Consider the following 57671-nt stretch of genomic DNA (forward strand, 5'->3'; position numbering starts at 1 on the left):
ACTCAAGTAGTTAAAAGGTGATGCGTCATTTTATTTTAAAATGATACTTTATACGTTAATATTGAGTTATCTATTGATTTTAAAACCATATACTTTATCGACAAAGCTTCACTTAAACATTCAAACTCACTCAGTTTTAGTGTGTTAGAATCAGCAACAAATAAATTTCAGCCATCAACATAAGGTCATCTAATGAATCCAATTATTGCCATCTTAAAAGAGCACAATGTAAGCGATGCTAAAATTAGCGAATTATTTCAAACGCTAACCCAAAATCCATTAATGGCAATGAGCGTTATTGGTCAATTAGGGATCCCAGCTGAAAAATTACAACAATTGATGGCTATGGTTATGCAAAACCCTGCATTAATTAAAGAAGCTGTATTAGAATTAGGTTTTGATTTTTCAAAAGTCGAAGCCGCAAAAGCACAATTACAGCACTAGAGCTGTAAACGATAAAAAGAGTAAAGTGGCACCCTACTTTACTCTTTTTTGATAACGGTCACATTTATCTCAATAATTAAGTTAAGTACTTAAACGATTAATTTGCTTTCGAATAAACGGCACTAAATCACTGGCCTGCAAACCTATAAAGCCTGATTGTTTCGCCGATTGATCCGCTGCCTGACTATGCAGTTGCACCCCGATTAACGCGGCATCTAAAAGTGAATAACCTTGAGCCAATAAACTCACAATAACTCCGGTTAACACATCGCCCATTCCACCCGAGGCCATCCCTGGGTTACCGGCTAAGCACACATAAACTTGGCGACCATCACACACTAATGTGCCAGCACCTTTTAAAATAGCCACACCACCAAAACGTTGTTGCAACTGTCGCACAGCTTGGTAACGGTCTCGTTCTATATCTATTACAGCGCAGTTTAATAATCTTGCAGCTTCACCTGGATGCGGAGTAATCACTCTATTAACATCGATATTAGGAACTAATGCCAACAAGTTTAAACCGTCTGCATCAATCACTTTGGGTTTATCAGATTGCCTAACCCGATCGGCAATTAATTTTGCATGCACACTCATACCAAGCCCAGGACCTAACGCAATGGCCGTAGCCCAATGAATACGAGCATCAACGTTATCAAGGCAATCCCAAGCGTGACACATTACCTCAGGACAATATGATAACAATGGCGAGTAATTTGCGCTGTGGGTTAATACTGCGGTTAATCCTGCGCCCGTTCTAGCACAAGCTGCAGCACTTAATATTATTGCTCCACCAAAACCAATATCCCCACTTAACAGCAAAGCCTTACCATGATGGCCTTTATTTGAAACAGGGTTTCGGCCGATCAAAGTATGCTTTAATCTCTGCTCGGTTATAGCATGCACTTCTGCCAAGTTATTTTGTTGAAAAAATAACTCAACTCCCAAACCTGCAAAATGTAACGTTCCACTATATTCCCGCGCCTGACCTGTTACTAAACCTTGTTTGATACCAATAAAGCTGACCGTATGATTTGCGCGTACCGCAATACCCAATACCGTACCGGTGTTTGCACATAACCCTGAGGGAATATCAACAGCGAACACTTTTGCCGAACTGGTATTGACCAACTGGATCAATGCAGAGGTTTGTTGTTTAACCTCACCACGCAGACCTGTACCCAATAGCGCATCGACAATCACATCAACATCATCAGCAATGTGAGTTGTTTGAGTATTAACCCTGCCACCTGCAGCCGTAAAGTCACAATAAGCTTGATAAGCATCACCTGTTAATTGGCTCGGTTGATGAGTTGACCACACAGTGAGCTTAATACCCGCTTTACGCACTAGGCGTGCCAGCACATAACCGTCACCGCCATTATTACCACCACCACAACAGACTAAAATATGTTGAGGCGTTGGATAATATTGTAAAACAAGCTTAAGAACGGCTTCTCCGGCACGCTTCATTAAGTCAAACATAGTCACACCAGCTAGCTGCGCTGCCTGGATCTCGCCTGCTTTAACTTGCTCAGCGGTATAAAATTGATTAGAAAATGTCACAAGCACCAACTTTGGTTTTTTGACGGTTTATTCAGCATATCGTAAAAACAGTAGAAAACCTCCCTTCAAGTAAATAAATGTCAAACCTTAATAAGATTAAGCAGCTCAGATATTATCGACTAAAGACTGATAACAATTTTATGTTGGCAATGTTAGCGTTAAACAACAAAATGACAGCGCTGCCATTTAATTTAAAGGACTAAGAGCACGATGAAAAATAATACCAATATTACCCTTGTAGCCCTCGCAATAGGGATCAGTTTTTCAAGTTATTCCTACGCTAATGATGCGCCCGTATTTTTTGATGATTTTGCATACGCAGAAGCAGAAGCGTTTAATACCAACGGTTGGAAAGCAAGAACAGAAACGGGTCACCCAGGGATCCACAAAGCAACATGGTCCGCTGAAGGAATAAGCTTTCACCCAAAACTAAAAGACGCCAATAACGGTGCAATAAGAATGAGTTCGGTCACGGCTGGCGAAGGTGACAATACGCGTCACACCCAGTTTTGCCATAAGCGCAAATACCTAGAAGGAACTTATGCTGCCCGGGTATTTTTCAGAGACAGGCCGACTTATGGCCCAGATGGCGATGAGGTTATTCAAACATTCTATACCATCAGCCCGTTGGCGTTTTCTTTAGACCCTAATTACAGCGAAGTGGATTTTGAATACTTACCTAATGGCGGTTGGGGAAGTGATAGTGCGCCAGCAATGTGGACTACCACCTGGGAAACGTTCCAACTAGAACCTTGGACCAAGGTGAACGAATATACCCGCAAAGAAGGCAGTTATGCTGGTTGGCGTATATTAGTGATGACGGTACAAAAAGAACAAGTTAACTACTATGTCGATGGTAAACTTATCTCTACTCATTCTGACAAAGTCGCCCCAGAAGAGCCTATGTCGATTAACTTTAACCTCTGGTTTATGCCTAAAGGGGCTGATGGCTCGATTGGTCCTGTTGAATCTGATGAACTGAGAGAATATCAACAAGATATCGACTGGGTTTATCATAATGCCAATGAAATAATTACGACTGAACAAGTGCTTAGCAATGTTGATAAACTACAGAAAAAAGGCGTAAGTCACTTTGATAATGTGCCCGAATGGCAGCCTGTGCTCGATTCACCTTGCGGTTTGTAATCAATACTTATCGATAGCGGCAAACATCTGTCGCCGAGATAGAAATCGCTTATTTCACTAATTTTTCTGGCTGACAGTATTCTCCTCGTAATACCAATACGCAAAGCGACCCATTAAGTCGCTTTGCTATTAATATTCACAGACTAAAAAAATGCCATACCGCACAGATTATCACTTACCGCCATTTAGGAAGTTTACCGCAAATACATCACGAACTTAAATAGGTAAGCAAGTGCGCAAAAATATAAAAAATTGATATTATTAATGAATAATATCAAAATAATTAAACACCATAGCGTTATCAACCCAATAATTTTAGGTCTTCTACCCTATACTGAGTGTCATTTGATAATACATTACTTCTTACCTTCAAAGGCCACCAGCCAAGTCTTGAGCAACTGATTAAGCTCGGGCATCTCAGTATCCGACAGATGATCCACTAAGGTGTGTTGAATACGCACATGTTCTTCAATTGCATCATCTATGGTGGCAAGGCCTTTTTCAGTCAAACCAACCGTCACGCTGCGTCTGTCTTCAGTACTGTGAACACGCTTGATTAACCCTTTAGATTCAAGTTTATCTAACCGATTGGTCATCGCACCAGAGGTCAGCATCATCGACGATAATAACCCTGAAGGCGTTAGTGTAAAGGGCGTACCTGCACGTCTTAATGTTGCCAGCACATCAAACTCTCCCATGGTTAACTCAAATTGCTTATGGCAAGCAGATATCTCAGTTTCAATGTGTTTTTGTAGACGCAGAAAACGTCCAAGTATCGCCATTGGCAGGGTATCTAAATGTGGTTTCTGCTCACCCCATTGGGCGACAAGTCGATCGATATCTTCCATTTTTCACCTGACTGTTAAGCCGTTAACTAATACCTAAATAAACTTAACGCAAAGATACTTGATAAAAAGATACTTTACAAAAATAAATTATCGGTTCAGAATTGCAACGTATCTTCATATAAAGATACTTAATTTAAAGGTAGTTTATGAATATCCTATTAGCCATGATCCCAGCTTTTTTTTGGGGTACCACTTATGCCATGACCCAGTTCACCTTACCTGACTGGCCACCATTACTATTAGGCGCGCTGCGCGCTTTACCTGCGGGTCTGATATTACTGGCCATAAAGCCTAGCCGACCTAAAAAAGCACAATGGCCGATTTTAATTAAACTGGGTGCAATTAATATCGCGGTGTTTTTCAGCCTTATTTTTGTGATGGCATTAACGCTACCTTCAGCCATATCAGGCATTGGAATGATTTCCGTACCCGTTTTTGCCATGCTATTCCACTGGGTTATCAGTAAAAAGCGCCCTAACCCAGTACAAGCATTTTTTGGCATGATATTAGTGCTATTAGCCTGGATGCTATTTGACCCAAGTTCGATCACGTTAAACCCAATAGGGTTGGTCGCTATGCTAGCGGCTATTAGCTGCATTATTGTCGGTAGCACGATAACCAAGGCACTGGGTACGCGGATTCATTGGTGGACCATACTCACCTGGCAGCTCATTATCGGGGGGGCATTATTACTAGTTAGTGCGGGCGTTCAGGCATTCTTTTTACCGCAGCAATATTTCGATGCTATCAGCCAATTCAGCCTGATAAATGCTGCTGGAATAGGCTGGATAGTGTTACTCAATACAGTGCTGGGTTACAGCATGTATGTCTGGTTATTGCAGCGGATGTCGGTGGTCGACTTTACCTTTGGCGGCATTGCCAACCCCATAGCAGGTATCGTTTGTGGTTTAGTGTTAATGAGTGAATCCTATACGCCTCACCAATATTTATTAATGGGCGGAATGATTTTAGCCTCTATTGCCCCGGCATTCATTCAGCTGCTGCGCCGAAGAATACCTAATAAAGCTGTGGTAGATTAAGCCTAGTTGTTAACAAAGCTTAGTCAGTTAACTAATAGTATCGTTGAATAATAGTATCGTTGAATAATAGTATCGTGAACAAATAGTATCGTGGACTAAGCTTCTGTTATTAAGCAATTATTTATTAGCTAACGGCTATTTTTTACTCCCACAGTGAGTAGCAGTAATCCCATAGAAATTGCGGCAACGGCATAGGGCATCCCCGCCTGCCAACTGGTTTGGCTATTCACCCCAAAAAAGTCGACATAAAGTGCTGTTTGAATCGGTCCAAAATACCAAATAGCGGGATAAAGCACTTCAAACAAGCGCTTTGTTCCGCCAAAAGCACCACAAAAATAAGCCAGCGATACCGTAAATGAAATAGCAATAATCAATTGCAGCAGTAACACCCATTCACCCAATGTTAAAAAGCGGATTGCACCGCCTAAACAGGCCATTGCCAGTACAAGCCATGCTGCGGAACAACTCGCCATGCTTTGTAACCTTGATGATTGCTTACTGTAGGTCATTAACTCTACTGTATTCGATTGTTTTTCTAATTGCCCTAAAGGTGATAGCACTAACACACACCACAACCATGCAAGAGGTAACACTATGCTAATGAGTAATTGTTGGCTAATAAATACTTGAACAATATTTAAAATAATTAAGCCGATAAACCAATAAGTAGATTGGCCAGTTAACATTAATTTGAGCTCTAAGCGCAGCAGTCGTGTGAAGGCAAAATACTGAGTAAAAAAACCCAAAAGACTATCCAGTGGCATCCCTACTGTGCGGCTAAAAGTGCGGTGTAGCCATGATGATTGTTGCTTAACGGCTAGCGTTTGCTGGCTAAATCGGTCGAAACATAGATAGGTAACACCCAAACAAATCAGGCTAAAAAATATTAACGGTAACGCGCCCCACAAATGCACTGCTGTCGGCTCAATACCTTGCCATATAAAGGTGTTAATTTCTGGGCTTAAGCTATCACCCACTTTGATGCCTATATTGGTTGCCCCTTGTGATAAAGGAAAACGTGCTACCACTTCAGCATCTAATTGTTCAAGCAGATTGCCAATACCAGAAACACTTTCAATCGTTTGTACAATCGAGCCTATCCAGATAAAAAAATACACCAGATTACCTAAGCCACCTCTAAGCCATTTTATTGATTCGAACATGATAGCAATAGAGGCGACTGCCAGTAATACTGGCAAAACGAACACCAACTGAGGCCAAATTAATACCCAAAAATCAATTTGATAACTTTCGCCATAATAAAGCTGGATCAGTACAGTACTGCACAACATGACCAGTACAATTGATACCAATATAAGTACATTCACACACCACTTTGATAATAAAAATGTGTGCTTGGCTACAGGCGTGGCGGCGATCAACTCACTTGTCATGGATTGCCGGTCTAATTCAAGTGCATTCTTAACTAAGTAAAAGCAAATAATCGGTAAAAAAAGTACATTCAACATCGCCAAACACACACCAAGCCAGGCACTGTTGTAAATTCCGCGATAGCCATTAATCACTAATGTTTGATATTGAGCATCTGGTGATGGAAAAAATAATAGCGTTAAAACCGACATAGCCAACAAGGCGACAATATAGCTTTGTTGCCGGGTACGCTGTTTAAAATCAGCGATGATACATTGCCACATGGTATTCATTAACTTGCCCTCGCTAAACCCGCTTGCGGTTGTTGCCTGCTAGTAAAGTAAAGATAAGCATCTTCTAATGATGGGGTTCTTGCAATTGCTCTGGCATCAGGGCAATGGTCGGCAACAATATTGAGCTCCACTTTGTCTTCTTTACGCACGCTGTGGCTAACAATAAACTCATGCTGAATATGTTTAAGCTCATTAAAGTCAGTGGTGAGTTGCCAGCATTTATTGGCCATTTTTTGTAGCAGTGAACTAGGAGTGTCCGATTGGATCAGCTGCCCGGTATTCATAATCGCGATACTGTTCGCAATAGACTCAATATCAGACACAATATGAGTCGAAAAGATGATGCATCGGTCACCCGCTAACTCAGTCAGTAGTTGCCTGAAGTTAGCCCGCTCATGCGGGTCTAAACCAACCGTAGGTTCATCAATAATCAGTAACTTGGGATCATTGAGCAAGGCTTGCGCAATACCAATTCGCTGCTTCATACCTCCCGAATAACCTTTTAATGGCATATGGGCTGCGTGGGTTAAGTTGAGTTTATCAATTAACTCGTCAATAACTTGATTAGCATTTGATTTGGATAAACCTTTTAAGCTGGCAATGTATTGTAAAAATTCGACAGCCGATAGTTGATCATACACACCAAAGTACTGCGGCAGATAACCTAACTCATGACGTAAAACTTGCGGTGACCTAACAATATCTTGTCCGTTCCACAAAATTTTTCCAGAAGTGGGTTTGGTGATGGTGGCCAGAATACGCATCAGGCTAGATTTACCCGCACCATTAGGGCCAAGTAGCCCTAAAATTCCCGGCTCAACTTTTAACGATAAGGCGTTAATCGCCAGTTTAACGTTTTTGCCACTTTGATATTGTTGGCCAAGTGATTGAATGTCCAATTGCATAATATTGCTCTTCCTGGTTGAGTTGGAAGATATTTAGCAAGGATTAGACCATACTTTTTTACATTTAAATTCAAAGCCTTATTAATCAACCAAGGTATTGAAGTTAACCATATTGATGATTTTCACCACTTATTAGTCTGTTACTTAGGGTAAAAGTTAACTGAGCCAGTAATTAACTAGCTTATAAGTAATCTCATACTCAGACTCGATCTTTTTATAGCCTGATATGACCGTTTTTAGAGTAAGGCTCTTAACTGATTAAGCGCATCTACCGAGAAACCTTGATCATAAAAGTAAATCACTTTTCCCTGTGCGTCTAATAGCACGACTCGGGTGTTGTTTGGGTTTTCATTGCCAGTAAAGGCTTGTACTTGGTCGCCATCCTGGTAAACCGTCACCACCCCTTTCCAAAGTGGCTTAGGAATACCCGCGCGCATGCCATTATCAATAAAAGTACTGAACATTCTAGGGAACAATCCTTGTATTGTCGGCACTTCATATACAGCAACTTGAGTCTGGGTCATGTCTAAGCCAATCAACCAGCGATCAATATCAAATTGTGAGTTTTGTTTATAGCCAATTAATAATAATGCCACCTTACCTTTTAAATCGTCAGGTAAGGCCATCGGCTGCTGTTCAAGAGTTTGCCCCGTTACTGACGGAAAAACCTGTCCTGTAATGGCTTGATTAGGGTAGCTGGTGCTGCAGGCAGTTAATAACGTCGCCATAGCAATAACCATAAATAAACGCATCTTTAATCCTTGTTATTAAGTTCTCTATACAGTTATACGCGTCCAAAATGTAAATGGTCTATACAAAATGATTAATAATTTACGCATAATTTGCTACAGTCACGCCAACTTTTGTATAAGGGGTATTGTTTTGTTTAAAGAACGCTTTAAGGATGTCAGTATCAAAGGCGATTTGTTTGGCGGTGTAACCACGGCAATCATTTCATTACCCTTGGCTCTTGCGTTTGGTGTCGCCTCTGGCGCTGGCGCCGAAGCAGGTTTATGGGGCGCTATTCTTGTTGGTTTTTTTGCCGCGTTATTTGGCGGTTCATCAACCTTAATCTCTGAACCTACCGGTCCTATGACTGTAATTATGACCGCTATTTTAACCACCATGGTGGCTAAGTATCCTGAATCTGGTATCGCTATTTCATTCACGATAGTCATGATGGCAGGTGGCTTTCAATTTTTAATCGGCAGCTTAAAACTAGGCAAATATGTCACCTTAATGCCGTATAGCGTTATTTCTGGCTTTATGTCGGGCATTGGCGTGATTTTGATTATATTACAACTCTCGCCTTTACTGGGTCATGCTGCGCCCACAGGTGGCGTTATAGGCACCTTATCTTCACTGCCAAATACCCTAGCAAACATCAAGTTTAGCGAGCTGTTTCTTGGTTTGTTAACCCTAATAACATTGTTCATGTTCCCTAAACGATATCGTAAATATGTGCCTGCGCAGCTTGTTGCTCTAGTGGGGGTCACCTTATTATCAATCATGTTCTTTGACACCGACAGTATTCGCCGCATTGGTGAAATTCCAGCAGGCTTACCTTCTCTGGTTATTCCTCACATTAACGCTGATATATTTGTCACCATGATCATCGACGCCTTAGTGCTAGGCACCCTTGGCTGTATTGACACCCTACTGACCGCAGTTATCGGCGACTCATTAACCCGTAAAGAGCACGATTCAGACAAAGAATTACGTGGCCAAGGTTTAGCCAATATGATTTCGGGCTTGTTTGGCGCGCTTCCTGGTGCGGGAGCCACTATGGGCACGGTAACCAATATTCAAGTAGGTGCCCAATCACCGCTATCAGGTATCACCCGAGCGGTAATACTGGCATTAGTGGTACTGGTGGCCGGTGGTTTGACCGAGCCTATCCCGATGGCAGTATTAGCCGGGATTGCGGTTTATGTTGGTTTTAATATTCTTGACTGGAGTTTCATTCAACGTGCCCACAAAGTCAGTATGCAAAGCATGGCTATTATGTATGGGGTGATGTTATTAACCGTATTTGTCGATTTAATTGTGGCAGTAGGACTTGGGGTCTTTATTTCTAACATCCTCATTATTGAACGCTTAAGCCGAGAGCAAGCACGCCAAGTTAAAGCCATCAGTGATGCAGATCAAAACGATGTTCCGCTGACACAAAGTGAGCGCGGCTTACTTGACCAGGCAAATGGTAAAGTGCTGTTTTTCTACTTATCAGGTCCAATGATTTTTAGCGTATCAAAAGCGATTTCACGTCAACATGCCAGTATTGCCGAATATGAAGCAATGATCCTCGACCTAACTGATGTGCCTATGATTGATGTTACCGTTGGCTTAGCGCTTGAAAATGCGATTAAAGATGCACTAGAGGCTAATTGTGAAGTGTTTTTACTGTGCCCCAATAAACAAACACGAGAGCAACTTGGCAAGTTTCAAGCTATCGACTCACTCCCGAAAGAAAATACCTTCTTATTTCGCTATGAAGCGCTTCAAACCGCGCTAAAACATGTTAAGAAACAGGATTAAACTATGGGCATCAAACTAGTGATCGTTAGCTTGATGCCTACGTTTAGCGTCTACCACAATGTTGTGTGAGGATACTTATTACGCCCTGCTATTATCAGATATCATTATAACTAAATTTAATTTAACTTAATGAAATAGCTAGCTTATTGCCTTTAAAACTCGCTACTATGGCGGCCTACTTAACCTATCAACATCAAACGATGCTTATAAAGGGAATATTGCCATGGAAAGAGGCACATTAGTTCGTTGGAATAACGACAAAGGCTTTGGGTTTATCAAACCAGAAACAAGCAGTGATGTAGATGTGTTTATTCATATTACAACGCTCAAGCACATGGCCAGAAAACCCCTTGTTGGCGATGAGATCCTATTTCATCGTGAGAACCAGCCCGACGGCAAAGTTAAAGCCATAAAAGCCAGTATAGAAGGTGTTGCAGTTATTGCAGGTTCATCACATGCAAAAGTCGCGGACACGCCATTAAGTGGTCCATTTAACCTGCCTTGCAATAATAAAACTCACCACTCGCCGCGCACTTCATCAAGCTCAGTCATTGGCAGAATTATTTTAATACTCGTAGTTCTCAACTTAGCCATATACGGTTTCAACAAATATCAAGACTTCAACGCCGCGCCCATTCCTACCAATGAGGATGCGAAGCAGGCACAGTTGACACCACTCGCCACAATACTGCAGCAAAGTTCGACAACTCGTTTAATACAGCCTAGCTCTATAACGCCTTTGACCACAGAGTCTCGTATAACACCCAATACTTTTCGTTGTGAAGCGGATAAAACCCATTGCAGCCAGATGCGCTCTTGTGCTGAAGCGACATTTTATATCAACAACTGTCCAGGAACGGAAATGGATGGTGATGATGACGGAGTTCCCTGTGAAAGGCAGTTCTGTAATTAAATTTGAGGAATCGGGTCATAGAAAGCAGATTCTGGCTAACAGCCGCTTGCTCCGAGTTATAGGTTATAGGTGTGACTATTTAAATTTGAGGTTTAAAGTCTAAGGTTTGAGATTCTAGCTAGCCTTTAGCTATCAGGAACAGGTAGCTATCGCTATTTTTTTGCCTGCTTGCGATACTGGCTTGGGGTAATGTTTTTGTAACGCTTAAAGCTGTGGCTAAAATTAGCCCCATCACTAAAACCAAGTCGCTCAGCAATTTCATCAAGTTGCATCGGCTTTAGTAACAATTCCTCTGCGATACCAAAACGCACATCATCACGCACTTGGCGCCAACTGGTTTGTTCTAGTTTTAGTTGACGATGTAAAGTGCGAGTCGTGCGGGCCAAATACTGAGCAATGTCTTCCATTGATGCTGTTAAGCCTAAGTGCACTAAGGTGTCTTTGACCAACTTGGCGACAGGTTTCCAGTTTTGTTTTTGTTGCAGTAGCTGGCTGCATTGCGCTTCACATAATCTGGCGGTGGCTTCATTGGCTTTTACCAAGGGTAAATCCAACAGGGGTGCTAGCCCAGAAAAGCCATTATAACTGGCATTAAATTGAATCTCAGCACCGAGTCTTTGCTTTATATCATCAAGGCACAAGCCTAAAGGCTGAGGCGAAATAAACTGCAATTTTATCGGTAAGCCGTTACGTTCAAATACTTCTCGTTGGATCATCGCCGCGCCCAACATATCTCTGACTAACAACAGCTCACCTAACTTACCAGCAATGTCGCACGAGAACCTTAAGGATAAATCGTCGCTAAGCTCAATTAATGTTATCTGAGAAAAAACATAGGTCAAATCTAGATACCGCAAGCCAAATTCAATCGCCTTTCTCGCAGTACTGCTCGCCAATAGGGCATACCCCATAATGCCATAACTGGTCAGGTGATAACGGCAGCCTAATTCCATTCCTACCTTAAATGGGCATTGAGTATTAAGCATTAGGTTATTTAACACCTGTAACTCTTGCTTATCTTCAATCAGCCGCTCATGGTCAGCTAATTGAGCACTGGTTAAACCCGACCCTTGCAGTAAAACATTCTCATCAATACCCAGCTCAATGCCATGGGCAACGATAATCTGCACACTGGTAATAATGCGAAATGTCATAATTGATGGCCGTAATGTCTTAAAATCACAAATATACGTCTATTTAGACGCTAGATCAATCAAGCACAATTTCCTATGCTGGACAGATAACATCATTGGTTAACAATCTTCGAATGATCGTGTAGCGAAATGGCCATTAAAAGTCATAATTAAAAATAACAATCATTGAGGTCCTCATGACCCAAGTTAAACGAAACCCTTCGGTGGTGATCATTGGTGCAGGTATGACGGGCATTTTAATGGCCATCAAACTGCGTCAAGCTGGTATTACTGACATTGTAGTGCTGGAGAAAAAAGGCTCTGTGGGCGGAACGTGGCGCGAGAATACCTATCCAGGTGCGGCCTGTGATGTACCCGCTCACATGTATACCTATTCATTTGAACCCAATCCAAACTGGAGCCGATTTTTTGCCCATGGACCAGAGATTAAACAATATTTTGAACACGTGGCAGATAAGTATGAGGTTAAACGAGACATACGCTTTAACGAAGCGGTTACCGATGCACACTATGCCAATGGCAAATGGACAGTAAAAACCAGCCAACAGCAAACCTATATCGCTGATTTTATTGTGTGTGCCACAGGCATTCTGCACCATCCGCAATTTCCAGACATTCCTGGATTAGCTGATTTTAAAGGCACCACATTTCATACCGCCCAATGGAACCACGACGTCGATATATCAGCCTCAACTCGGGTTGGGGTAATCGGTACTGGGTCAACGGCGGCACAAGCCATTCCTGAGTTGATTAACACTGGTGCTAAGGTCTCGGTTTATCAGCGCACACCACAATGGTTAATGCACTTGCCCGATTTTGCCTTTTCAAAGGCCATCCGAAAACTGATGACTCGCTTTCCCGTCATCACCAAAATCCACCGAAATACTGGTAAGTTTTTTCTAGAACATTTTTTTACCAAAGCGGTAACTGGACACTTTATCCAAAAACATGTGTTAAATTTTTTGTGTAAAGCCAACTTAAGATTAAGCATTAAAGACCAAACCTTACGCGAGAAATTACGCCCTCATTATCAAGTAGGCTGCAAACGGGTCATTATCAACACCACCTTTTATAAAGCCATTCAAAAACCCAATGCTGAGTTAATAACAGAGGCCATTGAGCGCATTACAGCAACGGGGATTATCACTAAAGACGGTAAACACCATGAACTCGATGTATTGGTATTGTCGACAGGTTTTAATGCATTTAATTTTATGCGCCCAATGAATCTAATTGGCCGCAACAATTTGCATATTGATAAAGCGTGGGCTCATAAAATCAAAGCATATCGGTCAATGTTACTCAGCGACTACCCTAACTTCTTTTTAATGCTCGGCCCCAACACCCCCATTGGTAACTTTTCGGTTATCGCCATGAGCGAGGTTCAAACTAACTACGTGATTAAATTGATCGATAAATGGCGTGAGTATCAATTTGATGAGTTTGAAGCTAAGCAACAAGCCATTGACGATTTTAATGCCTACGTAAAAGAAGGGTTAAAGGGCACTAGCTGGGTTGGAGGATGCCAAAGTTGGTATTTAGATGCCGATGGCGACCCCATTTTATGGCCCTACACTTGGCAGCGCTGGGTTGATGAAATGAAACAGCCGCAGATGGAACACCTTAATACCCGGTCATTCTAATTGGCTTATTCACCTTTTCACCAGTACTGATATTAACTAGGTTGGATCATGAATAACAACACGATATTTATTACCGGTGCGGCTTCTGGTATTGGTTTAGCCGCTGCTCGGCACTTTCATAAAAAGGGCTATTGGATCGGTATGGCCGACATCAATTTGGCACAATTAACACAAGCCACCGAAATATGGGATAGAACTCGAATACGCTTGTTTCAGCTGGATGTCAGTGATGTTTCACAAGTACAACACGCTATGGCTAAATTTTGTGCTGAACATAATAATTGCTTGGCTGTATTACTTAACAATGCCGGCATATTGGAAATTGGTCCGTTTGAAGACATCCCTATAGAACATCATCAGCGTACATTAAGTGTCAATGTCATCGGGGTCATGAATCTGTGTCATGCTGCATGGCCATATTTAAAAAATACTGGCACGAGTACTATTATCAATATGTCATCAGCCAGTAGCGATTATGGCGTACCAGAATTAGCCAGCTATTCGGCGAGTAAGTTTGCCGTAAAAGCGCTTACCGAGGCGCTGGAACTTGAGTGGCAAAAGTACGGCATAAGAGTATGTGATGTCATGCCGCCTTTTGTGGCAACCAATATGCTTAAGGCACAGAAACACACCGCCAAAGTCATGCAACGACTCGGTGTGAACATTACTGCTGAACACGTAGTCGCTGTGATTGATAAACAAGTGAAACACCCTAAAACCCATAGAACGGTCAGTGTTTTTTATGGCCTATTGCATAGATTAAGTAACGTATCACCTACGTTTATCAATCGCTTGGTGATGAAGTGGTTAAGTCGATAAACATGTGGTTCTAATCAGTTAACAATAATAAAAAAGGCCATAGAAATGGATAACCTTAATCAACCAACATCATCACTAAACAAACACTCACAAGACAAACAGCTCCAAGCTCCAAAGCTTGAAACCAAGCAATTAATGGCCGCTAAGTGGTTGTCATTATTACCGTTATACAAGTTACCCGTCAGATTATTTAGATATGTATTTTTAATGATGGACCGAATGCTTGGGCTGACTAAAATTAAAATGGATAAGGTTGTCGAGTTAATCATTCCGGTGAGCACCAATCATCGCGGCGATGCCAAAGACACTAGCGATAACCTTCAAATCAATAACACAATCAAGCTACGTATCTATCATCCCAGTGCCAACACACCACCAAAAACCTTAGTGTACTTTCATGGTGGCGGCTGCGCTATTGGCAGTATTAATACCCACGATCACTTTTGCCGTTACCTTGCTAAACACGGCAAGATGAACATCATCTCAGTTGGTTATCGACTGGCCCCAGAACATAAATTTCCAATCCCGATTTGTGATGCCATAGAGGCGTGGAACTATATCAATAACAATCATCAACAACTGAAGATCAATCCACAATATATCGGTGTGGGTGGTGATAGCGCAGGCGGATATCTGGCTTGTATTATCGGCTTAAATTCATTGCAAACCTCGCTACCAGTAAAGGCTAAAGTAACACCTGCATTTCAATTTTTGATCTACCCAATGGTCGACTTGCAAGGCTTAACCGAGTCTTATCGCCGTTTCAATAAGCAGTTAATACTCACCCGCGATCTGATGGATTATTTCAGGCAGCAATACCTAAATTCAATCGATGAAGTCACCCTGCCATTAGTGAGCCCACTGCAAGCAAAAGACATCAGCGAATCGCCAAAAAGTTACATATTAACCTTAGGTTACGATCCATTAAGAGACGATGGCATTGCATATGCCCAGCGCCTAAAAGCGGCAGGCATCAATACACAACACCAGCATTATGACGATTGCATGCATGGTTTTATTTCAATCACAAAGCTCAGTGCGCGCGCTAAACAAGCGACTCATGATATCGCGATAGCCTTAAACAGCTTTAATGATTGATCGTTACAGGTAACAGATGAAGCCACCAACAGATGATAAAGTTTACTCTGACGCCATGTATTGCAGGCTAACAAGCCAACTTATGCTAAAATGCGCCGATCAGCTTTATGAATGTGCATCTCATTTGTTTGACTGAGCGTAGTGAAGCCTACCGTGATTAACTAATGAGGATACAACAATGAGTAAGTTAAATGCCGAAGAGCGTAAAGCTCGAGATAACGATCGTTTTTCAAAACGAGTGGATGAGCGCAGAGTAAAAGGCGAAGATGTCGTTGCGTATGCACTTGCCAATGAAAAAGCGTTTAAGTTTCTAACCAAAGATGAGAAACACAGCCTTAAACAAAGACAAGCTGCACTAGTAGAAGAAGTCAGCATTAAAAAACAGCAACAAACCGAGCTTAAAAACCAGCAAGAATTAGACAAGGTTCAAGCAGAATTTACTGATACCGAACAGTAACCCCTCATCAACAGCCATTGTTACTGATGATGGCTGGCCACATTCAAATGCCAATTTTTATACACTAAAACCTATAAAAATCGGTATTTGAAGCTGGTGAAAATCCACTGGCATGCGGCAAAATTAAATGAGGTCACTCACATTTTAAAAGCCCATGTATAAAAGTTTTACTCTGAACCACTTATTTATTGTCTAAAGATCAACGTTGCATTCCGGTTCACAAGCAATACCGAATGACCGCTAAAAACCTTAACTAATCAATCTCTCGCTTAACACACACAAACAAGGCGTTGCCTGATTCCAAATCCCACGGGATGATTTTGTCGTAATCGTGTTCAAATATTTGCACATCGAAATACGGACTTAACAAGGCTTCGAGTTCAGTAAAACTGGTAGCAACCATCGCATGGGAGTCTTGCCATAACTGCGTTGCCTCACACTGGGTTTTAGCAATACTTAGATTGAGTGCTTGCATCTCACCTTCACCGCTATAATACCAACCCGATTCAAACACAAACTGGCTGCCGTCAAATTCCGCACTATGTTTCACTAACGCTTTGTTATTGATTTTATGCTTATCAACTGAGTTAAAACAAAACAGGCCACCAGTATTTAATGCCTTATGAACGCTTGCAATGCAGGCTTTAAGCGCCTCGGTTCCTGGAGAATAATGAATGGAGTACAAAAAACAGGTGATCAGATCGAGTTTTTGTTCAACATAAAACTCAGTCATATTTTGCAAACTAAACTGCGCTTCAGGACAACGACGCATAGCGATATCGAGCATAGGCTGATTAATATCCAGGCCACTACTTTGAAACCCTAAATCGATGAAATGCCTAACATGCGGACCTGTTCCACAGGCTAAATCTAAATGCTGTTTACCACTGTTACCCAAAAACTGATGCAAGCGTACTATGCTATTGCTTTGCTGCTGGTAGTTAATGTCACAGCACATTAAATCGTAATAACCGGACAAATCGGTGTAAAGGGCATTGGTAGACATAAAATAACATCGACGAGGTTGGTCAATTTAGGGTGGCGCATCATATATCAAATAGTGCAATTGAGAAATAACTAATCAATAAGCACTAACGACTCGCCACTGAATAAGTAAGGTTTAGCATGAAACAACCTCAGTGAATCAGTATCTATACCTTATTACCTTACTCAATCAGGTCAGCCGAGATATAAGGATTCTATCGCCTCTGGCAGCATGGGCTTATACAGATAAAAACCTTGGGCTAAATCGCATTTATAAGTCTTAACGTAATCAAGCATAAATTGGTCTTCCACCCCTTCAGCAATCACTTTTAAGCCTAGGTTATGCCCAATATCGATAATAGTTTTAGCTATCGCTGCCGATGAGCTGCTGCTCTCAACATCTTGTAAGAATGCTTTATCTATTTTGAGATAATGCAACGGCAAAAATTGTAAGTAACTAAATGATGAATAACCTTTGCCGAAATCATCAAGTGCAAAAGTAATCCCATATTGATTAAGCCGTAACATAATTTCTTTTACACTGAATTTATCTTCCATAAAAATCGATTCGGTTAATTCAATAATAAGATATTTACCCTCTAATTTATAATGGGTTAAGGTATCTATTAAATGTGTTATTAGCGCTTCATTTTGAAATTCTAAACAGCTTAAATTAATTGAAATAGCCAGCTCTGTAATGTTTGCATCTCGCCACTTAGCTAACTGTAAGCAGGCTTTAGAAATTACTAAGCAACCTATATCAATAATCAGCCCAGTTTGTTCTGCTATGGGAATAAAAACATCGGGTGGGATCACAACGCCATCTTGCTGCGTCCAACGGCATAACGCTTCAACACTAACCACTTTCATTGTATTTAAATCAACTTTGGGTTGATAGACTAAATGTAAGCTCTGATCTTCGATGGCCTGGCGCAGTGCTTGCTCAACGGCAAGTTGAGTTAATGCCTCTTTTTCAAGTGCCTGACTGTAAAAATGAAAGCTGTTTTTACCCAGTGATTTTGACTCATACATAGCTAAATCTGCTTTACGGATCAGCGAGTTGGCATTGTCATCATCATTAGGGAATAGTGAAATACCAATACTTGAGGTCACAATAAATTGACGAGAACCGATAGTAAAAGGCTGTTTAATCAATGCTAATAAATCTTGGCAAACCTGTTTTACCGTCATTTCTGACTCTATCTTTTCTAAAACAATAATAAACTCATCACCACCTTGGCGGGACAAAGTATCAAATTCTCGTAAGCGTGTCTGAAGTCGTCGAACCACTTCTTTTAGCAGCAAGTCACCTGCGTCATGGCCTTCTGTATCGTTGATTTTTTTAAAGTCATCTAAGTCTAAAAATAACACCGCTAACTTTTTATTTTCTCTTTTACTCGTCGCAATAGAATGGCTAATTCTATCCAATAATAATGCACGATTAGGTAAGCCTGTCAGTGCATCATGAAAAGCATGATATTCAATAGTAGCCTCGTACTGCTTTTGCACTGTCACATCGCGAAAGCACCACACTCGGCCATAAATTTGCTTCTCTTGTATCTGAGGTAAAGACCGGTAATCAAAGAAACGGTTATCGAGTAACTCTATAGTGCCAGTTAAATATTGAAATGGGTCATGTTGAAGACGATCAATAATAGATAACATATGTTGTTTATCTTTAATAATGCTAAGAAACTCTTCCCAATGCGATACAGGTTTAAAGCCTATATCGTCAAAAAAATCCTGCCCCATGGTATTAAATGACAATAGTTCACCATTTAATCCATAAACAAACAAAATCTCACCGGTCGAATTGACCGTCGCATTTAATAAACCAATGGAGTGCTCAAGCTTATCTTGAACCAGTTTCATCTTTGCTAACTGGTCATTTAGCGTTTGATTACGCTCGTTCAACTCATTGGAAATAAGGAATAAAGAACGCTCTAACATTTTTACACTTTGCTCATTTTGAGCATAAGCATCTGATATTGAATTTAAAAAAATGTCATTTTTTGAAATAAACAATTCATCTTTTTGGTTACGTTTGAGCTGACGCAATAGCAATTTATGCATTGTTAATATCACTATGTCTCAGAAAATAACGTGACAGCCATAGTCTGGTTGTGTAAACCACACCGACCAATAGACTTAATAGGCGATATTTCACCATACGAGTAAAAGCCAGAAATAGTACACTGGGTGGGTAAGCCTTGCTTAATGATTTCCAACTCCTCTTCAACCCTTTGCTGTAAAACGAGTCGACGGCCGACACAACTAATTAAAATAGCCAACTCAGGCTGTGCTCCCTCAAAGGAAGAGACAGCATCCTCTGCGGCAAGCTGTGCTCCATCAAGTAAATCTTCATAATTAGAATGCATTAACTGACATGTCGCGCCTGTGGGCATATTACCTGCAAACAACATACTTTTTTGCAATTCATCAATGGATAATATAGTGCGAACCACAGTTTCTTGCTCACCATCGAGTTGCAGTGCTAACGGATAGAGCAATGCAGAAGCAGGCAAGCCGGCAGAAAACTCACCCAAAAACTCTTTATATAAATCAAGAGCTGGCCTTCCATCGAGTTCAAAAAGCACATTGTCTGTCGACTGAGTAATCACCCGTTTAGGCCCAAATGGACGCCAGCCTCCTAGACTACCAAAACCAACAGATAACCTTTCACCATAAAGCCCTACCAGCACAATAAGTCCGCTTTCTATTTGCTGATTATGCCATACCGTGGTTTGACTAAAACGCTCACCATCACCGGCTAAGCCTCCCGTAGCCATAACACCTTTAGGCAGGTGCTGCTGTAAACCATCAACCAGTTCAGAGCCATTAACTAAATGACCATCAGAAATCACGAAAACATGTTTTAACCCATCAAAGCTTAATTGATCGATCAACTGCTTTGCTAATTCAGCACAATGTTCAAATTGATTTATCGAACTGCTGACAACTTGCACCTGAGTATGCTCAAAATCAATCGCTGTAACGCATACACTGTCGTCATATAGACAATCATCTTGAATTTCACCGCTAGTACTACAGCCTACGATTTGCGCGTTTGGAAAAGCACTTGATAACTCACCATTAAGCTTATTGTCTAACATAAGCTCAGGCGAACCAAATACCAACACCAAATTAATAGCTGCATTTTGTAGTAACGGTTTATCCCAATGGTTATTTTGATATATTGTCTGAAAAACGTACATTAGTAGCATCTCACTAAAGAGTTATTCATTAAGTTGTAGCTTAAAACGTTACTGCAAGCAACAGGCATAAAGAAATGGCGCCACACAGGTGAGTCAACTTGTTAATAGTCGTGCTAGCACCCATGCACTTACACCGCCAAAAGGCAAAAAAGCCTCGAAACTTTTAGTGTCGAGGCTTTTTAGTATTCAACATCTGGATGATAAATTCTGATCAACTTAGCTAAGTAAGGCTGCGATTGACCCTAATTAGAAAAATAAAACAAAAAGTTTATAAATCTTTAAACACTAAAATCTACACTCATAGACGCAAATTCAAACAGTCCTATAAATAACTAACGTACCCACAACATAAGCTCGTTAGCATCTACCACCGCAAGCTGCCTTTTAGTTAAGCTTCCTGCTGCGTCAAACAGTAATAACTCAGCCGGTCTAGCACCATGCTTAGCAATAAGTTGATCACCTTCAGGAGTACCCGCTCTGGCCAGAAGAAAGTAAACGTTATCGCCAAGATGTGCTCGGGCTTCATTCATCTGCTCAGTCTGGGTGGTACTCGCAACAAGGTTAGCATCATAGACAAATACTACCGAAGGCTTACCTGTACCGATTTGCTCGTGGGTGGTTTTAAACCCTTTGGGCATCACCATCAGTAATAGCCCAAGCAGCAGCACTACAGATGCAATGACACTTATCGCAACCCAAGGCATTTTACGTGGCATATTTGCAGTATGTGTATCCATGATAATAGATCTCGATTTTAAGAGGTTGAAATACATAATTAAGTCATTCAGTGTAGCGACTTAACCTGAGGCCTAGATTAAAAATCACTGCTAAATTTTGCTAACAAAAAGCATTACTCGTTAAAGATATAAGTGCTGAGGTTATTACACTTACCGTTGAACTTTTGCCCTTAGATGATTATCTAATAGAAATAGTTAAATTTGCGTATCAATACAGTGCTGAATAAATTGGACAATCTTGCATGAAAACTGGCTAACTGCATTTTAGGCTGAGCTAAACTTTGTTTGACTCAATCATGCCTTACTTAAGCTGACGCACGCTATGCAAATATCCACTATTTCCCTATCAGTTTTAAACAAAGGAACTCAACAGTGAACATGTCTCACCTCTATTTGAACATCATAATTTTAACATCATAGTAAACAAGGGCTCAATTGGGTGTTTCAAGTGTTAGACCATCATATTGAAAAGCTTATTATTGATTCACTATTACTCACAAAAGAGGATGTAGGAATTTTAATCCTAAGACAGGTTAGTGTTTTGTAATCTTGCCTTAGCAAGATTGTTATCCATATTGAGACTGACTGTTTTGATACTTGGACCACATGATGCAAGACCACATCATTCAAAGTAGATGAAAACTTAAATCAGGCTAAAAAAGTGGATGAAATGTCGTAAAAGAGGGTTAGTCGCATGAGCCTGTAAATAATTTTCTGTAAAATGCAAACTAACAGCGACTATACAGAAACCTATCTATTTTCGTTTTTTTGCATTTTAAACAGGGTCATCAGTTGTGTGTTGAGCATAGTGATTTGCTGATCTAAGTTTTTTCGCTGCAACTCGGCTTCTTCCGAATTATCACCCATCAACTCCCTACGTTGTGCTTGAAGCTCTTTTATGTCTTCTTTTAACTTATCAATCTTCTTTTCTATTTCAGTGCGCGTATCGACCTTATCACCGTCAGCGGACTTCGAACCACCAGAAATAATTACATTTTTGTCCATCGCCGAACCTAATTCAGCCGACAATTTTTTCTGCCCTTCATTTGAAATAAATACCTTATCTTCAGTATTCGCTGGCTGAGCAAGCGATATACCCAGCGGCGTAATAGTAGGCTTTACTCGTAATTGCCGCTTTTGCAGATTATCTATTATTGAACTAGGTGAATTTAAACCTGAAATATTCAATGGTTGCCCCTTCCAAAGCTGAATAATATTTATATCGACCTTGGCACTTAAACCTTGAAAAACTAGAGATTGATCATTCTCAAAATAACGATAAATTCATTGGAAAAAGTATCGCATCCACTTGAGTTTAATACTAAAAGCCTACCGGCTACATCAAGTGACTTATATTGTGAATATCAAAAATTGAAACAGATTACTACCGCAAAGCTTACTCACGAGACGTCATCAAGCTTGTTACTATATGCAAGCACAGTTAAGGTTCATTATGTTATTATTCAAAAATAGTTAGCTCGATTGATTTCTAGCGTATTTTATCTGAAGGGTTAAGTTTTTTATGGAAAAAGTGTTTGAAAAACTGATGTATGCATCGCGCTGGATAATGGCGCCGATTTATCTGGGATTAAGTCTGGTTTTATTTGCTTTAGGCATAAAGTTCTTCCAGGAGATCTTTCATATCATACCCAATATCTTCAAAATGGCTGAAGTCGATTTAATACTGGTAACCCTATCACTGATCGATATTACGTTGGTCGGTGGTCTGCTCATCATGGTGATGTTTTCAGGCTACGAGAACTTCGTTTCACAGCTGGATGTCGGTGAAGACAGTGAAAAACTGAACTGGCTTGGCAAGATGGATTCAGGTTCGCTTAAAAACAAAGTGGCCGCGTCTATTGTGGCAATCTCATCTATTCACCTACTTAAAGTCTTTATGAATGCCGAAAATATCGAAAACGACAAGATCATGTGGTATCTGCTGATCCACATCACTTTTGTGTTATCGGCTTTTGCTATGGGATATTTGGACAAAATTACGCGTACAAAATAGCAAAAGCAAAACGGGGTTAGAATGTTTGTTCTGACCCCACATAATTCGAGGCGACAAAAAACCATCTGCTTCATCATTTTGAACCATTCTTTGCGCCCCCGCCCAGGGAATAACATCAACCACAAAACCACAGAAACCGTCACTTTCGGATGGCGTTAAGCTTTTCCTATAACAACCATACGGCCAAAAATTATGAGTAATTTATGACCTTAACTATGGCCGCTCTTATTCGGTTATCGGTATAAAAATTGTTATGTTATGGTTTTTATCAACAAACGATCAAAGCTCAGTATTTTTATGCATTTATGAGGTAACAAGTAAGAGGCCTGTCGATAACGCTTGTTTCATATTTACTAACAGTCATACTTGATGAACGATAAATTTGTGCCATGATTTAGTATTAACATCATCCACTTTATGAAGATTATTTTTCATTTATAGTCAGTCTTAAGATTATGACTCAGTTTTTAACATCGTAAATTGCTATCAAGGTTCGCCGTACCGCGTGAGCTCATCAAACACGGAACGTCTTTATGATAAAATACTGGTACAAACAATTTCCTCAATATCCGCCTGATCATCTCGATTACTGGCGCATCCGTTTAATCGAACATTCATTACTCATTACCACCAGCTACTTTTTAATTCTAAGCCTCCTTAATCTGTTTTATTTTGAGAGCTATAAATATGCCTTACTCGATGGTTTCGGATTATTAGTGACATTAGGTATTTACTGTCATTTTCGCAAAACAGGACAGGTAAAAACAACGTCATGGGCTGTCACTATTATGGTTGCCAGCCTAATAATGCTGTTTTTGATCACAGCGAAAGGTTACGCACACTCATTATTTTGGGCAACATTGATCCCACCATTTTCATTTTTTCTTATTGGACGCACATGGGGGACAGTTGTTTCATCAATTACGTTTACCATGTGTGCATTATTAGTCTATCAGCAAATACAACATGCAGAGCCTGTCACGTTTACCATGGGATCATTATTTAACGTTATCGAGGTATGTATTGCGCAAGTATTAATATTTCGATTTTATGAAAAAACCCGCTTTTCGGCCTATCAAAAGCTTGCTCTACGCAACATAGAAATCCAGAAAATGGCCGAAACAGATAAACTCACAGGGTTATATAACCGTGATAAACTCGACGTTATTCTTGATAAATTACTCACCACTCCTGAGGTTAATTCGACTCAAATAACGCCATCGTTGAGTGGAGAAAATAAACAATCGTCATTGGTGGTGGCAAATCAATATTCCATTGATAGTACACCGCAAAACAACGATACATCTTCACATTTACCCAAGTCGACGCAACATATTCAATATCCTATTTCGGTTGCCATCATCGACATCGATCACTTTAAGCGAGTGAATGATAATCATGGTCATCTTGTGGGTGATAAAGTGTTGTGTGAGCTAGCACAATTACTGCAAAGCCAAATGCGCAGTAATGATTTATTAGCACGTTGGGGAGGCGAAGAATTTGTGGTGATATTGCCTAATACCACCTTAGACGATGCAATGGAGTTAAACGAAAGATTACGCCAGTTTATTGCCAGCAATAATATTCAAGGAATGGAGCTAACTATCAGCTTAGGTGTTGCACAATATGAGTTAAAAGACACTGTTCACAGCTTACTAGATCGAGCAGACAAAGCCTTGTACGAGGCAAAGTCAGCTGGTCGTAATCGTGTTGTAGTTGCGTAATATAACACTCTGCATTAAAGACAATTTTACAGTTGTATTTATCATTAGTACCAGCCATTAGAATCAACGTCACTATGTTGTGCCGCCAAAATGTTAATCCCCAGACCATTAAGAATTTTGAACACTGTCGAAATATAAACATCATTGCCTTTCTCAACACGGATCAAAGTCTTTTGGGTCACGCCACACAGCATCGCCGCCACATCTTGAGTCAGTGCCGCTTTGTTTCTGGTTTCTTTAATGAGTAAACCCAAGGATTGTTGATTGAGTGCAGACGTCATAACGTTAGTCCAAAGTGTACTTTGCTACACTTTATTGTGATTTACCCTATTACCACAACAAAAGGTGTAACATTGTACACTTTTACATTATCTAAGTAGCTAAACGAGTTAGAAGTGTTACTTGTTACACTATCGAATCGATTGCGCCCTGCTTTTAAAATTAACACTGGCTTTTTTACCTGCATCATAGATATTATGAGCTTGATTATTATCAAGTTATGAATGGATGCTGTTGGTAAATGATTCTTAAAACTAAAACACTACAAATGACCAAAACGCCGCAAACGATTGCCGGTCAAAAACAAGAACAAGATGTGGCCTTCTTCTTACGCCGCGCATTTAAAGACAACCCTGAAGTACTGGTTATCAACGACTTCAAATTCAGCTTTAATGATGAAACGGCTCAAATTGATCACTTGATCGTATACACCTATGGCTTCGTGCTCATTGAATCAAAAAGCATAAAAGGTCACGTTAAAGTGAACAACCAAGGCGAATGGACACGCAGCTATAACAGTCAATGGTCAGGTATGTCTTCGCCCATCAAGCAAGTTGAGCTGCAACAAGCCTTGTTAAAAGACATGTTGAAACACCATAAGAGTGACATATTAAGCAAGTTACTGGGTATAAAGCAGCAAGGCTTCAATGGACGCTGTTGGCTCCATTTATGTGCGGTATCCAGTAATGCGGTGATAGACCGGAAAACCATGCCCAAAGAGATTTCAGACAAGCTTTTCAAAACTGAATTTTTGGTCGATGAACTCAAAAATATCATGAATCTTAAACACAAATTGCTCCGCTTGGTCAGCGTCGCAGACACCCGACCAGACTTTAGCCAACAAGAACTCAATACAGTCAGCCAATTTCTTATTAACCAACACATCGACTCAAATATTCAGCAAGTTGACACTACTCAAGTTCAACTAAAGCAAATCCAAGCGATACCCAAAAGACCAGAACTAAAACCAGAGCTTGAGCAAGGGCCTAAACCAGCATCAGCGCCCACTCATCATCTAGCTCAATCTACTGCCGCAATACTTGCACCAGTAGCGGTTGTCGCATTAGCGCCAGACCAACACCCCATACTAAGCTGTAAATATTGCGGTGAATCAACACAATACACCCCAATGTATGGCAAGTTCGGTTACTACATCAACTGCAACCAATGCAGTAAAAATACATCGATGAAATTACCATGCCCACAATGCATGAGTAAAAATACTAAAGTCACAAAGCGCAAAGAAACATACACATTGAATTGCGTGGATTGTGGGTTTGAAAAGCAGATTATTTAATCATTAACTGCAAGTAAAGCATAACCTGTAATATTTAGACTAGGACGTCAAAAACATGAAAGATAAAGATAGAATTGCAGTATTTATTGATGCTGATAATGCACCAGCAAAGAAAATTGATAAGGTTCTATCCGAGCTTGCTCGCTATGGTGTGGTAAATATACGTAAAGCTTATGGTAATTGGAAAAATACTAACCTCAAAGCCTGGGAAGATGTATTACATGAGTATGCAATTCAACCCATCCAGCAATTCGATTTAACTAAAGGTAAAAACGCCACAGACATGGCACTGGTTATTGATGTTATGGATGTTTTATATACAAAAGATGTAGATGTTATTTGTTTAGTTTCATCAGATTGCGATTTTACCCCCTTAGTCACTAGAGCGCTTGCCGATGGTAAAACCATCATAGGATTTGGAGAACGCAAAGCTCCTATGCCATTTGTGAATAGTTGTTCTCGATTTTTATTTCTCGATGACGACCAAAATGAAGAGATTCCATTACCTTCAGCCACTAAAAGCTTAAACAAAAATACAAAACTCATCAGTTTATTGAGGCAAGCTATTGAAGCTGTAGAGGAAGATGACGGATGGGCAATGTTAGGGCCGATAGGTACTCATATTTCTAATCATGCCTCGTTTGATCAACGTAATTATGGTTTCAAGAAGCTGAGTGATTTATTCGCATCTATAGATCTTTTTGATATGAAAAAAACCAACGGCTCAGTCATTTGGGTAAAAGACAAAAAAAGGCATAAAACTGCAAACGGTAAGGGGAAATAACTATTATTGCCTCGAGATAATTTAGTAATAGTTTACAACGATAATTTCGTAACGAATTGACTACTATGACAGGCTCACCATGACACTCACTCACCGACACGCCGTAAACTCATCCATGAGGGCTCGAACATCCCGTCCATGGAATGGACGGTCATCTCGCAAATACTCATGGTTCACCTTTCAGCATCAGCTACTGCTTTTAACACTTACGCCCAAGATTTAAGAATGGCAGCATAGTTAAATGCTTTTAAGCAATAGAAGATATTAATCACCCAGATACTATAAATAGTGGGATAAAAAGTTTGATCTGACCCCACTTGTTTAGCACTTGTTTAGAATACGCAGCCCGCAATGACAATAATTAGAATGATCCATAGCATGAAAACCAGTATGCCATAAACCTTGGTATAACTCTCACCACATTTAGAGCCACTAAAAAGCCCCTATACCGTTAGGCATCGGGGCTTTTAATTTTCATTCAGCTAGTATTCTGTAGGTATAAATTAAGAAAAGTTTACTCTGACCCGCTGACCCACTCACTTATTGTTCTTATTCCACTTATCCCACATATTCAATCTCCCAAAAAACATATTAATGTTATGTTTTTTAAGTAGATTACGTCATAAAAATAGGATAAATTATCAACGCTATAGAACTGTTAGTGACTCGATATTTGCCAAGCTGGTTTATTTTTTTAGGGATGAATGATGCGTTTTTTATTAGTGATCACATTTGTATTTTTAATGCCTACGGCACATCTCATTGCTGCTACTGCAACACAACACACAACGCAACTAACTCTCTCCAAGAAAGCTATAAATGACAACCCCAGTGCTAACCTGATTTATCAACAGTTGTTTACAATGCAAAGCCAATTAGCGAGTCTAAATGAGAAACTACAGCAGCAAAAACTACTTAAGAGTGATATTGAACAGTTCGAAACTGCACTTCAAAACCTAAAACTCAACTGGTTAGTTTACAAACTAAAATAGATGCGCAAGAAAAGCGGCAAGAGATAGAGTTCGCTAATTTTGGAGGAAGAATTGGCGATACCAAAGATTCATTTAACTGGTGGTTCTTCACTCTTACAATTCTTATCGCTTTTGGTGGCTTTATCGTCTATAAGCATAGTAAAAGAGAAGCGCAAACTATTGCACAACAGAATATGGAAGACTTCATTCGCGAAAATGCCGAATCGATTTTAGAAAAAGCACAAACTAAATTAGAAAACCAATTACGGCAATCAAATTCTGCTGTTGAAACGCTGCAACAATATCTCAAAGAAGCTCATCTGGTCATAGCAGAAAAAAGAAAAGAAGTGGAAAGCGCTGCTGATGAAGTTCAAAGAGCTATAACTGAAAAACAAGAAGCGACTCCAGAATCATTAAAAATATTGGAAAACAGCACTAAGGGAATTGACAAAAAGCATGCATCAGCTCAGGAGTATTTTAGCTTAGCGAGTGTAAGCAACGGTAATAAACACTATCGTGAAGCGTTAAAATGGCTGAATTTGGCAATAAATGTATTGAGTGAGGAAGAAAAATTAAGCTCCCTTTATGCCAAGTTGTTATTCAATAAAGCTCTTGTGTATTGGAGGTTAAAGGAACCTAAAAATGAGATTGAAATTTATAATGAATTATTAAAAAATTTTTCTGAATCTAGTAAGGATAATATTCAAGTGCAGGTCGCTAGGACAATGTTGAATAAGGCCCTCACTTTAGGAACGCTTGAAAAACCACAAGAAGAAATCGACACCTATGACCTACTCATTAGTCGTTTTAGTGATTCTGAAGTAGAAGCTGTTCAAGCTGAGGTCGCAAGAGCGCTAGTCAATAAAGGGATGACTTTAGGAACGCTTGAGAAGCCACAAGGAGAAATCGACACCTATGACCTACTCATTAGTCGTTTTAGTGATTCTGAAGTAGAAGCTGTTCAAGCTGAGGTCGCAAGTGCGCTAGTCAATAAAGGGATTGCTTTAGGAGCGCTTGAGAAGCCAAAAGAAGCAATAGACACCTATGACCTACTCATAAATCGTTATAGTGATTCTGAAGCAGAAGCAGTACAAGCTGAGGTCGCAAGTGCGCTAGTCAATAAAGGGATGACTTTAGGAACGCTTGAAAAACCAAAAGAAGCAATCGACACCTATGACCTACTCATTAATCGTTTTAGTGATTCTGAAGCAGAAGCAGTCCAAGCTCAGGTCGCAAGAGCGCTGATTAATAAAGGGATGACTTTAGGAACGCTTGAAAAACCACAAGAAGAAATCGACACCTATGACCTACTCATTAATCGTTTTAGTGATTCTGAAGCAGAAGCAGTCCAAGCTCAGGTCGCAAGAGCGCTGATTAATAAAGGGGTGACTTTAGGAACGCTTGAAAAACCACAAGAAGAAATCGACACCTATGACCTACTCATTAATCGTTTTAGTGATTCTGAAGCAGAAGCAGTCCAAGCTCAGGTCGCAAGAGCGCTGATTAATAAAGGGATGACTTTAGGAACGCTTGAAAAACCACAAGAAGAAATCGACACCTATGACCTACTCATTAATCGTTTTAGTGATTCTGAAGCAGAAGCAGTACAAGCTGAGGTCGCAAGAGCGCTGATTAATAAAGGGATGACTTTAGGAACGCTTGAAAAACCACAAGAAGCAATAGACGTCTTTGACCTACTCATAGAGCGTTTTAGTCATTCAGGTAACGAACAAACTCAAAAATCTATTACCATTTCTTTAGCTAATTCAGCAGAATTAGCTCTATTAGTTGAAACACCCAAACAAGTGTTAATGCGAGTAACTAAAGTTGAAGAATATACAAAAGAAGCAGAAACATTCGCTGTAATGCAATTTATCCGCTTTCTGCTGGCAAACAAGACTATTATAGAGGTTTTTTCTGCTATAGCAGCTATCCCAGTTGAGACTAAGTTAACTTGGCACTTTTCTGAAATAAAGGACTATATCAGCAATAATTTTGAGTCAAAGAAGTTAGAACAGATTCAAGAAATTATTGCTTACTTTGAAAAACATCAGGATTTAGAGACGCTTAAAAATAAATTAGAATTAGATAAGTGAGATAAGTGGGCCAGAGTAAACTTAAGCGAAAAACGCTTTTGAATTCTAAACAAAAAGCCCCGATACTGTTAGGTATCGAGGCTTTCTCTGTTCTTTTACAAGAAATTTAGCTCTAAGCTTCTAGGCTTCAGACAACAATGTATATAGCGCAGGATAAATCGGGTTAGAACAAGTCGCTTTACCACGACGTTTAGCTTTCTTAAACGAGTGGTGAAGCAACGCAGTTATCACCGATTTAGACAAGCTAGATTACATCATGCCGCCCATACCGCCCATACCACCCATTCCGCCCATATCTGGCGCAGAATCTTGTGGTACATCAGCAATCATCGCTTCTGTTGTGATCATCAGACCTGCAATAGAGGCGGCGAACTGTAACGCGCTACGAGTCACTTTAGTTGGGTCTAGGATACCCATTTCTAACATGTCACCGTAAGTGTCGTTACCAGCGTTGTAACCAAAGTTACCCGTGCCGTTTTTAACAGTGTTAGCCACAACTGATGCTTCTTGACCCGCGTTAGTTGCGATTTGACGTAAAGGCGCTTCCATAGCACGTAGTGCGATTACCACACCGTGTTTTTGGTCTTCGTTCAATACTTCAACATCTTTAATTTTGCTTGCTACGCGAACAAGGGCTACACCGCCGCCTGCTACTACGCCTTCTTCTACCGCTGCGCGAGTTGCATGTAATGCATCTTCAACACGGGCTTTTTTCTCTTTCATTTCAACTTCTGTTGCTGCGCCAACTTTGATGACTGCAACACCGCCAGCTAGTTTAGCCATACGCTCTTGAAGTTTTTCTTTGTCGTAGTCTGAAGTTGATTCTTCAATTTGTTGCTTGATTTGGCTTACACGGCCAGCGATTTGAACTTCATCGCCATTACCATCGATGATGGTAGTGTTATCTTTAGTGATGATAACGCGCTTTGCTGTACCTAAATCTTCTAGGGTCGCTTTTTCAAGCTCTAGACCGATTTCTTCTGCGATAACTGTACCGCCAGTTAGAATGGCTACGTCTTGTAACATTGCTTTACGACGGTCGCCAAAACCAGGTGCTTTAACAGCAGCCACTTTAACGATGCCACGCATGTTGTTTACCACTAGCGTTGCTAATGCTTCGCCTTCAACGTCTTCTGCAACCATAAGCAATGGCTTACCAGTTTTAGCTAGACCTTCAAGAATTGGCAATAATTCACGGATGTTAGACACTTTTTTGTCTACTAACAAAATATATGGGCTGTCTAATTCAACGCTGCCAGTTTCTGGCTTGTTGATGAAGTATGGTGATAAGTAACCACGGTCAAACTGCATACCTTCAACAACGTCTAATTCGTTTTCAAGCGCTTGGCCTTCTTCAACTGTAATAACGCCTTCTTTACCGACTTTTTCCATTGCAGTTGCAATGATGTCGCCGATTGACTCGTCAGAGTTAGCAGAGATAGTACCAACTTGAGCAATCGCTTTAGTGTCTGAACATTCTTGAGAAAGTAGTTTAAGCTCAGCAACGGCTGCGATAACCGCTTTGTCGATACCGCGCTTAAGATCCATTGGGTTCATACCCGCTGCAACTGCTTTTAGGCCTTCAACAACAATAGCTTGTGCTAATACTGTTGCAGTAGTGGTACCGTCACCGGCTGCATCATTGGCTTTAGAAGCAACTTCTTTAACCATTTGCGCGCCCATGTTTTCGAACTTATCTGTTAGTTCGATTTCTTTTGCCACTGACACACCATCTTTGGTGATGACTGGTGAGCCAAAGCTTTTATCTAAAACAACGTTACGACCTTTAGGGCCTAAGGTTACTTTAACTGCGTTAGCTAAAATGTTAACGCCTGCAAGCATTTTTACGCGTGCATCGTTACCAAATAATACTTCTTTTGCTGCCATGTTCTGATGTTCCTTTAAATGAGTTTTGAAGTAGAAAGTCTAATAATACTGGAGGCTTAGCCTACAACAGCCATTAGATCTGCTTCTGACAGGATTAACACTTCTTCACCGTCAATTTTTTCTTTTTTAACGCCATAACCTTCATTGAAGATCACAACATCACCCACTTTAACGTCAAGCGGAGTCACTGTGCCATTTTCTGAGATACGACCGTTGCCTACAGCAAGGATTTTACCGCGAGTTGACTTTTCAGCAGCGCTACCGGTAAGCACGATGCCACCTGCAGATTTAGATTCAACTTCTAAACGTTTAACGATAACACGGTCATGTAATGGACGAATATTCATCTATGAACTCTCCTAATGATTTTATGCCCAATATCGAGGCGGTTTTGATGGAAAAGGCTTTTACCCTTTGATGGTTGATATATGGGGGTGATCCATCACACTTCCAAGGGCTAACAATAAAAAAACTACAGAATTTTTAAGTCTGTTTTATTAAAGCTATGCAAACCCTGATAGAATTCGCATCCTTCATTACAAAGCGATGTCACCATGAAAGATAAACACGGGTTGCTTAGTGCACCAATTGGTCGTGTTCTGTTTAACATGACCCTGCCTAACCTGATTGGTATTCTCACCATTCTGGGTGGCAGCCTGGTGGACATCTATTTCATTAGCCAGCTAGGTACAGAAGCCTTAGCGGCGGTCAGTTTTACTTTTCCGGTAACCTTAGTGATTGTCAGTATCGGTATCGGCATAGGTGCCGGTGTATCCACCAATTTAGGCCGTTTTATTGGCTCTGGCCATGCAGAACAAGCTAAAGTTTTTTTATTCGATACCTTAGTATTAACCTCTGCGATTATCACTTTATTGTGCCTAATGGGTGGCTTACTGATTGAGCCATTATTCACCTTGCTGGGCGCGAATGATCGCAGTATGCCTTACATTCATGACTATATGATGTGGTGGTATTTGGGTGCACCAGCTTTGGTGGTGGTGATGGTGGGCAATCAAGCATTACGCGCCACTGGCGATACTCGCTCCCCGGCTAAAATTATGATGTTGGCGGCTATTGTCAACTTGGTGCTAGATCCCTTATTAATATTTGGTTTAGGGCCTTTTCCACGCTTAGAAGTGCAAGGGGCTGCCATTGCTACCACATTATCTTGGATTATTGCGCTGTTGCTTGCGGGCCGATTGCTGATATTTAAACGTAAGTTATTACATAGTGCCAGCTTAGTCCGCAGCCGTATGGTCGCCAATTGGCGCGCCCTAGCGCATATCGCTCGCCCAGCGGCATTAATGAATTTAATTAACCCCATTGCCAATGGTATTTTGATGGCCATGATAGCCCGTATAGACCATGCAGGTGTGGCGGCATTTGGCGCGGGAATGCGCTTAGAGTCGGTATTGCTGCTGGTGGTAATGGCTTTGTCATCAAGTTTAATGCCCTTTATTGCACAAAACTTAGGCGCTGGACAGCATGTTCGTGCCAAAGCAGCGTTACTTAAATCGTTGCAGTTTATCTTGGTATTTCAAACAATGTTGTATATTCCGATGTATTTTTTTGCCTATCCCATTGCACAGCAATTCTCTAACGACCCTGTGGTTATTGATTGGCTGACTTTTTATATTATGGCGTTGCCAGCGGCATATGGTCCGCTGGGCATAGTGATTATTTTTGCCACCAGCTTAAATGCGTATCACCGCCCAATGAGCTCTTTGGTGATAAATTTATGCCGTTTAATGTTGTTAATGCTTCCCTTAGCCGCGTTAGGCTCGTACATTGGTGGGGTTAAAGGTTTGATGTTGGCGCTACCTGTAACAAACACCCTAATGGGGATAGCCTGTTATATATTGGCAACCAAAATTACTGAGCCAAATCAACAGACACGCTCGACTCCCATTATTATCGACTAAATGTTATCGACTAAATATCATCGACTAATGTCATCGACTCATTTTCTACACTACTGCATAGGCATACTATGACGATTCAAAACACCCCACAAACGGATCAATCCTCAGGTATAAAGCGCCCATTTAAAGCGGCTCTGATGTCAGCATTTATTATGCCGGGCAGTGGGCAAATGTGGCTGGGTAATAAATGGCAAGGCATGGGTTTTATGGCAGTATCGCTGGGGTGTGTGCTGGTATTAATGAACTTTGCCATTGAGCGGGCGCAAGTGATATCAGAGAAAATTTTAGCTGGCGAAGTTCCATTAGAATACAGTGCAATTTACGCCCAAATAACCCAAGCGCCCGAAGGTGATGCTGCGCAAGTCGCCGCCTGGATCACCTGGATTTTTGTCGCTAATTGGTTAACCAGCATTGTGACTGCCTATGTTGCTGGTACAAAGACTGATGATAGAAAGATTAGTGGTAAAAATAGCAGCGATAAATAGCTATGCTGCATAAGCGCTGCATGATAACCGGTCACTAAAAAGCCAGCGATAAGCTGGCTTAATATTAAATAAAGAATAAGTGAAGTAATAGAGCGCTGATCACTTTAGCTCACACCTTTGATAAATTACTTTTTAGTATCGTCTTTATTGTCTATTTGATGCGTTTCAGGACGTTTTTGGCTTGGGTCGTCTTTATGCTCAAAATCCCCTTCAAAGGTGTTGTCTTGATCACGCGGTGGCTCAGAAGGCTTTTGTCCAAATGGACCTTGATTAAATGGCCCCTGATTAAATGGACCTTGCCGACCAAATCCACCGTGTACTCCGCCATTAGCCATCACCCTCAGCTGTAACCGTTTGTACATAAATGCCGCTACAGGCGAGCGGGTAAAAGGGGTTAACAACAATAATCCTATCGCATCAGTGACAAAGCCTGGAATGAGCAACAACACACCGGCTGCCGCTAACATCATGCCTTCTACAATTTCTTGTCCTGGCGCTTCGCCACGTGCCATTTTTTGCTGCACAGTCATTAGGGTGTTCAAACCTTGGCTTCTTACCAATGACACACCAACAATGGCAGTAAAAAATACTAGGCCGATGGTTGGCCATACACCAAGTGCATCACCAACTTGAATTAATACCGACAGTTCTAAGGCAGGTACAATAACGAACACTAATAATAAAATCAAAAACATGTAAACCTCGATATAAGAATGATGTTTACCCAATAACTGGCAAATAATCTGCTGTCGATGAAAACTATATGGGGTTTGTCCGGTCTATTTTCAAGAGACGTCACGAATTTCAAACATAACAGTGAAATCTGTTGCTAAAAATCGTACAGTAAGCCGATATTGACTATTTTAGCTTAAGCTAACGTTAAGTTTAACCGAGATACAATGGAAGCTGATTATTTACTGATTTTTTCAACCTGTCCCGATAAGGCCACTGCCGATAGTATCGCCCAGGCATTGATTAATGCCAAGCTTGCTGCCTGTGTGCAAATTAGCCAACCTATTGTGTCGGTTTATTATTGGGATAACCAAGTGTGTCAGTCTCAAGAGGTACAATTGCAGATAAAATGTCGCGCGTTACATTATCAAGCAATTGAACAATTGGTGATCCAATTGCATCCTTATGAAGTACCAGAGTTAATCGCAACCCCTATTACTCATGGGTTAGCGCCTTATTTAACATGGATAAAAGAAACCACTCAATCATGAAAAAAATATTCGCCTTTGTTTTAACATCTTTACTTTTACTGTCTTCAATCGCTTTCTCACCACTGGTGCAAAGTGAAGGGGTATTTAGCAAAAGTAAGTTTGATTTTCTAAGCAGTGAACCAGAGCTTTTGCCGGTTAATGAAGCATTCTCATTCGATTTTAAGCAGCAAGGCAATCAGTTACTCATTAGCTGGGTGATTGCTGACGGCTACTACATGTACCGTGACAAACTGACCTTTAAAGCTGAAGGCGCGGTTATTGGTGAAATTAATTTGCCCCGCGGAAAAATCCATAACGACGAATACTTTGGCGAACAAGAGGTATTTTACTCGTTTGTCCAAATCCCTGTTGGTATTAAACAAGCCAGTAAAGAAGGCACTTTTAAAGTGACCTTTATGGGTTGTGCGGAAGGGACTTTGTGTTACCCGCCAACCACCCGTGATGTTATTTTAACGGAAGTTGCCGCTAACGATGGCAAAGTGGCTCAAGCTAAAAAAGTCATTGGCGCACCAACAGTGTCGGCTAACGACACGGCTGAACAAGCAACTAAAAGCCCGATTACCCAACAAGACACCTTAAGCCAAATGCTTCAAAACGACAGCTTATTGTGGACCCTGGCAATCTTTTTTGGTTTAGGTATTGGCCTAGCGTTAACACCCTGTGTGTTCCCAATGTACCCTATTTTATCGGGTATTATTGTCGGCCAGGGTGAAAAACTGTCTACCGCAAAAGCCTTCACGTTATCGATGGCTTATGTGCAAGGTATGGCAATTACCTATTCATTATTAGGCTTAGTGGTGGCAAGTGCGGGGATGAAGTTTCAAGCTGCGCTGCAACACCCCGCTATTTTGATTTTCTTAGCGGTGATGTTTGTACTGCTCAGCCTATCTATGTTTGGCATGTATGATTTAAAACTGCCGTCAAAGTGGCAAGAAAAAATGAACGCCATGTCAAACAACCAAAAGGGCGGCAACTTGATTGGCGTATTCTTTATGGGGGTGATTTCAGGCTTGGTGGCATCGCCTTGTACTACTGCACCTTTATCAGGCGCACTCATTTACGTGGCTCAAAGTGGCGATTTACTGCAAGGCTTCTTAGCCCTTTATGTGCTGAGTATGGGCATGGGCGTACCATTATTGGTACTTGGCACATCGGGTGGCAAAATTCTCCCTCGCGCTGGCGCATGGATGGATGTTATCAAAACTATTTTCGGCTTCTTGCTAATTTCGGTTTCAATCATGATGATTGGTCGTATTTGGGTAGGGCTGGTGTCTGACGTATTGTGGTCAATTTGGGCTGTTAGCTTAATCGGTTATTTAATGCATCAGAACAAGTTAACCGCCTTTAACTGGAAGCAGTCTGTTCGTGGAGTATTATTATTACTCGCTTTACTTGCCAGTTTTTCCTATGGTTTTCAAGCTGTGATGAGTCACTTTGGCTTCCAGGTACCTGGGATTAACCAAACCGCTAATAATGGTACTGCACAAGCTGATGCGCACCACTTTATTAAGATTAAGTCGTTAGATGATTTAGCGGTTGAATTAGATAAAGCCAGCATCAGTGGTAAAACTGTCATGTTAGATTTGTATGCTGATTGGTGTGTCGCCTGTAAAGAGTTTGAAGCGATTACATTCGCCAATAGTGATGTGCTTGAACGCATGAATAAAATGGTTATCTTGCAAGCCGATGTGACCAAAAGCGATGCAATTGATATCGAGTTACTTGAGCATTACGGTGTGCTTGGTTTACCGACTTTGCTGATGTTTGATAAAAATGGTGATATACGTGATGATCTTCGTGTAACTGGCTTTATGGGCCCTAAAGATTTCGCTAATCACTTAGATTTACTGCTTAAAGAGTAAATGACTCTCAGCTCGTGGCAGTATCGACACAATAGACGCTTACCAATGAAAACAAGCGACTTTTTCAATAAAGTCGCTTGTTTTGTAATATGAGCATCATTTTCCCCAGATGCTGGTTTTTCTTATACAATGTTAAGCATCTTTGCCTTAATTAACCATAATGGAGTGCTATGGAACCGGCCATATTAATTATCACCTTACTCTGTGGGCTTTTGGTCAGTAAAGTAGGTCTTCCGCCGCTTATTGGTTATTTAGCTGCAGGGTTTGTTCTATTCACTTTTGGTATTCAAGACACCAGCCTACCTCTTTTACAACAGCTTGCTAATCTGGGCGTGACCTTACTGTTATTTTCAATTGGTTTAAAGCTGGATTTAAAAAGCTTATTTAAAGCCGAAGTGTGGGCTACTTCTAGCATTCATTTAATTGGTTCAATTATCTTTTTTATCCCGATATTAAAATTATTGGGCATGGCAGGGTTAGAGCAACTAGAAGGCTACACCCTTAATCAGCTACTGCTTATTTCATTCGCGTTAAGCTTTTCAAGTACCGTGTTTGCGGTAAAAGTGATTGAAGATAATGGTGACATGAAGTCACTTTATGGCCGTGTCGCTATTGGTATCTTGATTATGCAAGATATCTTCGCTGTGGTTTTTTTAACCATATCAAAAGGCGAAGTGCCCTCTATTTGGGCGCTAGGTTTATTGCTACTCCCTTTTGCTCGTCCGCTTATTTATAAAGTATTCGATAAAGTGGGCCACAGTGAAATGTTAGTGCTGTTTGGCCTAGTAATGGCATTAGTCGTCGGCGCTTGGCTATTTGAAGCCGTAGGCTTGAAGCCTGATTTAGGGGCATTAATTATTGGTATTTTACTAGCAGGCCATGCAAAGTCGTCTGAATTAGCAAAATCCATGTACTACTTCAAAGAATTATTTTTAGTCGCCTTCTTCCTTACCATTGGCTTAAATGGACTGCCAACATGGTCAGACATTGGCTTAGCCGCTATTTTGGTCATACTAGTACCGGTTAAAATAGCTATGTTTATGTTTTTATTAACGCGATTCAAACTACGGTCACGCACCTCACTTTTAGCGTCGTTAAACCTGGCTAACTACAGTGAGTTTGGATTAATTGTCGCAGCCGTTGCTGCGCATAAAGGCTGGTTACCCTCGTCATGGTTAATCATTATTGCCGTTGCCTTAAGTATTAGCTTTTTGTTTGCTGCGCCGCTTAACAGCAGTGTGAATAAAATTTATAAGCATTTTCAAAAACATTTAGTCAAACTTGAGAAACACCCATTACACCCTGAAGACCGTCAAATCAAGATTGGTAACCCTAGATTTTTAATTTTTGGTATGGGCCGCATTGGTTGCGGTGCTTATGATGAACTGCGTTTGCGTTTCGATGGCGAAATTTTAGGTATTGAGCATAAACAAGAGTTGGTCGACTTTCACCGCAGCCAGGGCCGTAATGTCGTCCAAGGTGATGCTGGCGACACTGACTTTTGGGAAAAACTAGAACGTGCGCCTAATCTTGAACTGGTGTTACTGGCCATCCCCCATCACGTTGGTAATTTGTTTGCCGTAGAGCAACTAAAAAAGCTCAACTACGGCGGAAAAATAAGCGCGATTGTACAATATGCCGAAGATGCGGAAGCCCTTAATGCAGCAGGAGTCGACAGTGCCTATAACCTTTATGAAGCCGCAGGTGCTGGTTTTGTTGATCATGTGATTTACGAGCATCTTGATGAACCTCAAGAAAAGGTTAACCGTGCGGACCAGGTCGCCAGTGAGGCAATGCAGGATAATGCAACTGATTCAACTAGCAGTTCAACCAATAATGGCCAAGTTTAGTGCTAAACACTTGCGCCATTTAAGTTAGTAATAGTCAATATATAACGCCTCGAATTTTCTCGGGGCGTTTTTGTTTTTGTCAGCGTATTTTCAATTTTCAGATAGTGAAAAAAATCTCAGTTACAGCAGCTACAAAGTCGTGATATAAATCAAAGTAATAACTTAAATCACTGTCTGTTGGAAATTTTTGAAGTATGTCTAACCCTGCTCAACGTGCTACCAAATTATTTGTGCAAACTTTCGGCACAAAAGCGGACGATTTATACCAAGCACCAGGGCGGGTGAATATTATTGGTGAGCATACAGATTACAATGAAGGTTTAGTGCTGCCCGCAGCAATTAATTTTCATACCGTAATTGCAGTAAAACACCGGGAAGATGATTTATTTCGCGCGGTAACAGATGCCTTTCCAGGACAAATTAAGCAATGGCACTTTGGCGAAGAAGGCACAGTGTCTTCTAATGACGATTGGGCTAACTACTTAAAAGGTGTCACCTCAGCGATGCACACCTCTGGCCTGCAAGCTAAAGGCTTGGACTTGGCGATTGTGGGCAATGTGCCATTGGGCGCGGGCCTTTCATCATCCGCGGCATTAGAAGTCGCTTTTGGTACCGCCATCAGTTATGCCAGCCAATTACATTTGTCACCATTAGCCATTGCTCAACTCTCTCAACGTGGTGAAAGCCAATACATGTGCCATGACTGCGGCATTATGGATCAAATGATCAGCGCGTTAGCCGTTGAAGATCATGCCTTATTAATTGATTGTTTAGAACTAGAAAGTGAAATCGTATTAATTCCTGATGAGTTAAGCATTATCGTGATTGATCCCGGCATTAATCGTAAAGCCTTTATGGTGCAATTTGAGCAACGTAAAAAAGAATGTTCCATCATTACTGACTTATTAGGTTTAGATTCCTTACGCGATTTATCATCCTCCTACTTAGAGCAACGTAGAGACAACTTGTCATCTGAGCAATTTAGACGCGCTCGCCACGTTATCACTGAAAATAACCGCGCCAGCAATGTTGCCCGTGCCTTTGAGCAAAATAATATCGCCCGCTTTAGCCAATTAATGACGCAATCTCACCAGTCATTGCGTGATGATTTTGAAGTGATATTACCTGAAGTAGATATATTGGTGTCAATGATAGCCGAGCACATAGGCGAACGCGGCGGTGTGCGCATGAGTGATGGCTGTGTTATTGCTTTAATCGGGCATGAATTAACAGATGATGTGATCAATTTAGTTGAACAACAATATACCCAAAAAACAGGCTTAGAAGCCAAAATCCATTTATGTTCAGCCAGTGCTGGCGCAGGCAGGATAAGCAAATCACCCCGAAAATAATGTAACTCATCATAATTAGAGAGGCCTCAATGGTACGTTTTAGTGTGCTTGAATCTTGGCAAGATCCCCGCGGTGGAGAGATTGAACGTGTCCGTTTAGACAATGGCACAATCGCAGTGGAAATTTTAAGTTTAGGCGGCATTATCCGATCATTATGGATACCGACAAAAAATGGTGAACGCCAAAACGTGGTGCTAGGGTGCGACAGTGTGGCAGATTATTTGGCTCAACCAGCCCATCTTGGGGCTATTGCGGGTCGATACGCCAACCGAATTGCCAATGGTAAAATGTCCCATGACGGCATTGACTATCAATTAAGTGTCAACCAGGCAAGCAACTGTTTACACGGCGGTGTTGAGGGCTTTAATCGTAAAAATTGGCAACTGGGCACGACGAGTGATGGCGTGCGGTTAACCTTGCACAGCCCTGGTGGCGATATGGGGTTTCCAGGTAACTGCAGAGTCCAATTAGATTACCGATTAGTCGGTAATAATTTGTATGTTGAAATGTTAGCCACAACAGATAAAGCCTGCCCTGTTAGCCTAACCCAGCACAGTTATTTTAATTTAGATGGCGGTGTGACCAATACTACCCATCAAATACAAGTTGATGCTAGGCAATACCTGACCATGAATGAGGTGGGTGTACCCACAGCATTAGTGGCCACCGCAGGCAGCGATTTAGATTTAGCTCACACAACCTCAATGACAGTACAAACACAACTCCCTTCACTTTTGGCAACCAATGGGTTTGATCATTGCTATGTAATGGATAATACCGAGGGTGAATTACAACGTTTTGGTAAGTTATCTAGTACGGTTAGCGGTGCCAGTATGACGGTGTATACCAACCAGCCTGGGGTGCAGTTATACGGTGCTAACTTCCTAAACGGTGTAGTGGCTAAAAAACAGCAGACATTAGTTGACCATCAAGCGGTATGCATTGAGCCGCAGATGCTACCAGACTCACCTAATCAGCCTGATTTACCGGGTAATGCTTGGCTAATGCCAAATGAAGTTTATCACCATATTTCGCGTTATGAGTTTTCAATAGAATAAACGTTTAATCATCAATAAAAACAAATAAGGAGTAAGTTTTCACTTACCCCTTATTTAATTTAAATCACTTTTGCTAACGGTCATGTCAGTCAGACCGTATTAATTACCTGCAATTTTCATTTCACTGAGTAAAATGCCACCAGTACGAATCGACGAGCGTAAATCACGATCCTTACCCACGCCCTGAATCCCCATAAACATGTCTTTTAAATTACCCGCTATGGTGATTTCTTCCACTGGGTACATCACTTGACCGTTCTCGACATAAAACCCTGCAGCGCCACGGGAGTAATCGCCCGTTACGCCATTAACGCCTTGCCCCATCACTTCAGTGACAATCAAACCTGTGTTCATCGCTTTGATTAAATCATCAAAGGTTTGATCTGTATGGCTAAGCGTCCAGTTATAAATACCGCCAGCGTGACCTGTATTAGTCAAACCCAATTTACGCGCCGAGTAACTGGTCAATAAATAGGTCGCTAATGAACCATTATCAATAATTTTTCTACTTTGAGTCGCAACACCTTCACTGTCGTAATTGGCTGACGCTAATGCGCCTATTAAGTGAGGTTGTTCTTCAATATTGAACCACTCAGGAAAAATTTGCGTGTTAATTGAATCGAGTAAGAAGCTCGACTTACGATGCAAACTACTGCCGCTAATTGCACCAATTAAATGTCCCATCAAGCCAGTGGCTATTTCAGGCGCAAACAGTACCGGCATTTTCGCGGTGGCAATTTTACGTGCATCTAAACGGCTAAGGGTTTTATTGGCTGCTTGTTTACCAACCGCTTCAGGGCTTAATAAGTCTTGATACTTACGGGCAACAGTATAGTCATAATCGCGCTGCATATTGCCATCAGACTCTTCACCAATCGCAACACAACTTAAACTGTAACGCGAACTACAATAGCCATTTAAAAAGCCATGACTATTGCCATACACTTTGGCACTGGTATGGGCATTGGCTGTCGCGCCATCGGAGCTTTTTATACGGCGGTCGGTTGATAAGCTGGCTTCTTCGGCGCGAATGGCTAATTCAGCTAACTCTTCAGCGGTTAATGTTTGCGGATGATACAGCTGTAAATCACGAATATCTTGTGCCATCAAGGCTTTATCCGCCAGACCACTGAACGGATCTTCAGAGGTATACTTGGCAATATCATCGGCCGCTTTAACGGCTTGTCTAATTGCCTCTGGGCTTAAATCTGAAGTAGAAGAGTTACCTTTACGGCCATCACGGAATACGGTAATCCCTAAAGCACCATCTTTGTTAAACTCGACGGTCTCAACTTCTTTATTACGGGTAGAAACTGACAGGCCTTGCTGCTTACTAATGGCGACTTCCGCCGCAGTAGAGCCTAATTCTTTGGCGTATTCAAGCGCAACACTGACTGCTTGCTTTAATGCCGATAATTCACTGTCAATAGTGGCTGGAGGTGCTTGATGAGAAGTCACAAATAGTCTCTTAAATGGCCTAAATTAACGCTAGCATAGCAAATTCATTTCACGATTGATAACAACACGTTTTGCTGACCTTTTTTCCCCGATACAACTGCAAAATAAATGCTATCATTAGCAGATATTTATTTGAGGTTTAAGATTATGAAAATTGTTGGTGATTCTGAGCACTTTCAGCAACCGTATGACAACGATGAAGAATACGTCAGCCGTACTGGATTTAAAAAAGAAAGTGAAGAGGCGCAGGCGTTAGGCATGCGTTTGGTGGCATTAAGTAAAACGCAGTTAGACAGAATGGGGCTAGACGAATTTTTGTACGATGCTGTGCTAAAAAGCAAAGTCATTAAGCAAAAAACTGAAGCTTATCGTCGTCATTTGCAGTACATAGGCAAATTAATGCGTAACTTTGATCACGAACCTATTGAAGCAGCACTGGATAAAGTGTTGAATAAGAACAATAATGAAGCTGCGCAAATACAGATATTCGAAAAAATGCGCGATCGTTTGTTGACTAATGGTGACACTGAAGTTCAAACATTGATGGATGACCATCCACAGCTTGATCGTCAAAAACTTCGTCAATTAGTGCGTCAAGCCAATAAAGAGCTGACCCAAGGCCCTGAGTCTAAATCAGCCAAAGAACTGTTTAAATACTTGCGCAGTGAAATAACTTAGTCATTTTTTGGCTGGGGTGTTATTAAACGGACTGAGTAAGTAGTAAACAGCAATTTACCTTAGATTCTGAATAACAATAATACTAGGATGTTACCCATGCGAATAATGACTTTGAGTCGCAGCATTCCATTAATTTTTGCTTCATCTTTACTTATCAGCGGTTGCAATGGCGCCGCTGATGGCACTGAGACAGAAACAACCACAGAAAACTATGCCATTAGCTTAAGTTTTCAGGCGGTTGTAGATGGGCAATGTAGCGACGCAACAAGCCAGCAATCATTTTATCTTAATGAACAATTTTGTGCGGTTGCCACCCTCAAAAATGGCAATACACTCGCATCGGGACAACTAGTCAATTTTGTTCTACCTTTTGGCAGTGCCTCACCAGCCTCAAAGCTCACCAATGCTAATGGTCAAGCAAGCTCCATCATTAGCTCAAGTACGACCAATGCAGGAGAGCTAAGTGTACAATTCAACCCTGCTAATAGTAATGTGGTCAGTGCCAGTCGTAATTTTGAGTTTTTAGCGTTAACTACTGCGCCAACGACAGAGTCGGTCACCATTTCAGCCAGTATTAACCATCCTTCGGGCACAGTCACACGCTTTAAGGTTGATGAAGCGGTTCAGTTACAAGCCACCCTATTAGACAGCAGTAACCAAGGTATCGCCGATCAATTAGTGACTTTTACTGCCGGTAGTGCCAGCTTATCACCCACTACTGCGCTCACTAATAGTAGTGGTAAAGCTGTGGTGAGCTATACACCCGCCATAACTGAATTAGGTGCTAGCACCTTGGTGGTGAGCACCAATTACCAAGGTAAGGCGGTCACTAGCTCAAGTTTTTATGAAGTACTATCTGCAGCTGATGTCATCCCAACAGGCTTGTTAAAAATGGGTCGCTGGGTATCAGCAACTGAATTTTATGAAGGCGAACTGAACACCACATTACCCACAGATACTAACGGCATTTATAAAGTCAGCGCCGGCGGCACATTTGGCGTAACAACCACCATTGTTACCGACAATAGCGACGGCACTTTTAGCCGTTTACAAACACCGACTAGCGTCACTTTCAGTTCTGACTGTTCAACCAATAATAAAGCCAGCTTAGACTCACCTGTAACAACGTTATCAGGCAGTGCTGGTGCAACTTTTTCTGATACTAGCTGCAGTGGTAATAGTGAACGTAGTGACCAAATTATCGCGACAGCAATAGTTGGCACCACAGCATTAACCGCAAGCATAGATTTCACCTTAAGCCGTCAAACCTTAGCAAGCTTAAGCTTTATTTCTGCAGAGCCTGATCAAATTCGTATTAAAGGCGCTGGAGGTACTGGCTCAAGCGAGTCATCATTAGTGACCTTTATGGTCACCAGTGCCAATGGCCAACCGACCGCGCAGCAAACCGTTAACTTCAATCTTGATACCGTTATAGGCGGTTTAAGCTTTGCAAATGGCCAACAAACCGATAAAAGTATTACTAATGCACAGGGTTTAGTCAGCGTTCGAGTATTGTCAGGTACTGTACCAACGCCTGTACGCGTCGTTGCCAAAGCGACCGATATTGACACTAATGAAGTCATTACCAGCCAATCTGAACAGTTAACGGTGAATACCGGTTTACCACAGCAGCTTGGCTTCAGTATTTCACCCTCGGAATATAACCCAGAGGCAGGGAATCAAAATGGTAAGCAAGTCACTATTACGGTTTACGCATCAGATAGTTTTGGTAACCCAGCGCCCGATGACACTGTGGTTAACTTCACCGCTGAAGGCGGCCAAATACAGCCCTCTTGCTCTACTAAAGGTGGAACGTGTAACGTCACCTGGACATCAGCCAACCCGAGAGTCACTGATAATAGGGTGACAATTTTAGCCTATGCACTAGGCCATGAAACTTTCTTTGATACCGATGGCGATAATATGTTTGGTGATAAAGATGGTGGTGCAATTGCATTAGCTTGTTTAAATGCCAGCAATAATCCAGTTGCCTGTAAAGGTAATGGTATGGACATTGAAACTTATCACCCAGCTGGTTTTATCGATTTAGGCGACGCGTTTAGAGATGATAATGAGACGGGTGCTTTCGACTCTAGCGAAAAATTCTTTAATACATTAGCCAATACCTATACTGGTGCAGACGGTAAATTTAATGGTCCACAATGTCTTCGCAATGACGGCATATGCGGGATAGGTCAAGCCAATAAAACCTATATCCGTAAGGCTTTTGTGCTCACAATGTCAGGGTCAACTGCGGTGATGCAATTTAACCAAGATGGCACGGCGCTAAATACTAACTTTAGTAATATTACCCCTATCGCTGTCAATGGCCTCTCAACATTCACAATTAAGCTTACCGATACTGCTAACCAAATATTACCTGCCAAGACTACAGTCGCAGTTACCGCGACTGAGGGCGAGGTGTTATTTAACGGTTATACTGTGCCTAACCGCACGCTTGCCGGTGGTACTAGCACTTCATTCATATTAAAACATAACGGTGTAGCGGGAGTCAGTAGGGTCACGGTAACAGTGACCACCCCAGGCGGCATTATCACTAAAACCAACTTTAATGTAACTTTGCTGTAGTCAAACTTAGCAAATGCAGATTGAGCTGACACTTAGTGTCTAGCTATCTAACTAACTCCAAAAGCCCACTTCGGTGGGCTTTTTGTTAGGAGGCGATATAAGTGCTTGGTGATTATGATGATTATGCCTAATCAATTTAAACTACTTTTGTGCCTAGCTCTTACCTAAGAGCTAAGTTAACTTCAATCTCAATATAGCACTGCCGATACAAGGTATTATTACCTGTTAATGTGCCTCGTGTACTTCTTTTTGGCGACGCCTAATACCCGCTAAAGCCAGCCCGCTAAACACCGCAAACATCAACCACATTTGTAGCCATTGCGGCATGATTGCCGACCAGTCAGCACCCATTTGATTCAACGTCAACATGCTATTAATTGCAGGAATGGCTGGAATAACCTGTGACATCCACACGAGTGGCTCGGGAATTAACGCTATTGGCCACACGAAACCTGCTACAAACAAGATTGGCATTGATGACAGCAAAAAGATTTGAGTCGGTAAGTCACGTCGTATAAACAGGCAGCTCAATGTAATACCTGCAGCGGTTGTTGCCAATAAAAAGGGTAGCATCATTAGTGCCGTTTCAGCTAATGTTCCAAGTACAGTGACCTGATAAGCATAAAAACAATAACCAATATAAAAGCTACTAAATAAGCTATATAAACTGACAAACATAGCCATTCTCGCGCTGAATATAGCCATAGGTGACACTTGCTGCCAGTAGCCTTTTTTGCGCCACTGCCCTGCCCCTAAAATACCTGTGCCAATGAGTAAAGTTTGATGCAAAATCAATATAAACAACCCCGGCACAACATAAGGCGTATAACCCAAACTAGGATTAAAAACCGGCACGTCGTTAATATTGACCGAATTTACACTTTGATCTGCAAGTGCGGCGGTTTGTCCACGGGCTAATAAGCCCATTAATTGTACTTGCTTACCCGCATCCATACCCGCAGCAACTAATCCTTCAACGACTGCCGAGTAAATCAAAAAGTAACTGGCATCACCGCCATAACTCAGCGTAGCGCCTTTGCCTAATAGTAAATTGCGTCTAAATCCTTCGGGAATAACCAATAAGCCGTGGGCGTTACCTTGCTGTATAAGCTGTTTAGCTTCGTCAATACTATTGGCATGGGCGATGATATGAATTTTGGCACTGGCATCGGCATGGCGGGTTAACTTTCGGCTCAGCGAAGAGTTGTCATGATCGACTACCACAATAGTTTGTTCGGTAGGCACTTGATGTAAATAGGGAAGTGGATACAACACAGAGTAAAACACCACACCACCAAATAGGGTCACCACAATGGCTTTATCGGCTAGAAGTGCTCGCCATTCAGCAAAATAAAGCGCCCAAAATGTCATATAACCCCCGACGTTACTGGCGCACTGTTGTTTAGCAAGCTTGCATCAACTGAGTCACCAAATGCTTTAGGTGCGCGATGCCATAACCCAACTATTACAGGAATAATGAAAATAAACATCCAATAGGAAGACAGTTGCTGCAAGACTAACGCGCTGTCTGCGCCGTAACTCACCACACTGACATGGGAATCAATATAATGGCTCGATGGCATTAACAAGCGCCAATATTGAGCCAATTCTGGCATTTCATTGACCGGAAATGTTATCCCCATAAAAGCAAAGGCAGGGGCAAATAATGCGGTACAAAAACTGACACAGCGAGCCGAATCTTTCATCATCAGGAAGATCATCGTCACTAATAACCATAACGCTATTAGCATAAAGGCTTGGGCGATGATGAGTACTCCTAATGCACCCGCGTAAGGTAGCTGTAAATATTGGTACAATAACAATAAAATAAAACTACTGTGCAATAGCATAATGGGTAAAAATACTGCGCACTTAGCCAATACCTTTATCCACAAATCCTGCGGTAACGTGACTTGATTATTTACCGTAATCAGCTCTTTGTTCAGTGCATTAGAAAACACCATCATGGCCAGTAATTGCCATAGCGCGATTAACACTGGCGGCACCAAAAAACCAACATAGTTATTATTGCGATTAAATAAGGCGGTAGTTTGACTCGTTACTGGCGATAGGTTTACCGCAATACTGGCATGATTGACGCCGCTCATTAATAGCTTTTGTTCAGCACTTTTAGACAGTCCTGCACCTAAACTCATCTGTATTTGGCTAGATAATAGTTTACCCACCAGCAAATATTGGCTGTTGTAACGAATATCGATTGTAGGAGATTTTGAGGTCAATAATTGGTATTTAAACTGATAAGGGATAACCACTATTGCATACACTTTCGCTTCGCGCATGTCCTTGATGGCGAGATCTAATTGTCCATATGACTCCAGTTTCATCACTGCATTGGCCGACATTTTTCGGGTGAGCATTCTGGATATTTGGCTATTGTCTAAATCAACTACCGCAACGGGTAATTGCCTGGGCAATCCGGCGCTGAATAACCACCATAAGCACAGTACACTCACAATAGGAATGTAGGTCACTAAGGCTAATTGCCAAGGTGATTGCCACAGTGCCCGCCACTCTCGCTTAACGAAATCCATCATGGTTAGCATGATTACTCAGCATCATATTGATACAGTACAGACATACCGACACGAAGATCCGCAATAGGAGTTACTGGGGTTAATTCAACCTCAAAAGTGCGCATATCAAAGTCATGGCCACTTTCTGTTGAACGCCAAGTGGCAAAATGCCCCATCACACTGACATGATCGACAGTAAAGTCATAGGTTTGCTGTAAAGCTGGCAAAGTCAGTTTAATCAGCTGCCCTTGTTTAAAATCGGCTAATTGATCTTCTCGAACCTGCAAAATAGCCCATGAATCTTGCATGTCTATCAAACTGACAACAGGAAAACCACTAGGGGCTAATTCACCCGCTTGCAATAACACCTCACTGACTTCAGCATTTTTAGGCGAACGCATCTGGCTATCGGCCATAATAGCATTGACCTCACGTACCGCGCCTTCAGCCATGCGTGCATTACCCGCCGCTGCGGCTTTGGTTTCTACCCGCGCACCCTCTTTTGCCATTTGAAACATCGCCAATGCGGCTTGTTCGGTATATCTTGCTGCCTGCCATTGGGTATAGGCTTCATCGCGCTTTTGTCTAGCTACGACACCTTCGGTGAATAAATTCTCTACCCGCTGATAAGTGGCTTGCATTAACTCGTTAGCCGCTTTAGCTTTACGCCATTGCTCTTCAGCAGCGGTAATTTCTTGTTGTCTGGCACCATTTTGCGCTTCGGTTTGCATCGCTTTAGCGGCATCTCGACCGCCCTCTGCTTGCATCAATTTCGCATCCAGTTCAGGGCTGCTAATGGCAAATAACAAATCACCTTGAGTCACAATATCACCCCGGCGAACCATCACTTGCTCAACGCGTCCCGGCACCTTGGATGACACATTGTATTCTCGCGCCTCAATTTGGCCCTGAAGCGTCTGTGGCTTAGGCGTATAGGCCAGCCAAAGTCCATAAGCTAGAAATACCCCCAGAAAACATAATGCGATGACCGCTAAAAACTTATTTACTCGCATTATTGTTCTCCGGTGAAGTGATAACTGGGCTGGTTCGTGCAATAAACTCATCTAACTGACCGCTAATCGCCATCAACTTGGCGTAGGTTTGTAGGTAACGGTATTTAGCACCTAACTGCTGGGTTTTAACCGCTGCTAATTTAAGCTCGGCATCGACCCTGTCAATGGATGTCGATAGTCCTTGATTAAAAGCGAGCTCACGTAAGCGCAGGTTTTCCTCTGCTAACGCTAATGAAATATCTAAAGCATCAATCTCTTCAATGGCTTGCATCATTTGGCGGTACTGCTGTTCGACCAGTAGGCTTAAATCAAGTTGAGTTTGTGCTTTGGTGTGTCTTGCTTGTAATAAGGCACTTTTGGCCGCTTGCACCGTACCACTGTGGCCATCTCGGCTTAACAGTGGCACTTTTATGCCAACGCCAACCATCCAATCGGGTTCCACCTGTGAAAATAAGCTGTCATCTTCGTATAAGGTGTAATTGCCGTATAGAAATACCGTTGGGTAATAGCTACCCTTCTCTAAATCCACTAGGCCATTGGCTTGTACTTCTTTGGCCTCGAGCAATTTTAGCGCTGGATGAGTCGATAAGGTCAATTGACTCAGGCGCGATAACGCAGGTTGAGTATTAAGGATAAATAAAGCCGACGTCGGTGAAATCTGGCGCTGATGCATCATACTGGCAAGGGCTATTTCGGTCATTTCATATTGACGTTTAGCACGGGTCCAATTGACTTTGGCATTCTCTAATGCGACCTGGGCATTTAAGCGTTCAACTTTGGCAATTTGGCCTTGCTGTTCTAACTTTCTAGCATGATCTTCATGCATCGTTAGGGATTCAACTAATTGATATTGAGTATCAGCTAGTGCTTGGGTCACTGCCACCGCGTAATAGCGGTCAACCAGCTGGGTAAATAAATCACGCTGACTTAACGCTAGTTGCTGTTGCTCTTCAACAACCTGGGCAGCTTGAATACCTTGAGCAGCGGTAATTCTGCCCCCGGTATAAATTGGCCACATAGCTTGTAGGCTTGAGCGAAACACATCTTGCTCAGTAAAAGGGGTGACAAACGCTGATGCAGGAATGGTGGCTAACATACCGCCTATAGCGGGTGGTAATTGCGCAGGGTCAAGACCGGCTATCGGATTTAAGTCCATTAAATCCAGTTCAATCGGTTTTTCTAAATGAGTATAAGAACCAGCAATATCGACAGCAGGATAATTTAATGACTTACCCGCATCTTGTTTCGCTTCTACGCGATTAACTTGCTGTTGTTTGGCTTGTAAGGTGTCGCTCACTTTTAATAAATTTTGCCATGCCTGCTCAAAGCTCATGGTGCTCGAAGCTTGTGTTTGAGCAATACCTATGGGGGAAGTTTGAGGCTCTTGCGCTGCACTCACATGGTTTACGCTGGCCACCAGTAAAATAACAGCAGCCTTGATGAACCCAGACAAACGGGTCAGTGTCGAAGTCGCGAAAACTTGCTGTGAGCTAATCTGTAGTTCCATGTCGTTCATCACCGTGTAGAGTTTTTACTCTAAGAATATAAATGAATTATAACCGACTCTTTGATTACTGCCACTCTCTAATGGCTAAGATGTTAAGTCTGTGCACTTAACTCCCTTTAGAGGCGGTTTATGCTTGGACCTGAACAGTTAAGCTTGCTGTCATGAATATTATCCACCTCAAACACAATCCAGTTTGAGGTGGACGATGACATCAATTATGGCTATAAATTAAGCCGTACCGCCTACAGTGAGCTTGTCTAACTTTAAGGTTGGCTGACCGACGCCAACAGGTATACTTTGACCGTCTTTACCACACACGCCAACACCTTTGTCTAAAGCAAGATCATTACCCACCATAGAGATTTGACTCATAGCTTCTGGGCCGTTGCCAATTAAGGTGGCACCTTTGATCGCTCTAGTCACTTCACCATTTTCAATCAAATAGGCTTCAGAAGCTGAGAACACGAATTTACCTGAAGTAATATCCACTTGCCCACCGCCAAAATTAGGCGCATAAATGCCTTTTTTAACCGACTTAATAATATCGGCAGGATCAGATTGGCCTGCTTCCATATAAGTGTTAGTCATACGAGGCATAGGTAAGTGTGCATAGGACTCACGGCGGCCATTGCCGGTAGAGGCCTCACCCATTAATCGGGCGTTAAGCTTGTCTTGCATATAGCCTTTTAAGATACCGTTTTCAATCAAGGTGGTTTTTTGAGTGGGTACACCTTCATCATCAATACTTAATGAGCCACGGCGATTTTTCATGGTGCCATCATCAACTACTGTCACTAAGCTTGATGCGACTGACTGACCTATTTTGCCACTAAAAGCACTGCTACCTTTACGGTTAAAGTCACCCTCTAAGCCATGCCCTACCGCTTCATGCAATAATACTCCTGGCCAACCATTACCTAACACCACAGCCATTTCGCCGGCAGGGGCATCGACGGCATGAATGTTAACTTGTGCCTGGCGTACCGCTTCACGGGCAAACTCAAAACTGTGTGGCAGTCCCGCGTCGTCTGTGGTTAAAAATACGCTGTAATCATGTCGACCACCGCCACCAGCACTGCCGCGTTCACGCTTGCCGTTTTCTTCTAAAATAACACTGCAGTTAAAACGCACTAATGGGCGTACATCAGCAGCTAGAGTACCGTCACTGGCCGCGACGAGAATTTCTTCATGCACGCCAGATAAACTGATCACGGCTTGAATAACCCGACTGTCTAAGCTGCGAATATACGCGTCCGCTTGCTTTAACAAATCAATTTTTTTAACTTCATCCATCGCCGCGATAGGGTCTGCACTATCATACAGTTGAATGGTTTTAGTGCGGCTAAAGGCTTTGACTTTGTGCTGTTCACCGGCAATCGCTATACCGCGGGCCGCTCGTGCTGCTGCATCTAATGCTGCTGGGCTAATTTCATCTGCATAAGCAAAACCGGTTTTTTCGCCGCTAATGGCGCGCACGCCCACACCCCGCTCAATATGAAAACTGCCTTCTTTAATGATGCCATCTTCTAGCACCCAGGACTCATGGCGACTGCCTTGAAAGTACAGATCAGAGAAGTCAATTTGATGTTGGTGAATGATGGCTAAATAATCTTGCAGGCCATCGATTGTCAGTCCACCTTGAAATAAGCTTTGCTCAACTTGCGATAAAAAAGGCATTCATATTCTCTTTATTCAATCTAATCAACCCGCAGCTTCTATTTAGCCAGCGCGGGAGCAATAAAACGATTATGCCCTAACACAGGCATTTGTTGGCGAATTTCTGTTACTTGTTTTAAATCTATCTCGGCTTGAACCCAACCTAACCCTTCGGGTAGTTCGGCAATCACTTTCCCCCAGGGGTCAACAATCATGCTGTGGCCCCAGGTTTCTCGGCTACCTTCATTATGTTGCCCCCATTGCCCTGCGCCAAGTAGGTAGCATTGGGTTTCAATTGCCCTGGCCTGTAACAATACTTGCCAATGCGCAGCTCCGGTCACTTTAGTGAAGGCCGAAGGTAATGCAATAATATCAGCTCCGGCTAAGCGCAGTGCACGAAACACATCAGGGAAGCGAATGTCGTAACAAATCGCTAGGCCAACCTTGCCAAAAGGAGTATCAACAACCGTAATACGGGAACCTGGGTGGAAGGTATCACTTTCACGATAAGTCTTAGTGCCATCGGCAACCTCTACATCAAATAAGTGCAGCTTATCGTATGAGCCTAAGGTTTCACCACTATCATTGAATAAATAACTGCGGCTATAAACCCTATGGTCATCGGCACGCATTGGAATCGTCCCTGCGACCATATAAACCTGATGCTTTTGTGCTAAATCGGCTAATGCTTGTTTAAGTTCACCGTTGTCATCAGTGCCTGCATATTGTAATTGCTGTGACTCATGACCGCCAAATAACAAGCTGCATTCAGGTAAAACCACTAACTGCGGTTGTGAAGATTGTCGAGGTAATAGGTTAAGCTGCGCGTTGATAAAAGCCAGATTGGCTTGAACGTCTCGACTGCTTTGACATTGTAACAAACTGATTTGCATAACTGTCCCTTTTCAAATATCGCAGATTACTGGCATTAACACTGGGAGCCGTTAATGGCTTATCACCGGTTTTGTTTTCTGATTGAGTTCCAGCTTCTTTTGAGGCTGGCGCTTGAGGCGCTGTACTATTAGCTTCAGCCTTTGATGATGGCTCTTGTGTGCCTTTGCCATCGGCAGTCACATCTTCAGCGCTCGGAAAAATACCATTCTCACGTAATATCGACTCTGGAATAACAATCTCTTTGCTTTTACGCTCTAACTCTTGGAGTTCAGGGTTATCCATGGTGCCTTTTAAACGAAATCTTATTTCAGAAATAATCTCAATCACTGGCTCTAATACCTTGGTTAAGGCAAATGCGCCAATACCTAATGTCCAGGCGCTAGTACTTAAAAATACCACGGTTGGCACACTGGATGCTAATTGAGGCATAAAACGAATATCGTAATTTAGGCTTTGGGTAGTTAAGTCTGTATAGCCGCGCACTTTCATATTGCCCGCCACGGCATCCATTTCTGTGTCGGTGGTTTTAACCACACCATCTTTGATGTCTAAGTTACCCTTAAAGCTATTAAAATATAAACCTGAACCAAACACGTCTGAAAAATCAAATGACAGTTTGCGTAAAATAGAATCTAAGCTAAAAAGTGAAAATATTCTCGCCCCTTTATCACTGATTTCTGACAAATGCCCTTTACCCATATCAAATTTAATTTTGCCATTTAAGGTTTCAAGCGAAAAGTTATAGGGCGCACCTTGCCATGAAAAATCACCTATAAATCCTAAAGGTGCATCTTGCAAGCCAGGATTAATGCCTAACAATGCTGATAAATCATCAAACTTATCGGCATTCAATTTAACATCAAATTGGGTCATGGTGCCGATGCTATTTTTGGTCCACGCGCCTTTCGCCTGTAAACTAATATTAGACACTGGGTGCGTTAATGACACCGTTTGAAAACGATACCCTTGCTCATAAGGATTAGCTTGCATTTGCAGATGACCAAATTGCATATCAAAGACTTTAAAGTCATCAACATCAACAGCAAGCGGCGGTAAACTATCAAGTAACGTGTCGGGGCTATATTTTGCATCTTGGCTGTCTTTTACAACTGGCGATAAGTGCAGTTTGTCGGCCACAATTTTAAGTCCTTGCTCACGCCAGTTTTTATAAAAGTCAACTCGCCCTTCAAACTGTGTCGAGTTGACATTAAATCGCCAGACGTCATCGATGGGACTGGCTGTCAGTTTTAGCTGTTCAAAGTTTTGCGCCAGTAAGTTGAACTGGCTAATACTGGCATTAATCTGTTTTAAGGCAGGAAAAGTCGACTTTGATGCAACCAATGGATTTTGGTTGGCGTCTATTGCAGTATCTGCTTCAGATACAGTAAAACCACTAATAATAGGCAACCATTCGGTTAAATTAGCTTGCTTAAGGTCAATATAAATAGTGCCATCTTGTTGGCTCAATCTGTCACCAAACTTAAAGTTTCGCCCTAAGATTAAGTCATAAAACTGCAAAGCGTTACCGTCTTTATCACCTAGGCCACCCCAAAATTCAGCTTGGTCACTCAACTTAACATTGACTGTAATTTGTTTGTTATCACCCATAATGTCCGCTGATAATTTTTGCGACTGTTCAACGGTTTTAGCAAAGGGAGCGGGTAACGAAATACTTACCCCTTGAAGGTCAGTTTCTGCTCGAGCGCGCAAACTATAACCTTGATCACCAAACATCATCATTAACTGACCTGTCCAATCAAAATCACCTTGGTAATATTCACTCAGCGGATGATTAAAAGATGCCGGTAAAGATGCAATATCCATATTGCCTCTAAAGTCGACATCTAACGCTAACTGACGGCCTTTTTCTTTAGTCGCAAAGCTAAATTGCATCGGCTGACCAAACAGCTTAGCTTTTAGGTTATTTCCTGTTACTAAGTTATTTTCAAAACTGATATCACCTTTTACTTGGGATAAGTTAACGCCTGGCTGACTAATGAACACCGGATTGTTATCGAAATGAACAGCGCCTTTAATTAACGGATTTTGGCCTTTAAATAATGGAATAGACAGATCTAACAAAGTATTGAGGTCATGCTTAACTTGCACCACAGCAAGGGTTGAACCCACGCTGGATTTAAGTGGTGAGGCGTTAATAACCTGAGCTGTCGCTTGTGCATCCATCAATAAATCAGCTTCAACTCGCAACAAAGACTTAGCGCCGAGCTCAGGGATCCACACTTTGGTGCCATCGACAGCCACCTGGCCTAACTTGCCTGAATTAATAGTGAGATCCATTAGCTTATTTTCAAAAAAAGCATATAAATCTAACTGTTTTACCGCAGGCCAATCTGGCTGAAACTTAAACTCGGCTTGGTTAATATTGAACTCAGCTTGAAATACCCCGTCAAAATCAATATAGGGATAACGATTAAAAGCGCCTCGCCACAGTATATTCGCCTGTTCAATATGCCCTGCCTGTAAGCCGCGGTCTAAATACTCGACAAGACTAGGCGACATCGCCATTAAAGGAAAATAATCACTGGCTTTAGCCACATCGGTAATATCAAGATTAGCCGCTAACGCCATATAAGGACTATCGCCAAGATGAAGATTAAGCGCTGCCTGCAAACGAATGTCATCATTATAAAAGGCAATATCTGGCGCAGTGAGTCGCATGTCTTTAAGATCAAAACTAACCGATAATGTTTGGCCTGTTAACTGTAAAGGTTGATTAAAACCGCCTGCAAAATCTATATTGTAATCTTGCTCTGGCAGATCTGCCTGTAAGGTGTTATCTGCCCAGGATAAATGTAAATCAACGGGACTTAGACCTGGTAACTGTTCAAATGGTTGCCATGTTAACTGACTTAAGCTGGCTGATGCCGCCCAAGGTTTATCTTTAGCTTTATAAAGCTTTATGGGGCCGATATCGCCTTGTACATTAATATCCCGCCACAGCTGCACATCATCATGGCCTACGCTGGGGATTAGCGGTAATAACGGGGCAAGATTATTTAAGTTAATTTTATTCAGTTGACCAAATAATTGCGCGTTATGATACGCCAGCGATAAACTCAGTTCAGGCCAGGTTTGTTGATTTGACTCAATAGCTAACTGATGACTTTGAATCTGCCATCCTTCAGGGGTATTTTGCCAGGTTAATTGACCATTTTTGATATCGAAACGCTGTGTATTGCGAGCATTTACTGCATTTACTGCATTCTGTGTTATTTCTGCTTCTTTATCAGGTTTTGTATTCGATGTAACATCGAAACTTGTGTCAAAAATCCCGCCGGTTTTAGGGCGTTTATCATCCCATTCTAACCAGCTTGGTTGAAATATTAACTGACCATCTTGAATATTACGC

The 57671-nt window shown here is 41.7% G+C and carries 47 protein-coding genes (1 of these 47 only partly in view); 24 read left to right on the plus strand and 23 right to left on the minus strand.

Features of this window, described 5'->3' with window-relative positions:
* Nucleotides 1–192 precede the first annotated feature (192 nt).
* On the plus strand, nt 193–444 hold the full coding sequence (locus FJ709_RS17660; protein ID WP_226411599.1) for a DUF2999 family protein: 252 nt from the start codon (nt 193–195) through the stop codon (nt 442–444).
* Nucleotides 445–525: 81 nt separating this feature from the next.
* On the opposite strand, the gene FJ709_RS17665 is transcribed toward FJ709_RS17660, so the two are convergent.
* On the minus strand, nt 526–2010 hold the full coding sequence (locus tag FJ709_RS17665) for an NAD(P)H-hydrate dehydratase (protein ID WP_226411601.1): 1485 nt from the start codon (nt 2008–2010) through the stop codon (nt 526–528).
* A gap of 210 nt (nt 2011–2220) precedes the next feature.
* Here FJ709_RS17665 and FJ709_RS17670 point away from each other — a divergent pair, with 210 nt between their 5' ends.
* Nucleotides 2221–3156 (plus strand): glycoside hydrolase family 16 protein, encoded by a 936-nt coding sequence (locus FJ709_RS17670; protein WP_226411603.1) that lies wholly within the window; start codon nt 2221–2223, stop codon nt 3154–3156.
* A gap of 356 nt (nt 3157–3512) precedes the next feature.
* Here the strand turns inward: FJ709_RS17670 and FJ709_RS17675 are convergent, their stop codons facing one another.
* Complete coding sequence (locus tag FJ709_RS17675; protein WP_226411605.1) at nt 3513–4004, minus strand: MarR family winged helix-turn-helix transcriptional regulator; 492 nt, start codon at nt 4002–4004, stop codon at nt 3513–3515.
* A 146-nt stretch (nt 4005–4150) separates the two neighbouring features.
* Between FJ709_RS17675 and FJ709_RS17680 the strand changes: the two genes are divergently transcribed.
* Nucleotides 4151–5044 carry a DMT family transporter gene (locus FJ709_RS17680; RefSeq protein WP_226411607.1) on the plus strand — a complete coding sequence of 298 codons (894 nt, stop codon included), beginning with the start codon at nt 4151–4153 and terminating at the stop codon, nt 5042–5044.
* Nucleotides 5045–5172: 128 nt separating this feature from the next.
* Here FJ709_RS17680 and FJ709_RS17685 read toward each other — a convergent pair whose 3' ends face one another.
* The 3 genes from FJ709_RS17685 to FJ709_RS17695 form a co-directional block, all read right to left on the minus strand.
* Complete coding sequence (locus FJ709_RS17685) at nt 5173–6708, minus strand: hypothetical protein (protein WP_226411609.1); 1536 nt, start codon at nt 6706–6708, stop codon at nt 5173–5175.
* Nucleotides 6708–7613 (minus strand): ABC transporter ATP-binding protein, encoded by a 906-nt coding sequence (locus FJ709_RS17690; protein ID WP_226411611.1) that lies wholly within the window; start codon nt 7611–7613, stop codon nt 6708–6710. The genes FJ709_RS17685 and FJ709_RS17690 overlap by 1 nt, the downstream gene beginning before the upstream one ends.
* Nucleotides 7614–7849: 236 nt before the next feature.
* Nucleotides 7850–8365, minus strand: a complete 516-nt coding sequence (locus FJ709_RS17695; RefSeq protein WP_226411613.1) for a hypothetical protein — start codon at nt 8363–8365, stop codon at nt 7850–7852.
* A 67-nt stretch (nt 8366–8432) separates the two neighbouring features.
* On the opposite strand from FJ709_RS17695, the gene FJ709_RS17700 reads away from it, so the two are divergent.
* Nucleotides 8433–10148, plus strand: a complete 1716-nt coding sequence (locus tag FJ709_RS17700; RefSeq protein WP_404829979.1) for a SulP family inorganic anion transporter — start codon at nt 8433–8435, stop codon at nt 10146–10148.
* A gap of 223 nt (nt 10149–10371) precedes the next feature.
* The gene (locus FJ709_RS17705) at nt 10372–11061 is read left to right on the plus strand and encodes an excalibur calcium-binding domain-containing protein (protein WP_226411618.1); all 690 of its coding nucleotides are present in this window, start codon (nt 10372–10374) and stop codon (nt 11059–11061) included.
* A gap of 152 nt (nt 11062–11213) precedes the next feature.
* Here the strand turns inward: FJ709_RS17705 and FJ709_RS17710 are convergent, their stop codons facing one another.
* On the minus strand, nt 11214–12215 hold the full coding sequence (locus FJ709_RS17710) for an AraC family transcriptional regulator (RefSeq protein WP_226411620.1): 1002 nt from the start codon (nt 12213–12215) through the stop codon (nt 11214–11216).
* 176 nt (nt 12216–12391) lie between these two features.
* On the opposite strand from FJ709_RS17710, the gene FJ709_RS17715 reads away from it, so the two are divergent.
* The 4 genes from FJ709_RS17715 (at nt 12392) to FJ709_RS17730 (ending at nt 16232) form a co-directional block, all read left to right on the plus strand.
* A complete protein-coding gene (locus FJ709_RS17715) occupies nt 12392–13858 on the plus strand; it encodes a flavin-containing monooxygenase (protein ID WP_226411622.1) in 1467 nt (488 codons plus the stop codon).
* Between the two features lie 48 nt (nt 13859–13906).
* Nucleotides 13907–14677: an SDR family oxidoreductase gene (locus tag FJ709_RS17720; protein ID WP_226411624.1), complete on the plus strand. Its 771-nt coding sequence runs from the start codon at nt 13907–13909 to the stop codon at nt 14675–14677.
* A gap of 45 nt (nt 14678–14722) precedes the next feature.
* Entirely contained in the window at nt 14723–15775 is a 1053-nt protein-coding gene (locus tag FJ709_RS17725; protein WP_226411626.1) for an alpha/beta hydrolase, read from the plus strand.
* Nucleotides 15776–15953: 178 nt separating this feature from the next.
* Entirely contained in the window at nt 15954–16232 is a 279-nt protein-coding gene (locus FJ709_RS17730) for a DNA polymerase III subunit epsilon (RefSeq protein WP_226411628.1), read from the plus strand.
* A 253-nt stretch (nt 16233–16485) separates the two neighbouring features.
* Here the strand turns inward: FJ709_RS17730 and FJ709_RS17735 are convergent, their stop codons facing one another.
* From FJ709_RS17735 to FJ709_RS17755, 5 genes are all read right to left on the minus strand, one after another.
* A complete protein-coding gene (locus FJ709_RS17735; RefSeq protein ID WP_226411630.1) occupies nt 16486–17238 on the minus strand; it encodes a class I SAM-dependent DNA methyltransferase in 753 nt (250 codons plus the stop codon).
* Nucleotides 17239–17411: 173 nt separating this feature from the next.
* Nucleotides 17412–19289, minus strand: coding sequence for a putative bifunctional diguanylate cyclase/phosphodiesterase (locus FJ709_RS17740; protein WP_226411632.1), 1878 nt, complete (start codon nt 19287–19289; stop codon nt 17412–17414).
* An 11-nt stretch (nt 19290–19300) separates the two neighbouring features.
* Complete coding sequence (locus tag FJ709_RS17745; protein ID WP_226411634.1) at nt 19301–20431, minus strand: FIST signal transduction protein; 1131 nt, start codon at nt 20429–20431, stop codon at nt 19301–19303.
* Between the two features lie 332 nt (nt 20432–20763).
* Complete coding sequence (locus FJ709_RS17750) at nt 20764–21168, minus strand: hypothetical protein (RefSeq protein ID WP_226411636.1); 405 nt, start codon at nt 21166–21168, stop codon at nt 20764–20766.
* A gap of 750 nt (nt 21169–21918) precedes the next feature.
* On the minus strand, nt 21919–22356 hold the full coding sequence (locus FJ709_RS17755; RefSeq protein WP_226411638.1) for a hypothetical protein: 438 nt from the start codon (nt 22354–22356) through the stop codon (nt 21919–21921).
* Nucleotides 22357–22690: 334 nt separating this feature from the next.
* On the opposite strand from FJ709_RS17755, the gene FJ709_RS17760 reads away from it, so the two are divergent.
* Nucleotides 22691–23182: a TIGR00645 family protein gene (locus tag FJ709_RS17760; RefSeq protein WP_226411640.1), complete on the plus strand. Its 492-nt coding sequence runs from the start codon at nt 22691–22693 to the stop codon at nt 23180–23182.
* Between the two features lie 533 nt (nt 23183–23715).
* On the plus strand, nt 23716–24906 hold the full coding sequence (locus FJ709_RS17765) for a GGDEF domain-containing protein (RefSeq protein WP_226411642.1): 1191 nt from the start codon (nt 23716–23718) through the stop codon (nt 24904–24906).
* Nucleotides 24907–24950: 44 nt separating this feature from the next.
* Here the strand turns inward: FJ709_RS17765 and FJ709_RS17770 are convergent, their stop codons facing one another.
* The gene (locus FJ709_RS17770; protein ID WP_226411644.1) at nt 24951–25187 is read right to left on the minus strand and encodes a helix-turn-helix domain-containing protein; all 237 of its coding nucleotides are present in this window, start codon (nt 25185–25187) and stop codon (nt 24951–24953) included.
* Between the two features lie 239 nt (nt 25188–25426).
* Between FJ709_RS17770 and FJ709_RS17775 the strand changes: the two genes are divergently transcribed.
* The 4 genes from FJ709_RS17775 to FJ709_RS17790 all read left to right on the plus strand — a co-directional run bounded on the left by FJ709_RS17775 (nt 25427) and on the right by FJ709_RS17790 (nt 30333).
* A complete protein-coding gene (locus FJ709_RS17775; RefSeq protein WP_226411646.1) occupies nt 25427–26482 on the plus strand; it encodes a nuclease-related domain-containing protein in 1056 nt (351 codons plus the stop codon).
* A 55-nt stretch (nt 26483–26537) separates the two neighbouring features.
* Nucleotides 26538–27266, plus strand: a complete 729-nt coding sequence (locus FJ709_RS17780) for an NYN domain-containing protein (RefSeq protein ID WP_226411648.1) — start codon at nt 26538–26540, stop codon at nt 27264–27266.
* Nucleotides 27267–27973: 707 nt separating this feature from the next.
* On the plus strand, nt 27974–28258 hold the full coding sequence (locus FJ709_RS17785; RefSeq protein ID WP_226411650.1) for a hypothetical protein: 285 nt from the start codon (nt 27974–27976) through the stop codon (nt 28256–28258).
* Between the two features lie 173 nt (nt 28259–28431).
* The gene (locus FJ709_RS17790; RefSeq protein WP_226411652.1) at nt 28432–30333 is read left to right on the plus strand and encodes a tetratricopeptide repeat protein; all 1902 of its coding nucleotides are present in this window, start codon (nt 28432–28434) and stop codon (nt 30331–30333) included.
* 249 nt (nt 30334–30582) lie between these two features.
* Here the strand turns inward: FJ709_RS17790 and groL are convergent, their stop codons facing one another.
* Nucleotides 30583–32220, minus strand: coding sequence for a chaperonin GroEL (gene groL / locus FJ709_RS17795; RefSeq protein ID WP_226411654.1), 1638 nt, complete (start codon nt 32218–32220; stop codon nt 30583–30585).
* Between the two features lie 56 nt (nt 32221–32276).
* Nucleotides 32277–32567 (minus strand): co-chaperone GroES, encoded by a 291-nt coding sequence (locus FJ709_RS17800; protein WP_011639076.1) that lies wholly within the window; start codon nt 32565–32567, stop codon nt 32277–32279.
* 207 nt (nt 32568–32774) lie between these two features.
* On the opposite strand from FJ709_RS17800, the gene FJ709_RS17805 reads away from it, so the two are divergent.
* Together FJ709_RS17805 and FJ709_RS17810 are read left to right on the plus strand one after the other, a co-directional pair.
* Nucleotides 32775–34142, plus strand: a complete 1368-nt coding sequence (locus FJ709_RS17805) for an MATE family efflux transporter (RefSeq protein WP_226411656.1) — start codon at nt 32775–32777, stop codon at nt 34140–34142.
* A 68-nt stretch (nt 34143–34210) separates the two neighbouring features.
* Nucleotides 34211–34627: a hypothetical protein gene (locus tag FJ709_RS17810; protein WP_226411658.1), complete on the plus strand. Its 417-nt coding sequence runs from the start codon at nt 34211–34213 to the stop codon at nt 34625–34627.
* Between the two features lie 125 nt (nt 34628–34752).
* Here the strand turns inward: FJ709_RS17810 and FJ709_RS17815 are convergent, their stop codons facing one another.
* Entirely contained in the window at nt 34753–35322 is a 570-nt protein-coding gene (locus FJ709_RS17815) for an FxsA family protein (protein WP_226411660.1), read from the minus strand.
* Between the two features lie 204 nt (nt 35323–35526).
* Here FJ709_RS17815 and cutA point away from each other — a divergent pair, with 204 nt between their 5' ends.
* From cutA to FJ709_RS17840, 5 genes are all read left to right on the plus strand, one after another.
* Nucleotides 35527–35850: a divalent-cation tolerance protein CutA gene (gene cutA / locus FJ709_RS17820; protein WP_226411661.1), complete on the plus strand. Its 324-nt coding sequence runs from the start codon at nt 35527–35529 to the stop codon at nt 35848–35850.
* Nucleotides 35847–37712, plus strand: coding sequence for a protein-disulfide reductase DsbD (locus tag FJ709_RS17825; protein ID WP_226411662.1), 1866 nt, complete (start codon nt 35847–35849; stop codon nt 37710–37712). The genes cutA and FJ709_RS17825 overlap by 4 nt, the downstream gene beginning before the upstream one ends.
* 170 nt (nt 37713–37882) lie before the next feature.
* Nucleotides 37883–39562, plus strand: coding sequence for a cation:proton antiporter family protein (locus FJ709_RS17830; protein ID WP_226411663.1), 1680 nt, complete (start codon nt 37883–37885; stop codon nt 39560–39562).
* Between the two features lie 194 nt (nt 39563–39756).
* Nucleotides 39757–40914, plus strand: coding sequence for a galactokinase (galK, locus tag FJ709_RS17835; RefSeq protein WP_226411665.1), 1158 nt, complete (start codon nt 39757–39759; stop codon nt 40912–40914).
* 29 nt (nt 40915–40943) lie between these two features.
* A complete protein-coding gene (locus FJ709_RS17840; RefSeq protein WP_226411667.1) occupies nt 40944–41972 on the plus strand; it encodes an aldose epimerase family protein in 1029 nt (342 codons plus the stop codon).
* Between the two features lie 99 nt (nt 41973–42071).
* Here FJ709_RS17840 and pmbA read toward each other — a convergent pair whose 3' ends face one another.
* Nucleotides 42072–43430, minus strand: a complete 1359-nt coding sequence (gene pmbA / locus FJ709_RS17845) for a metalloprotease PmbA (RefSeq protein WP_226411669.1) — start codon at nt 43428–43430, stop codon at nt 42072–42074.
* A 147-nt stretch (nt 43431–43577) separates the two neighbouring features.
* Between pmbA and yjgA the strand changes: the two genes are divergently transcribed.
* Together yjgA and FJ709_RS17855 are read left to right on the plus strand one after the other, a co-directional pair.
* Nucleotides 43578–44108, plus strand: a complete 531-nt coding sequence (gene yjgA / locus FJ709_RS17850) for a ribosome biogenesis factor YjgA (protein WP_226411671.1) — start codon at nt 43578–43580, stop codon at nt 44106–44108.
* Nucleotides 44109–44213: 105 nt separating this feature from the next.
* A complete protein-coding gene (locus FJ709_RS17855) occupies nt 44214–46697 on the plus strand; it encodes an Ig-like domain-containing protein (protein WP_226416047.1) in 2484 nt (827 codons plus the stop codon).
* Nucleotides 46698–46922: 225 nt separating this feature from the next.
* Here FJ709_RS17855 and FJ709_RS17860 read toward each other — a convergent pair whose 3' ends face one another.
* The 7 genes from FJ709_RS17860 to FJ709_RS17890 all read right to left on the minus strand — a co-directional run.
* Nucleotides 46923–48068 (minus strand): ABC transporter permease, encoded by a 1146-nt coding sequence (locus FJ709_RS17860; RefSeq protein ID WP_226411673.1) that lies wholly within the window; start codon nt 48066–48068, stop codon nt 46923–46925.
* Nucleotides 48065–49261 carry an ABC transporter permease gene (locus FJ709_RS17865; RefSeq protein WP_226411675.1) on the minus strand — a complete coding sequence of 399 codons (1197 nt, stop codon included), beginning with the start codon at nt 49259–49261 and terminating at the stop codon, nt 48065–48067. The genes FJ709_RS17860 and FJ709_RS17865 overlap by 4 nt, the downstream gene beginning before the upstream one ends.
* 2 nt (nt 49262–49263) lie before the next feature.
* Nucleotides 49264–50244 (minus strand): HlyD family secretion protein, encoded by a 981-nt coding sequence (locus FJ709_RS17870; protein WP_226411677.1) that lies wholly within the window; start codon nt 50242–50244, stop codon nt 49264–49266.
* Nucleotides 50231–51577 carry a TolC family protein gene (locus tag FJ709_RS17875; RefSeq protein ID WP_226416049.1) on the minus strand — a complete coding sequence of 449 codons (1347 nt, stop codon included), beginning with the start codon at nt 51575–51577 and terminating at the stop codon, nt 50231–50233. The genes FJ709_RS17870 and FJ709_RS17875 overlap by 14 nt, the downstream gene beginning before the upstream one ends.
* 402 nt (nt 51578–51979) lie before the next feature.
* A complete protein-coding gene (gene tldD, locus FJ709_RS17880; RefSeq protein ID WP_226411679.1) occupies nt 51980–53428 on the minus strand; it encodes a metalloprotease TldD in 1449 nt (482 codons plus the stop codon).
* 38 nt (nt 53429–53466) lie between these two features.
* Nucleotides 53467–54300 (minus strand): carbon-nitrogen hydrolase family protein, encoded by an 834-nt coding sequence (locus tag FJ709_RS17885; protein ID WP_226411681.1) that lies wholly within the window; start codon nt 54298–54300, stop codon nt 53467–53469.
* A protein-coding gene (locus FJ709_RS17890; protein ID WP_226411683.1) for a YhdP family protein crosses the window boundary here: on the minus strand, nt 54224–57671 show its 3' portion. It continues 806 nt past the right edge of the window; only the last 3448 of its 4254 coding nucleotides appear in the window; its start codon lies off the right edge, out of view; its stop codon occupies nt 54224–54226. The genes FJ709_RS17885 and FJ709_RS17890 overlap by 77 nt, the downstream gene beginning before the upstream one ends.

It is taken from the genome of Shewanella glacialimarina (genome assembly GCF_020511155.1).
In the GTDB taxonomy this organism is placed as follows: Bacteria; Pseudomonadota; Gammaproteobacteria; order Enterobacterales; family Shewanellaceae; genus Shewanella; species Shewanella glacialimarina.

Excerpts from the sequence above, each read along its gene's own strand:
- FJ709_RS17660 (WP_226411599.1), top strand. The coding sequence starts at position 193 with ATGAATCCAATTATTGCCATCTTAAAAGAGCACAATGTAAGCGATGCT.
- FJ709_RS17670 (WP_226411603.1), top strand. The coding sequence starts at position 2,221 with ATGAAAAATAATACCAATATTACCCTTGTAGCCCTCGCAATAGGGATC.
- FJ709_RS17675 (WP_226411605.1), bottom strand. The coding sequence starts at position 4,004 with ATGGAAGATATCGATCGACTTGTCGCCCAATGGGGTGAGCAGAAACCA.
- FJ709_RS17680 (WP_226411607.1), top strand. The coding sequence starts at position 4,151 with ATGAATATCCTATTAGCCATGATCCCAGCTTTTTTTTGGGGTACCACT.
- FJ709_RS17685 (WP_226411609.1), bottom strand. The coding sequence starts at position 6,708 with ATGAATACCATGTGGCAATGTATCATCGCTGATTTTAAACAGCGTACC.
- FJ709_RS17690 (WP_226411611.1), bottom strand. The coding sequence starts at position 7,613 with ATGCAATTGGACATTCAATCACTTGGCCAACAATATCAAAGTGGCAAA.
- FJ709_RS17695 (WP_226411613.1), bottom strand. The coding sequence starts at position 8,365 with ATGCGTTTATTTATGGTTATTGCTATGGCGACGTTATTAACTGCCTGC.
- FJ709_RS17700 (WP_404829979.1), top strand. The coding sequence starts at position 8,433 with ATGATTAATAATTTACGCATAATTTGCTACAGTCACGCCAACTTTTGT.
- FJ709_RS17705 (WP_226411618.1), top strand. The coding sequence starts at position 10,372 with ATGGAAAGAGGCACATTAGTTCGTTGGAATAACGACAAAGGCTTTGGG.
- FJ709_RS17710 (WP_226411620.1), bottom strand. The coding sequence starts at position 12,215 with ATGACATTTCGCATTATTACCAGTGTGCAGATTATCGTTGCCCATGGC.
- FJ709_RS17715 (WP_226411622.1), top strand. The coding sequence starts at position 12,392 with ATGACCCAAGTTAAACGAAACCCTTCGGTGGTGATCATTGGTGCAGGT.
- FJ709_RS17720 (WP_226411624.1), top strand. The coding sequence starts at position 13,907 with ATGAATAACAACACGATATTTATTACCGGTGCGGCTTCTGGTATTGGT.
- FJ709_RS17725 (WP_226411626.1), top strand. The coding sequence starts at position 14,723 with ATGGATAACCTTAATCAACCAACATCATCACTAAACAAACACTCACAA.
- FJ709_RS17730 (WP_226411628.1), top strand. The coding sequence starts at position 15,954 with ATGAGTAAGTTAAATGCCGAAGAGCGTAAAGCTCGAGATAACGATCGT.
- FJ709_RS17735 (WP_226411630.1), bottom strand. The coding sequence starts at position 17,238 with ATGTCTACCAATGCCCTTTACACCGATTTGTCCGGTTATTACGATTTA.
- FJ709_RS17740 (WP_226411632.1), bottom strand. The coding sequence starts at position 19,289 with ATGCATAAATTGCTATTGCGTCAGCTCAAACGTAACCAAAAAGATGAA.
- FJ709_RS17745 (WP_226411634.1), bottom strand. The coding sequence starts at position 20,431 with ATGTACGTTTTTCAGACAATATATCAAAATAACCATTGGGATAAACCG.
- FJ709_RS17750 (WP_226411636.1), bottom strand. The coding sequence starts at position 21,168 with ATGGATACACATACTGCAAATATGCCACGTAAAATGCCTTGGGTTGCG.
- FJ709_RS17760 (WP_226411640.1), top strand. The coding sequence starts at position 22,691 with ATGGAAAAAGTGTTTGAAAAACTGATGTATGCATCGCGCTGGATAATG.
- FJ709_RS17765 (WP_226411642.1), top strand. The coding sequence starts at position 23,716 with ATGATAAAATACTGGTACAAACAATTTCCTCAATATCCGCCTGATCAT.
- FJ709_RS17770 (WP_226411644.1), bottom strand. The coding sequence starts at position 25,187 with ATGACGTCTGCACTCAATCAACAATCCTTGGGTTTACTCATTAAAGAA.
- FJ709_RS17775 (WP_226411646.1), top strand. The coding sequence starts at position 25,427 with ATGATTCTTAAAACTAAAACACTACAAATGACCAAAACGCCGCAAACG.
- FJ709_RS17780 (WP_226411648.1), top strand. The coding sequence starts at position 26,538 with ATGAAAGATAAAGATAGAATTGCAGTATTTATTGATGCTGATAATGCA.
- FJ709_RS17785 (WP_226411650.1), top strand. The coding sequence starts at position 27,974 with ATGCGTTTTTTATTAGTGATCACATTTGTATTTTTAATGCCTACGGCA.
- FJ709_RS17790 (WP_226411652.1), top strand. The coding sequence starts at position 28,432 with ATGGAAGACTTCATTCGCGAAAATGCCGAATCGATTTTAGAAAAAGCA.
- groL (WP_226411654.1), bottom strand. The coding sequence starts at position 32,220 with ATGGCAGCAAAAGAAGTATTATTTGGTAACGATGCACGCGTAAAAATG.
- FJ709_RS17800 (WP_011639076.1), bottom strand. The coding sequence starts at position 32,567 with ATGAATATTCGTCCATTACATGACCGTGTTATCGTTAAACGTTTAGAA.
- FJ709_RS17805 (WP_226411656.1), top strand. The coding sequence starts at position 32,775 with ATGAAAGATAAACACGGGTTGCTTAGTGCACCAATTGGTCGTGTTCTG.
- FJ709_RS17810 (WP_226411658.1), top strand. The coding sequence starts at position 34,211 with ATGACGATTCAAAACACCCCACAAACGGATCAATCCTCAGGTATAAAG.
- FJ709_RS17815 (WP_226411660.1), bottom strand. The coding sequence starts at position 35,322 with ATGTTTTTGATTTTATTATTAGTGTTCGTTATTGTACCTGCCTTAGAA.
- cutA (WP_226411661.1), top strand. The coding sequence starts at position 35,527 with ATGGAAGCTGATTATTTACTGATTTTTTCAACCTGTCCCGATAAGGCC.
- FJ709_RS17825 (WP_226411662.1), top strand. The coding sequence starts at position 35,847 with ATGAAAAAAATATTCGCCTTTGTTTTAACATCTTTACTTTTACTGTCT.
- FJ709_RS17830 (WP_226411663.1), top strand. The coding sequence starts at position 37,883 with ATGGAACCGGCCATATTAATTATCACCTTACTCTGTGGGCTTTTGGTC.
- galK (WP_226411665.1), top strand. The coding sequence starts at position 39,757 with ATGTCTAACCCTGCTCAACGTGCTACCAAATTATTTGTGCAAACTTTC.
- FJ709_RS17840 (WP_226411667.1), top strand. The coding sequence starts at position 40,944 with ATGGTACGTTTTAGTGTGCTTGAATCTTGGCAAGATCCCCGCGGTGGA.
- yjgA (WP_226411671.1), top strand. The coding sequence starts at position 43,578 with ATGAAAATTGTTGGTGATTCTGAGCACTTTCAGCAACCGTATGACAAC.
- FJ709_RS17855 (WP_226416047.1), top strand. The coding sequence starts at position 44,214 with ATGACTTTGAGTCGCAGCATTCCATTAATTTTTGCTTCATCTTTACTT.
- FJ709_RS17860 (WP_226411673.1), bottom strand. The coding sequence starts at position 48,068 with ATGACATTTTGGGCGCTTTATTTTGCTGAATGGCGAGCACTTCTAGCC.
- FJ709_RS17865 (WP_226411675.1), bottom strand. The coding sequence starts at position 49,261 with ATGCTAACCATGATGGATTTCGTTAAGCGAGAGTGGCGGGCACTGTGG.
- FJ709_RS17870 (WP_226411677.1), bottom strand. The coding sequence starts at position 50,244 with ATGCGAGTAAATAAGTTTTTAGCGGTCATCGCATTATGTTTTCTGGGG.
- FJ709_RS17875 (WP_226416049.1), bottom strand. The coding sequence starts at position 51,577 with ATGAGCTTTGAGCAGGCATGGCAAAATTTATTAAAAGTGAGCGACACC.
- tldD (WP_226411679.1), bottom strand. The coding sequence starts at position 53,428 with ATGCCTTTTTTATCGCAAGTTGAGCAAAGCTTATTTCAAGGTGGACTG.
- FJ709_RS17885 (WP_226411681.1), bottom strand. The coding sequence starts at position 54,300 with ATGCAAATCAGTTTGTTACAATGTCAAAGCAGTCGAGACGTTCAAGCC.